The 52,959-nt window shown below is 62.2% G+C and carries 58 protein-coding genes and 2 tRNA genes (2 of these 60 running past the window's edge); 40 read left to right on the plus strand and 20 right to left on the minus strand.

The window, feature by feature from the left end; genetic code table 11:
- Positions 1-1,087, minus strand: partial view of a thiolase family protein gene (locus ACIPZB_RS21480; protein ID WP_400642542.1) — the 5' portion only. It extends 158 nt beyond the left edge of the window; only the first 1,087 of its 1,245 coding nucleotides appear in the window; it begins with the start codon at positions 1,085-1,087; the stop codon falls past the left edge of the window.
- Positions 1,088-1,131: 44 nt separating this feature from the next.
- On the minus strand, positions 1,132-1,905 hold the full coding sequence (locus ACIPZB_RS21485) for an enoyl-CoA hydratase/isomerase family protein (protein WP_400642543.1): 774 nt from the start codon (positions 1,903-1,905) through the stop codon (positions 1,132-1,134).
- A 164-nt stretch (positions 1,906-2,069) separates the two neighbouring features.
- Here ACIPZB_RS21485 and ACIPZB_RS21490 point away from each other — a divergent pair, with 164 nt between their 5' ends.
- From ACIPZB_RS21490 to ACIPZB_RS21540, 11 genes are all read left to right on the plus strand, one after another.
- Positions 2,070-4,781 carry a LuxR C-terminal-related transcriptional regulator gene (locus ACIPZB_RS21490; protein ID WP_400642544.1) on the plus strand — a complete coding sequence of 904 codons (2,712 nt, stop codon included), beginning with the start codon at positions 2,070-2,072 and terminating at the stop codon, positions 4,779-4,781.
- 150 nt (positions 4,782-4,931) lie between these two features.
- Entirely contained in the window at positions 4,932-6,059 is a 1,128-nt protein-coding gene (locus ACIPZB_RS21495; protein ID WP_400642635.1) for an acyl-CoA dehydrogenase family protein, read from the plus strand.
- Between the two features lie 16 nt (positions 6,060-6,075).
- On the plus strand, positions 6,076-6,876 hold the full coding sequence (locus tag ACIPZB_RS21500) for an enoyl-CoA hydratase/isomerase family protein (RefSeq protein WP_400642545.1): 801 nt from the start codon (positions 6,076-6,078) through the stop codon (positions 6,874-6,876).
- Between the two features lie 341 nt (positions 6,877-7,217).
- Entirely contained in the window at positions 7,218-8,405 is a 1,188-nt protein-coding gene (locus ACIPZB_RS21505; RefSeq protein WP_400642546.1) for a lipid-transfer protein, read from the plus strand.
- Positions 8,406-8,414: 9 nt separating this feature from the next.
- A complete protein-coding gene (locus ACIPZB_RS21510; protein ID WP_400642547.1) occupies positions 8,415-9,611 on the plus strand; it encodes an acyl-CoA dehydrogenase family protein in 1,197 nt (398 codons plus the stop codon).
- A 15-nt stretch (positions 9,612-9,626) separates the two neighbouring features.
- Positions 9,627-10,766, plus strand: a complete 1,140-nt coding sequence (locus tag ACIPZB_RS21515; RefSeq protein WP_400642548.1) for an acyl-CoA dehydrogenase family protein — start codon at positions 9,627-9,629, stop codon at positions 10,764-10,766.
- A 31-nt stretch (positions 10,767-10,797) separates the two neighbouring features.
- Positions 10,798-11,253, plus strand: coding sequence for a MaoC family dehydratase (locus tag ACIPZB_RS21520; RefSeq protein ID WP_400642549.1), 456 nt, complete (start codon positions 10,798-10,800; stop codon positions 11,251-11,253).
- Positions 11,254-11,304: 51 nt separating this feature from the next.
- Entirely contained in the window at positions 11,305-12,417 is a 1,113-nt protein-coding gene (locus ACIPZB_RS21525; protein WP_400642550.1) for a CaiB/BaiF CoA transferase family protein, read from the plus strand.
- Between the two features lie 119 nt (positions 12,418-12,536).
- Positions 12,537-14,204 (plus strand): AMP-binding protein, encoded by a 1,668-nt coding sequence (locus ACIPZB_RS21530; protein WP_400642551.1) that lies wholly within the window; start codon positions 12,537-12,539, stop codon positions 14,202-14,204.
- Positions 14,205-14,460: 256 nt separating this feature from the next.
- Positions 14,461-15,615 (plus strand): acyl-CoA dehydrogenase family protein, encoded by a 1,155-nt coding sequence (locus ACIPZB_RS21535; RefSeq protein ID WP_400642552.1) that lies wholly within the window; start codon positions 14,461-14,463, stop codon positions 15,613-15,615.
- 165 nt (positions 15,616-15,780) lie between these two features.
- On the plus strand, positions 15,781-17,133 hold the full coding sequence (locus tag ACIPZB_RS21540) for a DUF1329 domain-containing protein (protein WP_400642553.1): 1,353 nt from the start codon (positions 15,781-15,783) through the stop codon (positions 17,131-17,133).
- Positions 17,134-17,230: 97 nt separating this feature from the next.
- Here ACIPZB_RS21540 and ACIPZB_RS21545 read toward each other — a convergent pair whose 3' ends face one another.
- Positions 17,231-19,342, minus strand: coding sequence for a 3-hydroxyacyl-CoA dehydrogenase NAD-binding domain-containing protein (locus ACIPZB_RS21545; protein ID WP_400642554.1), 2,112 nt, complete (start codon positions 19,340-19,342; stop codon positions 17,231-17,233).
- Positions 19,343-19,690: 348 nt separating this feature from the next.
- On the opposite strand from ACIPZB_RS21545, the gene ACIPZB_RS21550 reads away from it, so the two are divergent.
- Positions 19,691-19,767 (plus strand) — tRNA-Val (locus ACIPZB_RS21550).
- A gap of 291 nt (positions 19,768-20,058) precedes the next feature.
- Here the strand turns inward: ACIPZB_RS21550 and ACIPZB_RS21555 are convergent.
- Genes ACIPZB_RS21555 through ACIPZB_RS21565 form a run of 3 tightly spaced genes read right to left on the minus strand, consistent with a single transcriptional unit; the run spans position 20,059 to position 23,302 of the window.
- Complete coding sequence (locus ACIPZB_RS21555; protein WP_400642636.1) at positions 20,059-21,567, minus strand: DHA2 family efflux MFS transporter permease subunit; 1,509 nt, start codon at positions 21,565-21,567, stop codon at positions 20,059-20,061.
- 53 nt (positions 21,568-21,620) lie between these two features.
- Entirely contained in the window at positions 21,621-22,739 is a 1,119-nt protein-coding gene (locus ACIPZB_RS21560; RefSeq protein WP_400642637.1) for an HlyD family secretion protein, read from the minus strand.
- A 23-nt stretch (positions 22,740-22,762) separates the two neighbouring features.
- Positions 22,763-23,302: a winged helix-turn-helix transcriptional regulator gene (locus ACIPZB_RS21565; RefSeq protein ID WP_400642555.1), complete on the minus strand. Its 540-nt coding sequence runs from the start codon at positions 23,300-23,302 to the stop codon at positions 22,763-22,765.
- Positions 23,303-23,716: 414 nt separating this feature from the next.
- Between ACIPZB_RS21565 and ACIPZB_RS21570 the strand changes: the two genes are divergently transcribed.
- Together ACIPZB_RS21570 and ACIPZB_RS21575 are read left to right on the plus strand one after the other, a co-directional pair.
- Positions 23,717-24,289 (plus strand): SPOR domain-containing protein, encoded by a 573-nt coding sequence (locus tag ACIPZB_RS21570; RefSeq protein WP_400642556.1) that lies wholly within the window; start codon positions 23,717-23,719, stop codon positions 24,287-24,289.
- A gap of 87 nt (positions 24,290-24,376) precedes the next feature.
- A complete protein-coding gene (locus tag ACIPZB_RS21575; protein WP_400642557.1) occupies positions 24,377-24,802 on the plus strand; it encodes a GTP pyrophosphokinase in 426 nt (141 codons plus the stop codon).
- Positions 24,803-24,821: 19 nt separating this feature from the next.
- Here ACIPZB_RS21575 and ACIPZB_RS21580 read toward each other — a convergent pair whose 3' ends face one another.
- Both ACIPZB_RS21580 and ACIPZB_RS21585 read right to left on the minus strand, forming a co-directional pair.
- Positions 24,822-25,064, minus strand: a complete 243-nt coding sequence (locus ACIPZB_RS21580; protein ID WP_400642558.1) for a DUF1654 domain-containing protein — start codon at positions 25,062-25,064, stop codon at positions 24,822-24,824.
- Between the two features lie 156 nt (positions 25,065-25,220).
- On the minus strand, positions 25,221-26,309 hold the full coding sequence (locus tag ACIPZB_RS21585; protein ID WP_400642559.1) for an asparaginase: 1,089 nt from the start codon (positions 26,307-26,309) through the stop codon (positions 25,221-25,223).
- A 322-nt stretch (positions 26,310-26,631) separates the two neighbouring features.
- On the opposite strand from ACIPZB_RS21585, the gene ACIPZB_RS21590 reads away from it, so the two are divergent.
- From ACIPZB_RS21590 to ACIPZB_RS21620, 7 genes are all read left to right on the plus strand, one after another.
- Positions 26,632-27,588, plus strand: a complete 957-nt coding sequence (locus tag ACIPZB_RS21590) for a sugar ABC transporter substrate-binding protein (protein ID WP_008091270.1) — start codon at positions 26,632-26,634, stop codon at positions 27,586-27,588.
- 18 nt (positions 27,589-27,606) lie between these two features.
- Positions 27,607-29,157 carry a sugar ABC transporter ATP-binding protein gene (locus ACIPZB_RS21595; RefSeq protein ID WP_400642560.1) on the plus strand — a complete coding sequence of 517 codons (1,551 nt, stop codon included), beginning with the start codon at positions 27,607-27,609 and terminating at the stop codon, positions 29,155-29,157.
- Entirely contained in the window at positions 29,154-30,149 is a 996-nt protein-coding gene (locus ACIPZB_RS21600) for an ABC transporter permease (protein WP_400642561.1), read from the plus strand. The genes ACIPZB_RS21595 and ACIPZB_RS21600 overlap by 4 nt, the downstream gene beginning before the upstream one ends.
- Positions 30,150-30,153: 4 nt before the next feature.
- Complete coding sequence (locus ACIPZB_RS21605; RefSeq protein ID WP_400642562.1) at positions 30,154-31,176, plus strand: LacI family DNA-binding transcriptional regulator; 1,023 nt, start codon at positions 30,154-30,156, stop codon at positions 31,174-31,176.
- Positions 31,177-31,185: 9 nt separating this feature from the next.
- Entirely contained in the window at positions 31,186-32,094 is a 909-nt protein-coding gene (rbsK, locus tag ACIPZB_RS21610; protein WP_400642563.1) for a ribokinase, read from the plus strand.
- Positions 32,091-32,489 carry a D-ribose pyranase gene (gene rbsD, locus ACIPZB_RS21615; protein WP_008098632.1) on the plus strand — a complete coding sequence of 133 codons (399 nt, stop codon included), beginning with the start codon at positions 32,091-32,093 and terminating at the stop codon, positions 32,487-32,489. The genes rbsK and rbsD overlap by 4 nt, the downstream gene beginning before the upstream one ends.
- A 146-nt stretch (positions 32,490-32,635) precedes the next feature.
- Positions 32,636-33,643, plus strand: a complete 1,008-nt coding sequence (locus tag ACIPZB_RS21620; RefSeq protein ID WP_400642564.1) for a nucleoside hydrolase — start codon at positions 32,636-32,638, stop codon at positions 33,641-33,643.
- Here the strand turns inward: ACIPZB_RS21620 and ACIPZB_RS21625 are convergent.
- Entirely contained in the window at positions 33,615-33,827 is a 213-nt protein-coding gene (locus ACIPZB_RS21625; RefSeq protein ID WP_008100418.1) for a hypothetical protein, read from the minus strand. The two genes, ACIPZB_RS21620 and ACIPZB_RS21625, sit on opposite strands and share 29 nt — an antisense overlap.
- Before the next feature lie 297 nt (positions 33,828-34,124).
- Here ACIPZB_RS21625 and ACIPZB_RS21630 point away from each other — a divergent pair, with 297 nt between their 5' ends.
- Positions 34,125-34,442 (plus strand): I78 family peptidase inhibitor, encoded by a 318-nt coding sequence (locus ACIPZB_RS21630; RefSeq protein ID WP_400642565.1) that lies wholly within the window; start codon positions 34,125-34,127, stop codon positions 34,440-34,442.
- A 156-nt stretch (positions 34,443-34,598) separates the two neighbouring features.
- Here ACIPZB_RS21630 and ACIPZB_RS21635 read toward each other — a convergent pair whose 3' ends face one another.
- Both ACIPZB_RS21635 and ACIPZB_RS21640 read right to left on the minus strand, forming a co-directional pair.
- The gene (locus ACIPZB_RS21635) at positions 34,599-34,811 is read right to left on the minus strand and encodes a cold-shock protein (RefSeq protein ID WP_003250656.1); all 213 of its coding nucleotides are present in this window, start codon (positions 34,809-34,811) and stop codon (positions 34,599-34,601) included.
- 162 nt (positions 34,812-34,973) lie between these two features.
- Positions 34,974-35,276 carry a hypothetical protein gene (locus ACIPZB_RS21640; RefSeq protein WP_400642566.1) on the minus strand — a complete coding sequence of 101 codons (303 nt, stop codon included), beginning with the start codon at positions 35,274-35,276 and terminating at the stop codon, positions 34,974-34,976.
- 335 nt (positions 35,277-35,611) lie between these two features.
- Here ACIPZB_RS21640 and thrS point away from each other — a divergent pair, with 335 nt between their 5' ends.
- From thrS to ACIPZB_RS21685, 9 genes are all read left to right on the plus strand, one after another.
- Positions 35,612-37,534 carry a threonine--tRNA ligase gene (gene thrS / locus ACIPZB_RS21645; RefSeq protein WP_008100410.1) on the plus strand — a complete coding sequence of 641 codons (1,923 nt, stop codon included), beginning with the start codon at positions 35,612-35,614 and terminating at the stop codon, positions 37,532-37,534.
- The gene (infC, locus tag ACIPZB_RS21650) at positions 37,534-38,085 is read left to right on the plus strand and encodes a translation initiation factor IF-3 (RefSeq protein ID WP_012052879.1); all 552 of its coding nucleotides are present in this window, start codon (positions 37,534-37,536) and stop codon (positions 38,083-38,085) included. The genes thrS and infC overlap by 1 nt, the downstream gene beginning before the upstream one ends.
- A gap of 60 nt (positions 38,086-38,145) precedes the next feature.
- Complete coding sequence (gene rpmI, locus ACIPZB_RS21655) at positions 38,146-38,340, plus strand: 50S ribosomal protein L35 (protein WP_008100408.1); 195 nt, start codon at positions 38,146-38,148, stop codon at positions 38,338-38,340.
- A gap of 28 nt (positions 38,341-38,368) precedes the next feature.
- Complete coding sequence (gene rplT, locus ACIPZB_RS21660) at positions 38,369-38,725, plus strand: 50S ribosomal protein L20 (RefSeq protein WP_003250671.1); 357 nt, start codon at positions 38,369-38,371, stop codon at positions 38,723-38,725.
- A 110-nt stretch (positions 38,726-38,835) separates the two neighbouring features.
- Positions 38,836-39,852 carry a phenylalanine--tRNA ligase subunit alpha gene (pheS, locus tag ACIPZB_RS21665; RefSeq protein ID WP_008100402.1) on the plus strand — a complete coding sequence of 339 codons (1,017 nt, stop codon included), beginning with the start codon at positions 38,836-38,838 and terminating at the stop codon, positions 39,850-39,852.
- Positions 39,853-39,883: 31 nt separating this feature from the next.
- Positions 39,884-42,265 (plus strand): phenylalanine--tRNA ligase subunit beta, encoded by a 2,382-nt coding sequence (gene pheT / locus ACIPZB_RS21670; protein ID WP_400642567.1) that lies wholly within the window; start codon positions 39,884-39,886, stop codon positions 42,263-42,265.
- A gap of 4 nt (positions 42,266-42,269) precedes the next feature.
- Positions 42,270-42,572, plus strand: coding sequence for an integration host factor subunit alpha (gene ihfA, locus ACIPZB_RS21675; RefSeq protein ID WP_003250679.1), 303 nt, complete (start codon positions 42,270-42,272; stop codon positions 42,570-42,572).
- The gene (locus ACIPZB_RS21680; protein WP_008100384.1) at positions 42,553-42,909 is read left to right on the plus strand and encodes a MerR family transcriptional regulator; all 357 of its coding nucleotides are present in this window, start codon (positions 42,553-42,555) and stop codon (positions 42,907-42,909) included. Before ihfA ends, ACIPZB_RS21680 begins: the two co-directional genes overlap by 20 nt.
- Positions 42,910-43,009: 100 nt before the next feature.
- A tRNA-Pro gene (locus ACIPZB_RS21685) sits at positions 43,010-43,086 on the plus strand.
- A 70-nt stretch (positions 43,087-43,156) separates the two neighbouring features.
- Here ACIPZB_RS21685 and ACIPZB_RS21690 read toward each other — a convergent pair.
- The 3 genes from ACIPZB_RS21690 to ACIPZB_RS21700 are packed head-to-tail and all read right to left on the minus strand — an operon-like array spanning position 43,157 to position 44,801.
- Complete coding sequence (locus ACIPZB_RS21690; protein ID WP_400642638.1) at positions 43,157-44,320, minus strand: tyrosine-type recombinase/integrase; 1,164 nt, start codon at positions 44,318-44,320, stop codon at positions 43,157-43,159.
- Entirely contained in the window at positions 44,206-44,607 is a 402-nt protein-coding gene (locus ACIPZB_RS21695) for a hypothetical protein (RefSeq protein WP_238540219.1), read from the minus strand. Before ACIPZB_RS21695 ends, ACIPZB_RS21690 begins: the two co-directional genes overlap by 115 nt.
- Positions 44,608-44,624: 17 nt before the next feature.
- Positions 44,625-44,801: a hypothetical protein gene (locus tag ACIPZB_RS21700; protein ID WP_400642568.1), complete on the minus strand. Its 177-nt coding sequence runs from the start codon at positions 44,799-44,801 to the stop codon at positions 44,625-44,627.
- Between the two features lie 118 nt (positions 44,802-44,919).
- On the opposite strand from ACIPZB_RS21700, the gene ACIPZB_RS21705 reads away from it, so the two are divergent.
- Positions 44,920-45,192: a hypothetical protein gene (locus ACIPZB_RS21705; RefSeq protein WP_400642569.1), complete on the plus strand. Its 273-nt coding sequence runs from the start codon at positions 44,920-44,922 to the stop codon at positions 45,190-45,192.
- 51 nt (positions 45,193-45,243) lie between these two features.
- Here the strand turns inward: ACIPZB_RS21705 and ACIPZB_RS21710 are convergent, their stop codons facing one another.
- Both ACIPZB_RS21710 and ACIPZB_RS21715 read right to left on the minus strand, forming a co-directional pair.
- Positions 45,244-46,017, minus strand: a complete 774-nt coding sequence (locus ACIPZB_RS21710) for a DNA-methyltransferase (protein WP_400642570.1) — start codon at positions 46,015-46,017, stop codon at positions 45,244-45,246.
- Between the two features lie 46 nt (positions 46,018-46,063).
- The gene (locus ACIPZB_RS21715; protein WP_400642571.1) at positions 46,064-46,540 is read right to left on the minus strand and encodes a phage protein NinX family protein; all 477 of its coding nucleotides are present in this window, start codon (positions 46,538-46,540) and stop codon (positions 46,064-46,066) included.
- Between the two features lie 132 nt (positions 46,541-46,672).
- Here ACIPZB_RS21715 and ACIPZB_RS21720 point away from each other — a divergent pair, with 132 nt between their 5' ends.
- The 4 genes from ACIPZB_RS21720 to ACIPZB_RS21735 all read left to right on the plus strand — a co-directional run bounded on the left by ACIPZB_RS21720 (position 46,673) and on the right by ACIPZB_RS21735 (position 49,735).
- Positions 46,673-47,932 (plus strand): HNH endonuclease, encoded by a 1,260-nt coding sequence (locus ACIPZB_RS21720; RefSeq protein ID WP_400642572.1) that lies wholly within the window; start codon positions 46,673-46,675, stop codon positions 47,930-47,932.
- 202 nt (positions 47,933-48,134) lie between these two features.
- Entirely contained in the window at positions 48,135-48,350 is a 216-nt protein-coding gene (locus ACIPZB_RS21725; protein WP_400642573.1) for a hypothetical protein, read from the plus strand.
- A 135-nt stretch (positions 48,351-48,485) separates the two neighbouring features.
- Positions 48,486-48,758 carry a hypothetical protein gene (locus ACIPZB_RS21730; protein WP_400642574.1) on the plus strand — a complete coding sequence of 91 codons (273 nt, stop codon included), beginning with the start codon at positions 48,486-48,488 and terminating at the stop codon, positions 48,756-48,758.
- Positions 48,759-49,141: 383 nt separating this feature from the next.
- Positions 49,142-49,735, plus strand: coding sequence for a hypothetical protein (locus tag ACIPZB_RS21735; RefSeq protein WP_400642575.1), 594 nt, complete (start codon positions 49,142-49,144; stop codon positions 49,733-49,735).
- A 27-nt stretch (positions 49,736-49,762) separates the two neighbouring features.
- On the opposite strand, the gene ACIPZB_RS21740 is transcribed toward ACIPZB_RS21735, so the two are convergent.
- The gene (locus ACIPZB_RS21740) at positions 49,763-50,632 is read right to left on the minus strand and encodes a hypothetical protein (protein ID WP_400642576.1); all 870 of its coding nucleotides are present in this window, start codon (positions 50,630-50,632) and stop codon (positions 49,763-49,765) included.
- Positions 50,633-50,752: 120 nt separating this feature from the next.
- Here ACIPZB_RS21740 and ACIPZB_RS21745 point away from each other — a divergent pair, with 120 nt between their 5' ends.
- The 3 genes from ACIPZB_RS21745 to ACIPZB_RS21755 all read left to right on the plus strand — a co-directional run bounded on the left by ACIPZB_RS21745 (position 50,753) and on the right by ACIPZB_RS21755 (position 51,617).
- The gene (locus tag ACIPZB_RS21745) at positions 50,753-50,992 is read left to right on the plus strand and encodes a hypothetical protein (protein ID WP_400642577.1); all 240 of its coding nucleotides are present in this window, start codon (positions 50,753-50,755) and stop codon (positions 50,990-50,992) included.
- 102 nt (positions 50,993-51,094) lie between these two features.
- On the plus strand, positions 51,095-51,274 hold the full coding sequence (locus ACIPZB_RS21750) for a hypothetical protein (RefSeq protein WP_400642578.1): 180 nt from the start codon (positions 51,095-51,097) through the stop codon (positions 51,272-51,274).
- 82 nt (positions 51,275-51,356) lie between these two features.
- Positions 51,357-51,617 (plus strand): hypothetical protein, encoded by a 261-nt coding sequence (locus ACIPZB_RS21755; RefSeq protein WP_400642579.1) that lies wholly within the window; start codon positions 51,357-51,359, stop codon positions 51,615-51,617.
- Between the two features lie 30 nt (positions 51,618-51,647).
- Here the strand turns inward: ACIPZB_RS21755 and ACIPZB_RS21760 are convergent, their stop codons facing one another.
- Positions 51,648-52,265: a hypothetical protein gene (locus ACIPZB_RS21760; RefSeq protein WP_400642580.1), complete on the minus strand. Its 618-nt coding sequence runs from the start codon at positions 52,263-52,265 to the stop codon at positions 51,648-51,650.
- Between the two features lie 102 nt (positions 52,266-52,367).
- Between ACIPZB_RS21760 and ACIPZB_RS21765 the strand changes: the two genes are divergently transcribed.
- On the plus strand, positions 52,368-52,559 hold the full coding sequence (locus tag ACIPZB_RS21765) for a hypothetical protein (RefSeq protein WP_400642581.1): 192 nt from the start codon (positions 52,368-52,370) through the stop codon (positions 52,557-52,559).
- A gap of 1 nt (position 52,560) precedes the next feature.
- Here the strand turns inward: ACIPZB_RS21765 and ACIPZB_RS21770 are convergent, their stop codons facing one another.
- Positions 52,561-52,875 (minus strand): hypothetical protein, encoded by a 315-nt coding sequence (locus ACIPZB_RS21770; RefSeq protein WP_400642582.1) that lies wholly within the window; start codon positions 52,873-52,875, stop codon positions 52,561-52,563.
- Positions 52,850-52,959, minus strand: partial view of a hypothetical protein gene (locus ACIPZB_RS21775; RefSeq protein WP_400642583.1) — the end only. It continues 256 nt past the right edge of the window; 110 of the gene's 366 nt are visible here — the last part of the coding sequence; the start codon falls outside the window, past its right edge — the gene reads right to left on this strand; its stop codon occupies positions 52,850-52,852. Before ACIPZB_RS21775 ends, ACIPZB_RS21770 begins: the two co-directional genes overlap by 26 nt.

The raw sequence follows: 52,959 nt of genomic DNA on the forward strand, positions 1-52,959 counted from the left end.
TGGCGCCAATCGGATGGCCCTTGGACTCCAGACCGCCCGACGGGTTGACCGGCAAGCGGCCGCCCAGAGCGCTGTCGCCACGTTCGGCCATGACCCCGCTCATGCCGGGTTCGCACAGGCCCAGCGACTCGATGGAAAGCAGCTCGCCGATGGCGGTGGCGTCATGCACTTCGGCGACGTCGACCTCCTGCGCGCTGATGCCAGCCTGTTCGAACGCCGCCTTGCCGGCCTGGTAGGTGCAACCTTTGTCGAAGTCATCGGCGGCACGTGCCGAGGCCGAGCGCACCACGCTGGCCAGCACCTTCACCGCACGTCGCTTGTCGAAGCCGTACTTCGCCAGTGCCGATTCGGTGCAGAGGATGGCCGCCGCGGCGCCATCGGAAATCGGTGAGCACATCGGCAGAGTGATGGGGTAGGTGATCGGTGGCGCGGCGAGGATTTCCTCGATGCTCATGGCATTGCGGTACTGGGAGCGTTCGTTGTGCACGGAGTGGCCATGGTTCTTCGAGGACACGGCCGCCAGTTGCCGCTGGGTGATGCCGAAGCGCTCCATCAGGCCGCCACGGCCGAGTGCGGCGTAGACGTCCATGAAGGGGCTGTAGGGCTTGGGCGACTGCGAGCCTGGCGGCGGCACGATGCCCTTGCCCATGGCGGCCAGGTACTGCTGGTTTTCCTCGAACGTCTCGATATCCCAAGCCGATTCGAAGGCCGAGAACATCTTCGACTTGTCGCTGTAGAACATCTTTTCCGCACCCACCGCCAGTGCGATGTCGGCGGCACCGGCACGCAGCTGGGTGACCGCCAGGTTGAACGCATGGCTGGAGGAGGCGCAGGCGCCTTCGATGTTGAACAGCGGGATGCCTTCCAGTCCCAGCGGCAGCAGTGCCACCTGGCCGCGGATCATGTGCTGGCCATCGAAATGGCCCTGGGTGCAGTTGCCGAAGAACCCGACCTGGATCCACTTGCGGTCGCAGCTGGCATCCTTGAGGGCATCTTCCACGGCCCAGGCGGTGAGCTGCTTGATGGTCTTGTCCGCGTGGCGACCGAACGGGGTCATGCCGACACCGACTATGTATACGTTTTCCATCGTTGCCTCGAATCGTTCTGGTAAGGGGAGGGCAGGCGCCCGGCTCAATAGCCCTTGAAGTTCGGCTTGCGCTTTTCGGCGAAGGCGCGGATGCCCTCGGCAATGTCATGGGAGCGCTGGTGGTCGCGCAGCTCCAGCAGTTCGTGGCGCAGGGCATCGGCACGGGATTTGTCGCCGGCGGCGTCTGCCACGCGCTTCATCTTGCGCAGCACCAGCGGGCTCTTTTCGGCCAGTTTGTCGCCGATGGCCTGGACCCGTGCCACCAGCTCGGCATCGGCCACCACTTCGCTGACCAGCCCGTACTGCTTCATGTCCCGAGCGGGCAGGGAATCGCCGGTGAACAGCAGGTACTTGGCGATGTTCTCGGGGATCTTGCGTGGCAGCACCGCGGCACCGCCGCCGCCGGGGAATACACCGAAGTTGGAGTGGGCATCGCCGAAGCGGGCACTTTCTGCGGCGATGACGAAATCGCAGCACAGGACGGTTTCCAGGCCACCGGCCAGGGCCAGCCCGTTGACGGCGGCGATCACAGGCTTGGGATAGGCACGCAGGGCATCGAAGAACACCACGATGTTATCCAGCAGGTCCTTTTCCCCGGGTTGCGGCGTGCCACCGACCTTGAGGTCGGCGCCGGCGCAGAAGGCCGGCCCGGTGCCGGTGACGGCAATCACCCGCACGCCATCGTCGTGCTCCCAGGCATCCAGGTGCGCCGTCATGGCCTGCAGCATTTCCGGGTTCAAGGCGTTCATGGCCTTGGGGCGGGTCAAGGTGATCCAGCCCACCTGACCCTTCACTTCAAACGATACGGACTCGCTCATCTCATCACCTCGCTCGCAATTCACAGGGCTTTTCTGCCTGGATTCGAACTTACGCGAGGCCCTTGCGGACACACCCCCCCCCTTGCGGACGGGGTCCACTTCCCTGCGGTTGTAGCAGGATGCAGGGGACGTCACGAACACTTACGAAGGTGGAGAAAATGAGCATGTCCACATCTGTCATCGACGCCGACGACCTGTTGGTCGCGACCAAGTTTTCACCGCCGCGCCTCAATGCCCGGCATATCGCCCGGGAGCCGCTGCTGGCCCGGCTGCATGAGGCGCAGTACGGCAGTGCGACGCTGATCACCGGCCCCGCCGGTTTCGGCAAGACCATCCTGCTGGCGCAGTGGCGACTGGAGTTGATGCGTGCCGGGCTGGATGTAGCCTGGATCTCGTTCAGCCTCGACGACCGGCAGTTCGCCAGCTTCCTCGCCTACCTGCTGCACGCCCTGCAGCGCCTGGGCATCGCCATCGAGCCTGAGTGGCTGCAGTGCGACGGCAGCGAGCCGTCGATCAACGCCCTGATCGCCATCGTCACCCGCGAGGCAGAGGCGGTGGGCAAGGAGTTGCACCTGCTGATGGATGACTTCCATCACGTGGAATCCAGCGCCGCTCACCGCTTGATGCAAAAGCTGCTGGATCATTGCCCGGTCAACCTGCACTTCACCCTCGCTTCGAGGGCCGCTCCGTCGCTGAGCCTGGGCCGCTTGCGCATGCAAGGGCAGGTGGCCGAGATCGATGCTGCCGAACTGCCGTTCGGCCTTGAGCAGACGCGGGATTTTTTCCAGCACAACCTCACTACCCTGACACTCAGTGCCGATGAGGAGCGCCTGATCCACGACGTGACCCGTGGCTGGCCCGCCAGCCTGCAACCGATCGCCACCATGCTGAGGGTCCGCCCGGGCAAACGCTCGCAATTGCGCTCGATCCTGTGGAAGTCCAGCGACCTGCAGGCGTACCTGGCCGAGGATGTGGTCGCGTGCCTGGCGCCCGAGATGATCGAGTTGATGGAGAAGGTGTCGTTGTTTCGGCGCTTCAATGCCGAGCTGGCCCAGTTCGTCACCGGCAACGCGCAAGCGCATGCCTTGATGAAGCGGGCCGAGGAGGAGAACCTGCTGGTGTACCGCATCGAGTCCGATGACAACCTGCCCTGGTATCGCTTCCATCCGCTGTTCGGCGAGTTTCTTGTGCAGCGCCTGTCGGCACGCGGCGAGTCGCGGGTGGAAGAGCTGCATCGGCGGGCCAGTCAGTGGTTTGCTGAGCACGACTACTTGGTAGAGGCAGTGCGTCACGCCAATCTGGGCGGCGATGTGGATTATGCGGTCAAGGCCATGGAGGAGGCGGCCTCCAGTGCCTGGAGCATGGCCTACATCAGCCCCATGCTGCATTTGCTGGAGCGCCTGCCGCAAGAGACGCTGTTTGCCCATCCGCGGCTGTTCATCCTGGGTTGCCTGACGTATGCCTTCACCGCCCGCCCGGAGCAGGCACGGCGTTGGCTGGAACAGATCCGTCGCGCCGAGGCGGCGCGCAACCCGGCGATCTCGTCCAAATTTGCCCTCGCCGATGCCGCCATTGCCTTGCAGCTGGACCAGCCGCGCCGGGTGGTCGGCCTGTTGGAGCCGGCCTCTCGGGCGCCACTGGAGAATCGCTCGTTGCGCTACATCGGCCTGTCGGCCCTGGCCTGCGCCTACCTGGCCGTAGGGCGTCTGGACGCCGCCAGCGCGTTGCATGCACAGCACCCGATCCATGCCGAGGACTGTGACAACGACATGGCCATGGTGTTCGAGAACACCCGCGCCATGGCCAGCCTGGCCCATGGCGACGCCCGGGAGGCCGCGCGCCTGGGGGCCAGCATCCTGTCCCGAGCCCAGACAGCCTACGGGCGTGGCTCGGTCTGCGCCAACCTGTGCGCCGCCACGCTCTGCGATGCCTACTACGAGTTGGACCGGATCGACGATGCCCTGAGTGTGCTGGCCAATCGCAGCGGCATCCTGCGTTCCTCCATGCCTGATGTGATGGCCCGCGCCTCCCTTAACCGCGCCCGCATCTGCGCGCAGCGCGAGTCGCCTCAGGCAGCGTTGGATTTGCTCGAATCCCAGGCAGCGCACTTTCATGTCCTGGGCCTTGAGCGCCCGCGGGCGTTGGTCCTGGCCGAGCAGGTCAGGTTGCTGGTGGCACAGGGTGAGATGCGCCGCGCGGCAGAGCTGGTGGCGCGGCTGGCCGCGCTGGAGGCGGCTGAACTGAACAGCGCCGAGACACGTGACGAAATTGCCGCAGTGGCCGCCATGTCTCGCGCTCGGTTGGCGTTGGCTGCGCAGGATCCGGCGCGCGCCTTGGAAGACCTGGACGCCGTGGGCGCGTTCGCGGCCGCGGTCGGTTGTGTGCGCACGCAGGTCAAGGTGAGCTTGCTCGGTGCGCTGGCGCAACATGACCTGGGCCAGGAAGACGCCGCCAGGGAGCAATTGCAACATGCGATCGGCACCGCTGCGCGGCTGGGACTGGTGCGCACCGTGCTCGATCAGGGCGCCGCGGTCGTCGAGCTGCTCGAAGGCTGGCGCCGGGACGTAGCACTGGAGCCGCTGCTGGCCGATTACCTGGAGCACCTGCTGGCCGCCCGGGAGACGCAGGTGGAAGCCGCCGTGAAGCGGGTCCCGACACGCAACGCCAGTAATGGACCTCGCCCCAGCTTGACCCCTCGGGAGCTGGAGATTCTCGGCCTGGTGGCCCAGGCGATGTCGAACAAGCGTATCGCGCTGACGCTCAACATCACCTTTGGCACGGTGAAGTGGAACGTGAAGAACATCCTCGCCAAGCTGGACGTGTCGAGCCGCTATGCGGCGATTTCCCTGGCACGCCAGCAGGGGCTGCTGAGGTAGGCGGACGCTCTGCCAATTCGGTCCCCCTACCCAGAAGGGAGGCGCACGCACGCGGGGCGAGCGCCATGCTCCGGTCAGTGCGCTGCGTGCCCCTGGCTGCAGCATGGCCTCTCTCTAGGGTGTGAGGAAAATATGAGCGATACATCCGCAGTGTTCCTGAGCGAACAGGAAGTCATGATCCGTGATGCCGCCCGCAAGGTGGCCCAGGAAGTGGTGGCGGCCACGGCCGCCGAGCGCGACCGCACCGGGGCCTGGCCCCATGCCGAACTCAAGGCGGTGGCCGACCTGGGCTTTCTGGGCATGCACATCCCCGAGGCGTTTGGTGGCGCGGGCATGTCGTTTGCCGAGTACTGCCTGGCCATCACCGAATTCGCCGCGGCCGATGCGGGCTTTGCCACCATCCTGCATGTGCACAATGGGATGGCCGACATGCTCCATCGCTACGGCACGCAGGCGCAGAAAGACCAGTACCTGGCCGCCATGGTCTCCGGCGAACTGATCGCCGCCGGTTTGCTCACCGAGCCCCAGGCAGGTTCGGATACCGCAGCGTTTCGCACCACGGCGCGTCGCGAAGGTGACAGCTACGTGCTCAATGGCAGCAAGCAGTTCATTTCCAACGGCAACGAGGCGGGCATCGCCTTTGCCATTGCCGCGGTCACCGATACGCCGGAGGGTCGCAAAGGCCCGAGCATGTTCATCATCGACCCGCGCCAGCCCGGCTACACCGTAACCCGCGTGGAGAGCAAGATGGGCCAGCGTTCGGCCCAGGTCGCTGCTATCCAGCTGGACAACTGCCGGGTGCCGGCCGCGCACCTGCTGGCCGAGGAGGGCAGTGCCTACAAACGCCTGATGGGCACCCTGTCCGAAGGTCGCATCGGCATCGCTGCCGTGGCGGTGGGCGCGGCGCGGGCCGCGCTGGAAGCGGCAGTGAAGTATGCCAAGGAGCGAGAGGCCTACGGTGCGCCGATCATCCACTTGCAGGGCGTGGCCTTCGACCTGGCCGACATGGCGACCCGATTCGAAGTGGCCCACACCTACATGCTGCATGCGGCGCGCCTGAACCAGGCCGGCGTGGCCTGTGCCAAGGAAGCCTCCATCGCCAAGCTGTTCGCCAGCGAGATCGCCGAGAAAGTCTGCTCCGATGCGCTGCAGATCCATGGCGGCTACGGCTACCTGAGCGACTTCCCGGTGGAGCGTTATTGCCGCGATGTGCGGGTGACCAAGATCTACGAAGGCACCAGCCATATCCAGAAGGTGATCATCGCTCGCAACCTGTAATCAGGGAGGAATGGCCATGACAGACGAAGCAGTGCGCTACGAAAAGCTCGGCAACACGGCGGTGATCACGCTCAACCGTCCGCACAGGCGCAATGCGCTGGATGCGGCCGTTGCCGAGGGCATGCAGGGGGCGATCAGCAGCGCCCGCCAGGACCCGGCCGTGCGGACGGTGGTGCTCACCGGCACGGGCGGAGCCTTTTGCGCAGGTGCCGACCTTGCGGGCGACGCGGCGAGCGACGACCCGGTATTCTTTGGCCGTGACCTGGTACTTGGCCACCAGCGTTGGCTCGGCGAGCTGGCGGCCCTGGAAAAACCGGTGATCGCCGCCGTGGACGGCCCGGCGGCGGGCGCCGGGTTTTCCCTGGCCCTGGCGGCGGATTTCATGTTCGTGACCCCGCGTACTCGGCTCATGGCATCGTTCGTCAGTATTGGCCTGGTGCCGGACCTTTCGATGTTCCATGTACTGCCGCGACTGGTGGGCCTGGCACGGGCCAAGGAAATCATCTTCAGCGCGCGCGCCATTGGCGCCGAGGAAGCCTTGGCCTTGGGCCTGGCCCAGGCCCTGGTGCCGGCGGACCAGCTGTTGTCGCGGGCACTGGACTACGCGCGGCAATTCGATGACGCGCCGCCGCGTGCCCTGGCCCTGGCCAAGACCCTGCTGAACCGCTCGTTCGAGACCGATCGGGCGACCATGAACCAGCTGGAAGCGGCGGCCCAGTCGCTGTGCGGGGCCAGCCAGTACCATGCCGAGGCGGTGCGCCGGTTCCTCGCCAAGGAAGCGCCGGCCTACGTCGGTGCTGAACTGCCGGCGTCCTGAATCCGCCGCGCCGCGCAGTCTGCGGTTGCGTTTTTGACATCACCACCCGGAGCGAAGGCTCGCGGGTGGTGTTCGTGCTGGTTTCAGCCACTCACAGGTGGGTCGAGCAGGTCGTTCATGCCATACCCGATGGCCACTTCGTCGGTCTCTGTTCAATGCCACTGGCAGGGTGCCAGACTGGCGAAAACAACGGCAGACCGGGCGTCCGCAGCCCCTCCCCTAATGGAGAGGGGCGACCCAGGAAGGGGCATGCTTACTCTTGAAGCTCAAGAGCCTGCCAGCCAGTACCGCAGGGCACGAGCCCAACGGTAGGCGGGATACCCAAAGCTGAGGAGAAAGACATGAGGCAGAAAGTCGTCGTCGCGGGCGTTGGCATGATTCCCTTCGTTAAGCCTGGCCAGAGCGACACCTATGTGGCAATGGGTGAACAGGCCGTTCGTCTGGCCCTGGCCGATGCCGGCGTTGGCTACGAGTCCATCCAGCAGGCCTACGCCGCCTACATCTACGGCGATTCCACCTGTGGCCAGCGCGTGCTCTACAACGTCGGCATGACCGGCATCCCGGTGATCAACGTCAACAACAACTGCTCCAGCGGCTCCACCGCCCTGTTCCTGGCCAACCAGGCCATCACCAGCGGCATGGTGGATATCGTCCTGGCCGTCGGCTTCGAGCAGATGGTCCCGGGTGCCTTGGGCAACACCTTCAGCGACCGGCCAGCGCCGCTGGACCTGTTCATGCAGCAGTGCGATGCGGCCTTGCCAGAGGCAGCGGGCATCCCAAACGCCTTGCGCCTGTTCGGTAGCGCCGGCCGGGAGCACATGAAGCGCTTTGGCACGCCGATGGAGTCCTTCGCCAAGATCCGCGCCAAGGCCAGCCGGCATGCCGCGAACAACCCCAAAGCGGTGTTCCGCAAGGTTGTGACCACCGAAGAGGTGATGGCCGATCAAGTGATGTGGCCGGAAGTCATGACCCGGTTGATGGCCTGCCCTCCGACCTGTGGCGCTGCGGCGGTGGTGTTGTGCAGCGAAGCCTATGCCCGCAAGCATGGCCTGGACAGCACCGTGGTGATTGCCGGCCAGGCGCTGACCACCGATGGCGCGGAAACCTTCCAGTCCGGCGACCTGCGCGACCTGGCCGGTTTCTCCATGTCCCGTGCGGCGGCCCGGCAGACCTATGAAATCGCCGGAATCGGCGCCGACGAGGTGGATGTGGTGGAGCTGCACGACTGCTTCGCCCATAACGAGCTGTTGACCTATGAGGCCCTGGGGCTGTGCCCGGAGGGCGGTGCGCAGAAGTTCATCGATGATGGCGACAACACCTACGGTGGCCGCTATGTGGTCAACCCCTCCGGTGGTCTGCTGTCCAAGGGGCACCCCATCGGCGCCACCGGCCTTGCCCAATGCACCGAACTGGTCCAGCAACTGCGTGGCCAGGCCGAGCAGCGGCAAGTCGAGGGTGCGCGCGTCGCGCTGCAGCACAACGTCGGTATCGGTGGGGCCTGCGTGGTCACGCTTTACCGCAAGAACTGAGGAAGGATCATGGATTTCACTCCCGATTCGAGCCTGGTCGCATTCCGCCAGGCAGTCAGGCGCTTTCTCGACGAGGACGTCCCGGCGGACCTCAAAGGGCTTCGCCGCGCTACCCGGTCACCGCGTGAACAGGTGATGCGCTGGCAGAAGATCCTCAACCAGCGCGGCTGGGGCGCGCCCTACTGGGCGAAGGAACATGGCGGCACCGGCTGGACCGTGCCGCAGATCCTGGCCTTCGACGATGAATGCAGTGCCGCAGGCACCCCGACCCAGGACGGCTTCGTGCACAAGTTGCTGGGGCCGGTGCTCAATGCCTTCGCCACGCCCGAGCAGAAGGCGCAGCACATGCCCGCCATCTTCGAGGGCGAGCGCCTCTGGTGCCAGGGCTTCTCGGAGCCTGGGTCCGGCTCCGACCTGGCCTCGCTGCGTACCCGTGCGGTGCGCGAGGGTGACCACTATGTGGTCAATGGCCAGAAAACCTGGACCAGCTACGCCCACCATGCCGATTGGATCTTCCTGCTGGTGCGCACCGACACGCAAGTGAAGAAGCAGGCCGGTATCAGCTTCCTGCTGGTGGACATGAACACCCCGGGTATCACCGTGCGGCCGATCCGCAGCATCGACGATGCGCACCACCTCAACGAAACCTTCTTCGACAACGTCCGCGTGCCGGTGGAGAACCTGATCGGCGTGGAAGGGCAGGGCTGGAGCATCACCAAGTTCCTGCTCAACAACGAGCATGCCACGACCGCCGACCTGCCCGAGCTCAAGCGCTACATGCGCGAGCTGAAACTGTTTGCCTCGACGTTGCAGGCTGACGGCCAGCGTCTGTGCGAGCGCCCGGTCTTCGCGCTGAAGCTGGCGCGCCTGGAGGCTGAGCTGCAGGCCCTGGAGATGCTGGTACAGCGCGTGGCCCGCCTGGAGCAGGCGCACCGGCCAGAGTCCCACACCCTGGGCTCGATGTTGAAGATCCGCGCGACCGAGTTCCAGCAGCGCATCACCGAAGCCCAGGTGGAAGCCCTGGGCGACTATGGCGCGATCGCCTACCCGCATCCCCACGAACCGAACCTGCAACAGGGTTACCCCTTGCAGGCCCTGGCGACCGGTATCGCCAACGAAATGTTCTTCCGCCGAGCTTCCACCATCTATGGCGGCACCAGCGAAGTACAGCGCGGCATCATCGCCAAGCTGCTGTTCCAACTCTAAGGGCAGGAAACGGGTATGGATTTCGAGCTGACTTCGGAACAACAACTGCTGCAGGACAGCGTGCGACGCTATGTCGACAAGGCCTACAGCTTCGAATCGCGCATGGCCCTGCTGGGGGCCGGGAAGAACGGCAGTGCCGACAACTGGGGCATCTTCGCCAGCCAGGGCTGGTTGATGGCTGCCTTGCCCGAGGAATACGCAGGGCTCGGTGGCTCATTGCTGGAGACGGCCATCATCGCCCAGCAATTGGGGCGCGCTCTGGTGCTCGAGCCGTATGTGGGATGCGCGGTACTCGCCGCTCAGACTCTGGCCGCGTGTGACAACACCGCGCACAAGGCCCGGTGGCTACCGCAACTGGCCGAAGGCGCATGCCGTATCGCCCTGGCCTATAGCGAGCCGGGCTCACGGGGCATGCCCGAGACCGTGACCGTGCGTGCCGAGCGCAACGGCGAGGGCTTCACCCTCAATGGCACCAAGACCCTGGTCATGGGCGCCGACGGGGTCCAGGCCTTCATCGTGTCGGCGCGTATCACCGGAACCGAAGGCATCAGTTTGCTGTGGGTGGACGCGGGCAGCGCCGGGCTTGAGCGCCAGTCGCTGCCTCTGCACGACGGCACCTGGGTGCAGGAACTGCGCCTGGAGAACGTCAAGGTGGGGGCTGACGCCCTGCTGACCGCTGAAGGTCAGGGCCTTGCTGCCCTGCGCCAAGGGCTTGCCCATGGCATCGTGGCACTGTGTGCCGGGCTGGTCGGTGGCATGGAGAAGACCCTCGAAGTGACCGCCGAGTACCTCAAGGTTCGCCAGCAGTTCGGCGTGCCCATCGGGTCGTTCCAGGCGCTCCAGCACCGCATCGCCGACATGGCGGCGGAAACGGAGCTTGCCCGCTCGATGCTGCATGCTGCTCTGGCATCGGTGGCCAACGATAGCCCGTCGAACCGCGACAAGACCCTCTCCAGCGCCAAGATGCTGATCGGTCGCGCCGCGAAGATTGTCTGTGCCCATGGCATCCAGCTGCACGGCGGCATCGGCATGACCGAGGAGTACCTGGTGGGCCACTACTACAAGCACGCCGTGGTCGCCGACCTGCTGCTGGGCAGCAGCGACAGCCACGAGGCCGCCTGTGCGGCCGCCCTGCAGGCCGAGCTGCTCGACTGAACGACAACAACAATTCCAGGGGGAGAGCAACATGAACAGCTTTGAGAACGTGGACGCGCTGCGGGGCTTGGTTGGCGAGGTGGTCGGCACCAGCGACTGGGTAGCCATCGATCAGCAGCGTATCGATACCTTCGCCGAGGCCACCGGCGATCAGCAGTGGATTCACGTCGACCCCGCGCGCGCCGCCAAAGGCCCGTTCGGCAAGACCATCGCCCATGGCTTCCTGACCCTCAGCTTGCTGCCGACGTTCATGACCGATGCGTTCGAAGTGCGCAACGTGAAGATGGGCGTGAACTACGGCCTGAACAAGGTGCGTTTCGTCCAGCCGGTGCCGGTGGACAGCCGTCTGCGCGCGCACTTCAAGGTGCAGTCCTGGGAGCCGCTGGAGGGCAATGGTGCCCAGGTCACCTACGAGATGACCGTGGAAATCGAACACGTCGCCAAACCTGCCTGCGTGGCGGAATGCATCCTGCGTGTGTTCGGTTGAACGGCAGCGTGACAGGAGGCTGGCGCTGCCAGCCCATGGAGAAATGACCTGATGGCACAAGATCGCACTGGCCCTCTGAAGGGGCTGAGAATTCTGGAAATCGCTGGGCTCGGGCCGGCACCGTTCTGCGGCATGCTGCTCGCCGACCTGGGCGCGGATGTGGTGGTGGTGGATCGCCTGGCCGCGGGCGATGAGGACTTGGACCTTGGCAAGCACGCCGTGTGCAACCGTGGCAAACGCTCCATCGCCGTCGACCTGAAGAGCCAGGCAGGCATCGATACCGTGCTGGGCCTGGTGGAAAACTGCGATGCGCTGATCGAGGGCATGCGGCCCGGTGTGATGGAGCGCCTGGGCCTGGGCCCCAGCGTATGCCTGGCACGCAACCCGAAGCTGATCTACGGCCGCATGACCGGTTGGGGCCAGGCCGGCCCAATGGCTCAGGCTGCCGGTCATGACCTCAACTACATCGCGCTGTCTGGCGCGTTGTGGTGGTCAGGTCAGCCGGGGCAGGCGCCGATGGCCCCGCCGAGCCTGGTGGGCGACATCGGTGGCGGTTCGATGTACCTGGCGGTGGGCCTGCTGGCCGGCATCATGAACGCCCGGGCCACCGGCCAGGGCCAGGTGGTGGACGCCGCGATCGTCGATGGCAGCGCCCATATGCTGAACCTGATGCTGGGGCTCAAATCGGCAGGGCAGATGCACAACGAGCGTGGCACCAGCCTGCTGGACGGGCCGCATTGGTACCGCACCTATCGCTGTGCCGACGGCAAGTTCATTTCGGTGGGCTCGGTGGAGCCGCGCTTCTACAAACTGTTGCTGGGCAAGCTCGGCCTGGCTGGTGACCCGGCCTATGCCAAGGGGCATGATCCACAGCTGTGGCCGAACCTGCACGAAGGCTTCGCCGAGCTGTTCGCCACCCGCACCCGCGAGCAATGGTGCGCGCTGCTCGAAGGCACCGATGCCTGCTTCGCGCCGGTGCTCGATCTCGACGAGGCGGCGCAGCATCCGCATATGGCGGCGCGGGGCGTGTACAGCCGGATCGATGGCGTGCTGCAGGCCAACCCGGCACCACGCTTTTCGGTGACCCAACCGGCAGCGCCAGGCGCCATACCGGCCCGCGGCCAGGATTCGGAGGCGGTGTTGCGCGATTGGTGCGCAAGGTGAGCGGTACGGGGCGTGTCAGCCGATTCGGCACCTTGAGCCGCCCCCTGATTCGGCCGTTCAACAGCGTCCGCGCCCGTGAGGACGGGCCGCGACCGGTCATGACCTGGAAGGAACGTTGCATGAACAATAATAACTCGACGACCTTGCTCCATCGCTTCCTGCATTGGGAAGCCACCCGACCCGATGCGATCTACCTGACCCAGCCTGTGGCGGGCCAGGTCCATGAGTACAGCTGGCGCCAGGTGGGTGACCAGGCGCGACGGATGGCCACCTACCTGGCCGCGTTGCAACTGCCCGCCGGGAGCAGTATCGCCATCCTGGGCAAGAACAGCGCTCACTGGATCATGGCCGACCTGGCGATCTGGATGGCCGGTCATGTCTCCGTGCCGCTGTACCCGACGATGAATGCCGATACCCTGCGCTACATCGTCGATCATGCCGACATCCGCCTGCTGTTCCTCGGGCGGATGGAGCCCGGCAGCAGTATCCAGCAGATGTTGCCAGCCGACGTGCAGGTCTTCGCGTTGCCGTTGGCACCTGAGGGCGACTATCGGCAATGGGACGAAGTGTCTGCCGCCAATGACCCGCTGCAGGACATCCTTCTGCCCGACCCCGATCAGTTGGCGACCATCATCTACACCTCGGGTACCACGGGTACGCCCAAAGGGGTGATGCACAGCTTCGGCAGCATGCATGCCTATGCTTCGCTGGCGGGCGGTGACTTCATCCAGCTGGGGCCGGATGATCGCTTGCTGTCCTACCTGCCGCTGGCCCATGCCGCCGAGCGATCCTCGGTAGAGTCCAATTCGCTCTGCCATGGCGTACAGGTCTTCTTCAACGACACCCTGGAAACCTTCACCCAGGACCTGTGCCGGGCGCGGCCATCGATGTTCATCTCGATGCCCAGGCTCTGGACCAAGTTCTACCAGGCGATCTGCACACGCCTTCCGGCCGAGCAGCAGGCCTTGTTGTCCAGCCCGTGCGAAGCGGGCGCGGCACTGAGGAAACAGGTGCTGGTCATGCTGGGCCTGGACTGCACCCGCATTGCCTTTACCGGCTCGGCACCGCTGCCGCTGGAGATCGTCAACTGGTACCGCAACCTTGGCCTGGAGCTGTTGGAGGTCTACGGCATGTCCGAGAACTTCTGCTATTCCCACTACAGCCGGCCGGGCCAGGTGCGCGTGGGCTATGTCGGGCAGGCGTTGCCCGGCGTGCGCTGTCGCCTGTCGGAGGACGGCGAAGTGCTCGTCGATTGTGCCACGCGGATGCTGGGCTACTACCGGCAACCGGCACTGACGGCCGAAAGCATGACCGCCGATGGCTACTTCAGGACCGGTGACCGTGGCGTGCTGGACGAGGAGGGGCGTCTGAAGATCACGGGGCGGGTGAAGGAGCTGTTCAAGACCGACAAGGGCAAGTACGTGGCGCCGGTGCCCATCGAGAACCGTATCGCACACCGCTGGGTCGAGGCGGCGTGCATCACCGGGCCCGGGCAACCTGCACCCTTCGCGTTGCTCATGCTGTCGCCCGAGGGGCGCGACAGCCTGGCCGATTCGCACGCGCGCCACGCGTTGCAGCGTGAGCTGGACACGTTGCGCGAGCGTCTCAACCTCGACCTCGAACCCCATGAGCGGCTCGGCTACGTGGTCGTCGTGAACGACCTCTGGAGCATCGAGAACGGCTTCCTTACCCCAACCCTCAAGATCAAGCGTGACGTCATCGAAAGCCGCTACCTGGAACAGGCTGGGCAATGGCTGGCATCAGGTCGCACCGTTATCTTCGAGTGAGTGCTCTCCTCCCGCGTCAAGACCGGGCTCGCCTGCGATTGCAGTGACGGGCCCGGTGTCGCTCCTTTTCCCAGGCCTGGCAACGGCACCCCACCCGACCCCCTCTGGCCCCTCTAACGTGGGGGGGAATCGCCCACAGGGCTCACGTAACGTCGGTAGCCACTGGTGATCCATCGCACCAGCGACAACCCACGTATCACCTGAGCCAGGGCGACTGTGTTCGCACCGGCACTGCGACCCGAAGGAGCGACACACAATGAAAGTTTGCATGCCCAGTGAAGAGCAACGCCTTGCCGTCGAGAGTTTTCGCAAGTTCCTCGATGCCGAAATCCGTCCCGTTGCACGCCGGTATGGCGACCAGCACATTCCCAAGGAGCGGATGCGTGAAATCACCCAGGGGATCGCCGAGTTCGGCCTGCCCGGGGTGAGCGTCGCCGAGGAGCACGGCGGCCTTGGCCTTGACCTGGTCACCGAGGCCATGCTGTTCGAAGAGCTGTGCGCCGTGTCCGTCGACATTGGCCTGTGCGTGATGATCAACAAGGGGATGGCGGTCACGCTGGCGGAATTGCCGGCATCGCAGGCCCACCTGCGCGAGCGTTACCTGCCGGACATCATGGCCGGGCGTACCTTCGGTGGTTTTTGCATCAGCGAGCCGGACGTGGGCTCCAACGTGGCCGATATCAAGGCTACCGGCAAGCGCGATGGCGAGCATTTCATCATCAAGGGCGAGAAGACCTGGATTTCCAACGGGCACTACTCCGACTTCTTGATCACCACCGTGCGCACGGGTGAAAAGGCACTGTCGCACATCCTCGTCGACCGCGAGGAGCACGGCTACGAGACGCGCAATATCGACAAGATCGCGCTCAATGGCCAGTCCACAGCCCAGGTGTTCTTCGACGATGCACGGGTGCCCGCCAGCAACATGGTCTGGGAGGAAGGGTCGGGCCTGAAGAACACCATGAAGCTGTTCGAGAAGGCACGCGCCAACGTGGGCATGCTGTCCGTAGGTTTGATGCGTGCGTCGCTCGAGGCGTCGATCAGCTATGCCAAGGAGCGTCAGCAGTTCGGCAAGCCCATTGCTGCCCATCAACTGGTCGCTGCCAAGATCGCCGAAATGGCCACCCTGACCGACGCCGCGCGGCTGATGTGCTTCCGGGCCTTCTCGATGATGGACGCTGGCATTCGCTGTGACGTGCAGTCGTCGATGGCCAAGTGGTTCGCCACCGAAATGGCTGTGAAAGTCTGCCGTGACGCGGTGCAGCTGCATGGCGGCAATGGCCTGACCAAGGAGTTCGATGTCGAGCGCCTGGCCCGGGAGGCCATCGTCATCCCGATTCCCGACGGTACCACCGAGATCCAGAAACTGATGATCTCCCGCGCGCTTACCGGCATCGGCGCATTCGTCTAAGCCCTCCAGGACGCCCCCTCCCCACTGGCCATTTAGGGAGGGGCAATGCGGCGGCTGCTTGGATACAACAACCAGGCAAGTCCGCGTTCACGCAAGCCGCAGGGCCTGTGCCCGGACCGGCGTGATGCGCTGACTTCGAACATCACAACCTTAGAAGGTGGAGACATGACCACACTGACAAAAATCCTGCTCGCGGCCAGCTTGATGGCGGCGCACACAGGCGTGCTCCATGCTGCGGTGTCTGATCAAGAGGCCAAGCAGTTGGGCGTCACCCTGACGCCGATCGGCGCCGAGATGGCAGGCAACAAGGATGGCAGCATTCCCGCGTACACCGGCGGATTGACCACGCCACCCGCCGGATTCGACAAGGGCAAAGGGGTACGTCCAGATCCCTTCGCCAACGAGAAACCGCTGTTCTCCATCGATGCGAAAAACGCCGACGCGTACGCAGACAAGCTCAGCGATGGGCAAAAGGCGATGTTCAAGAAGCTCTCCGGTTTTCGCATGGACATCTATCCGACCCACCGGACGGTCGTCTATCCCCAGGCCGTGCGTGAAAAAACCATGAAGAATGCCACGCAGGCCAAGCTCTCCGACACGGGCGATACCGCGGTAGGTGCCAGCGGCGGGATTCCCTTCCCGATCCCCAAGCAGGGCATCGAGGTCATGATCAATCACATCGCCCGCTACCAGGGGCCGTCCTATGTGATTCCCAGGTACTCCGCCTTCAACGTCGATGCGGCGGGCAAGCGCGTGCTCTCGACCCAAGGGGCCTGGACCCTGGAAAGCCCGTTCTATAGCCAGAAAGAAGGCGAGCCAACCCTCTACAACCGCGCTCGGACCAACTACAGCGGCCCGGCCCGTCGGGCGGGCGAGGCGGTGATGACCTTCGAGAGCGTCGATGGCGAAAAACCCCGTCGCGCCTATCAGTACCTGCCAGGTCAACGCCGCGTCCGCCTGGCGCCAGACCTGGCCTACGACACGCCAAACCCCAGTACTTCCGGCATGTCCACCATGGACGACGTCAACCTGTTCAACGGCCGCATGGACCGCTACGACTGGAAGCTGGTCGGCAAGAAAGAAATGTACGTGCCGTACAACACCTATCGCTTTACCTATGCCGCGGATGCTGACCAGGTGTTCGGCAACGCATTCATCAACCCGGACTTCGTGCGTTGGGAGCTCCATCGTGTCTGGGTGGTGGAAGCGACCTTGAAGCCCGGTGCTCGTCACATCTACTCCAAGCGGACCTTCTACGTTGACGAGGACAGCTGGGCGGTGCTCTCCAACGACCAGTACGACGGCCGTGGCCAGCTTTGGCGCCCAGGCTTCGCCTACCTGACAGCCCTCTACGATGCCGATGCGATCAATACCACGACCTCCGGGCATTACGATCTCATCGCGGGCACTTACTACATCAACATCTGGCCCAGCACCGGTGGCGTGGTGGTGTCCGACAACATGACCTCTGATTCGCGCTGGACACCGGACAGCCTTGCCGGGTCGGGCGTGCGCTAACGCAGGTCGGCTTGACCTGGGCGGAGCCGAAGGATTCGGCTCCGCTTTTTTTTTACTTGCTTGTGTCAGGGGAGGGGCCGGCCTGAGCCGGCGGTGCTCAGAAACGTTCGATATGGGACTTGCCGGCGGCCACCAGGCGCTCAAGCAGCGGGGCCGGCTGGAACCACATTTCACCGTAGCCGCCAAGGGTCTGGCGGTAGTGCTCGATGCCGCGCAGTACCCTGTCCAGGCCGAGCTGTTCGGCGTAGTGCATTGGCCCGCCCAGGTGGGCGGGGAAGCCGTAGCCATTGATCCACACCAGGTCGATATCGCTGGCGCGCAAGGCGATGCCTTCGTCCAGTAGCTGGATGCCCTCGTTGATCAGCATGAACAGGCAGCGGTCGTGGATTTCCTGCGTATCGATCGGCCGTCGTGGAATGTGCAGCTCTCCCGCCAGGCGCTCGGCCAGGGCGATCACCTCGTAGTCTTCCTGCCGCTCGCGGCCGTCGTAGAGGTAGAAACCCCGGCCGGTCTTCTGGCCATACCGGCCCAGGGCGTAAAGTTCGTCGCCCAGGCGGCAATAGCTGTCGTCGTGGTTGATCGCCGTGCGGTTGGCGTCGCGTACCAGGAAGTTCACGTCGATGCCGGCCAGGTCAAGCATGCTCAGCACCCCCATGTTCAGGTCCAGGCCCGTCAGCACGTTGTCTACCTGGGCGGGGCTGGCGCCTTCGAGTACCAGGCGGTGGGCTTCGCGCGCATAGGGCTCGAGCATGCGGTTGCCGATGAAGCCGAAGCACACCCCCGACACGACCGGGAGCTTGCCGATGGTGCGGCCCAGCTTCAGGGTGGTGGCCAGCACGTGCGCTGCGGTTTGCCGCCCGTTCACCACTTCCAGCAGGCGCATGACGTTGGCCGGGCTGAAGAAGTGCAGACCGATGACGTCGTGCGGCCGTGAAGTCACGGCCGCGATCCGGTCGACGTCCAGGGATGAGGTGTTGGTGGCGAGGATGGCGCCTGGTTTGCACACTTCATCCAGGGTGCGGAACACCTCCTGCTTGATTTCCAGCTTTTCGAAGACGGCCTCGATCACCAGGTCGACGTCTCGCAGGTCGGCGTAGTCCAAGGTGCCGGTGATCAGCGTCGTGCGCTGTTCGAGTTGCTCGGGAGCGAGTTTTCCGCGCTTTACGCTGTTGGCGTAGTTGCGGTTGATCTGCGCGATCCCCCGGTCGAGCGCATCTTGTTGACGCTCCAGGAGGATGACCGGGATACCGGCATTGGCGAAGTTCATGGCGATACCGCCGCCCATGGTGCCTGCGCCGATCACGGCCACCTTGCGGATGGGGCGCAGCGGCAGGTCGGCTTCGATCCAAGGCACCTTGGCTGCCTCGCGTTCGGCGAAGAAGACATGGCGCAGGGCAGCCGACTGGCGGGAATCCTCGGCTTGCTTGAACAGCCTCTGTTCGTGGGCCAGGCCTTCGGCCAACGGCAATCGACAGGCGGCGTGAAGCGCGTCGACCACTAGCCTGGGGGCAAGGCGGCTTTTCCAGCGCGGGGCATTGGCTTCGAGAAAATGGTCGAAGAAGTCATCGGGCAAGCCGCCTGCCGGGTTGGGGTAAGGCACATCCGGCCGCGCGCTTGCGCGGTCGCCAAGCAGCTCCCGGGCAAAGGCGCAGGCTTCGTCGAGCAGCGCGTCAGCATGCTTTGCGACGCGGTCAAGGATGCCCAGGCGCAGCGCGGTTTCACTGTTCACTGGCGTGCCCGCAAGGATGAGATCCAAGGCCTGCCTAGCGCCAATCAGGCGAGGTAGACGCTGGGTGCCGCCGGCACCGGGAAGCAGGCCGAGGTTGATTTCCGGCAGGCCGACACGTGTGCCTGGCTCGCCGATGCGGTAGCCGCAGGCCAGTGCCAGCTCCAGCCCGCCACCCAGCGCGAGTTTACCGAGGGCCGCCACCAGGGGCTTGTCCATGCTGGTCAGGCGCTGCAGCAGGCCAGGCAGGTCGGGTGCCGCGCAGGAGGCCTGGGTGCCGAATTCGCTGATGTCCGCACCGGCACTGAACAGGCCGTTGGCGCCGTACAGCACGATGGCGCGAACCGCCGGATCGGCCTGCGCCTGCTCGCAGGCTTCCAGGAGGGCGGCCCGCAATGGCTGTCCCAGGGCGTTGACCGGCGGGCGGGCAAGGCCGATCAGGGCTAGCTCGGCGTCGACGTGGTAATGGATCAATGGGTTCATGGTGGCTCCTGTGACTGGAACGATGGTTTACAAGGGCGCGGAGACTTCCGGAGCGTCCAGTAGACCTAATCTGGTTCGTACAGGCGTCCTCCCTTAAGGGAGGGGGAGGGGGCATTTTTCGGGGGTTTGAGCTGCAAGATCTGCTTGTGAATCCACTGGCTCATCGCCGGCAAGCCGGCTCCCACAGGTAGAGCACCGCGTTCAAGGCCTGTGGTGTACCTGTGGGAGCCGGCTTGCCGGCGATGGGCACCTGAGACAAGCGCTGCCCGGGATCTGAAAGTTTTTGATTTTTTTGAAAAAAACGCTTTACAGGTGTGTGTTCGATCTCTAATATGCGCCCCACACGACAGGCACATAGCTCAGTTGGTTAGAGCACCACCTTGACATGGTGGGGGTCGTTGGTTCGAGTCCAATTGTGCCTACCAAATCTCAGAAAGGGCGATCCGAAAGGATCGCCCTTTTTGTTTCTGCACTATCTCCCCGTACTACCCCTTGGTCACCTCCGGCGACGCACGTCCTGCTGCATCGATCTGTATCTCAGTGTGTTCGGGCCCTGATGTTCGGGGTTTGCACAAATGGGGCCGCCGACGGATACATCGTCGACACAGCGTTGCTCTGATAGCACCCAGTGACACCGAGCCCGCGCGACCGATCAGGTGCGCGGGCTTCTTGTTGTCTTGAAGATGCCCTGAAAGAACAGAGCGGTTGGCGAAGGGTCAATGGGCGTCGGCGGAAGGCTGCGTTGGGGGCTGAACTTTACGCATCAATGGCACCAGCAGGGTGGCGACCGCAAAGCACTCCATGATCACCAGGAAGGCGTCGGCGTAGGTCATGGTCTGCGCTTCGCGCCAGGTCAATGCCCAGAGTTGGTGCAGCGCGGTGTGGCTGGCGTCCAGGCTGTTCTGGCCCAGCGCCTGGGCGTTGCTGCTCCATTGATCGAGCCAGGTGTTCATTGTCTCGTTTCGGCTGTTCAGGTGCTCGGCCAGGCGCTGGAAGTGCAGGTTGGTACGATCGTTGAGTATCGTGGCGCACGCGGCAATCCCCAACGCACCGCCCAGATTGCGCATCAGATTGAACAAGCCCGAGGCGAGCTTCAGGCGTGCCGGCGAGAGTGCGCCCAGGGTCAAGGTGACGGTCGGCGGCACCGCCATCTGCTGGGCGAAGCCGCGAATGGCCTGGGGCAACAGCAGCTCTTTGGCGCCCCAGTCGTGGGTAATGGGCGAGAAGTCCCACATCGACAGGCCGAACAGCGCCAACCCCAGCATCAGGATCCAGCGCAGGTCCACACGGTTGGCGAGAAAGGCGTACACCGGAATGGCCAGCAACTGGAACACTCCGGTGGAAAACACCGCCAGGCCGATGTCCAGTGCGCCATAACCGCGTACCCGACCGAGGAACAGTGGCGTGAGGTAGATGGTGGCGAAAATGCCGATGCCGGTGATGAAGGAGAACAGGCAGCCCAGGGCGAAATTGCGGTCGCGCAGGGCCCGCAGGTCAACGACAGGTTCGGCGATCGTCAAACTGCGCCAGATGAACAGGATGCCACTGACACCCGCCACCCAAGCGGTCACAGAGATCGTGGCATCGCTGAACCAGTTCCAGCGCGGACCCTCTTCCAGGGTGTACTCCAGGCAGCCCAGGAACAGCGCCATCAGCCCCATGCCCAGGTAGTCGGCCCCTTTGAGCAAATCCAGGTTGGGTCGGTCGACCTTGACCAGCAGCGGCACGGCGACGGTGACGAAAATGCCGGGCACCAGGTTGATGTAGAACAGCCAGTGCCAGGAGGCAATGTCGGTGATCCAGCCGCCCACCGCAGGGCCCAGTGTCGGCGCAAGCGAAGCGATGGCCCCGATCACCGAGGCGGCGATCACCCGCTGCTTGCCGGTGAAGTAGATGAACGCCGTGGTGAACACCAGTGGGATCATCGAGCCGCCGAGAAAACCCTGCAGGGCGCGAAAGGCAATCATGCTCTGGATGTTCCAGGCCAGCGCGCAGAGCAGACTGGTCAAGGTGAACCCGGCCGCGGACGCTGCGAACAGCCAGCGGGTGCTCATTACCCGCGATAGCCAACCCGAGAGGGGGATCACGATGATCTCCGCGATCAAGTAGGCCGTCTGCACCCAGGCTGTGTCGTCCGCGCCAGCGCAGAGCCCGCCACCAATGTCCTTGAGCGACGCCGAGACGATCTGGATATCGATCAGGGCAATGGACATCCCCACACACATGCAGGCAAAGGCCGCCACCTTTTGTGTGGGGGTGAGGACCGGCAGCTCGCTGCTCACAGCCGCTCTGCCGATGCAACCTTGGGTTGCGCCTGGGTTTGCGCCTTGGTGTCGATTTCGGCGATCACCGACAGGCCAGGGCGCAGGGCGCCGAAGTCGGCGTCGCTGCCTTCCAGACGGACCCGCACCGGCACGCGCTGGACGATCTTGGTGAAGTTGCCCGTGGCGTTCTCGGGCGGTAACACGCTGAACTGTGCGCCGGTGGCCGGCGCGATGCTCTCGACGCGCCCGTGGAAGGTACGCCCTGGCAGGATGTCGGCAGAGACGTTGACTGCCTGACCCACTTGCATGCGCGCCAGCTGGTCTTCCTTGAAGTTGGCGTCGACCCACAGGCCATGGGCGGGCACCACCGAGATCAACTGGCTGCCGGCCGCTGCAAAGGCGCCGACTTTCGCCCTGCGGTTGCCCACGTAGCCGTCCACCGGTGCGCGCAGTTCGGTGTAACCGATGTTGAGCCGCGCCTGTTCCCTGTCCGCTTCGGCCTGGGCCAGCGCCGCGCGGGTTTGTTCACGCTGCGTGTCGATGACCACCAGCTGTTGGCGCGCCGCCAGCAAGCCTGCTTCGGCGTGGACGCGATCGGCCTGCGCCGTTTTCCACGTGGCATCGACGCGTTGGGCGCTTTGCACCGAAACCGCCTGACTGCTGACCAGGCTCTGGTAGCGGACCTTGTCGTTCAGTGCGCGCTGAGCCTCGGCGCTGCGCCCGTCGATTTGCGCTTTTGCCTGGCTGATGACCGCATGCTGCAGCTGCTCGACAGCATCCAGGTTGGCAAGGCGTGCGCGCTGCGCGGCCACGGCCCCCTCCGCTTTGGCCAGTGCGGCCTTGTAGTCGCGCACATCGATCCGGGCCAGGAGGTCGCCGGCCTTGACGAACTGGTTGTCCAGCACCGCGACGTCGGTGATGTAGCCCGGTACCTTGGCGCTGATCACGGTAACGTCCGCGCCCACGTAGGCATCGTCGGTGTCTTCGATGAAGCGACCGCTCGCCCACCAATGGCTGGCATAACTCACGCCGCCTACTACCGCGAGCGCCAATGCCGCCATGCGCAAGGCTGCTTTTCGGCTGACGGGTTTTCTTGCAACGGTGTCGGTGCTTTCGACCGGCGCGGGTGTCATGCCAACGTGAGCGTTCATGGTGGTCAGCCCTCTGAAGCGGCTTGGGTGGGGAAGGGGCTTACCCAGGTGTTGCCTTGGCGGTACGCCTGTCCGGTTTCGGCGCGCCAGTGGGTCAATGGGTCGGCGTCGGGCGAGATACGCACTCTGTGGTCATCAACGGTAATGCGCTTGCCGGTGTTGGTGTCCATGAGCGCCAGTGCAACGGGTTCGCCAGTGTGTTCATCGGCGAGATAGACCTTTTTCGAACCGGCGGCATGCTTTGCCCCCCAAGCCATCAAGGTCAGGATTACCGGGCGCAGGTCGCGCCCGGCCTCGGTGAGGTGGTACTCGAAGCGCGGCGGGTTGTTCTGGTAGGGGCGGCGCTCGAGCAGGCCTGTGGTGATCAGGTCGTTGAGCCGGCGAGTGAGGGTGTTGGTGGCAATGCCCAGGCTGTGCTGAAACTCATCGAACCGGCGCAAGCCATAGAACGCATCACGCAGGATCAAGAGGCTCCAGCCATCGCCGATATGCTCGAGCGCACGCGCGACGGGGCAGGGCATGGGTTGGAAGCTGGCTTTTTTCATGGCGTTGACCTTGGGCGTCATCCTGGGATGAAGTCACTATCCGCCTGTAACTTTCATTATGCAAGTTACTAGGATCGCAGGTTCTGCACCGCCCGTCGGTTGCCCGACTTCAGCGCTTTATGGCCATAGGCTGTCATTAAAGGTTCAGCCCCGTGGGTGGGAAAAGAACTGGGTCAGCCGCGCCTCATGATTTCCGCGCGGGTGGCCGGTCGGGTTTGAAGTTCGCTGTTGCAGACCGGGCAGCGGAAGGTTGCACTTTCCCTGTGGGAGCCGGCTTGCCGGCGATGGGCCGCAGAGCGGCCCCGGTACAGCGTTAGACCGGGACAGGGCTGTTGCACGGTGTAACGTATGGTCGCGGTCCTGGCCATGGGCCGTCATGCTAGAATCCGCCCCTTCGAATCTGGAGGTACACGCGTGCGCAAACTGGCAGTGGTAATGGCAGTGCTGGCCCTGGTTGGCTGTGAGAACGAGGTCGAAGGTGTGCACAAGCAGGTCGCCGAGCACTTGCACAACCCCAAGACCGCCAAGTTCGGCAACGTGCGAATCGACACCAAAGGCACCATCTGCGGTCAAGTACGGGGCAAGGACGATGCCGGGCAGTACGAAGCCTATCGCAGCTACGTGGCCATCAAGGGTGACGATGGCCAGTACCAGATCATCGTTGACGACAACGGCGATAACCTGCGCATCCGTGAACTGTGCGGCGGTGCCGAGCTGCAGCGCCGTGCCGAGGCACTGGCCGACCAGCCGGCGCCGGAAGGTTGGGATGTGGAGGTGGTCCAGGGCGCGAACATGGGCGCATTGAGCGACATGACTGCGCGACTGATCGAGAAGGGCATCCCGTCCTCGGTCGAATACCGCGATGGCAAGCCGGTGGTGCTCATGGGGCCGTTCCCGACCCGGGAAGAGGCGCAGGCGCGCAAGGCCGAAGTCATGGCCAAGCTGGGTACTGATTCGGTCGTCATCCAGCATGGTGCCCAACGCTGACCCCGAGGCTCTGGGAAAGGCACCCTGTCATCTACCTGCCGAGCCGGCTATGCTTGCGTTGGGAGATGGCCGAACGGGGAGAGCCTCATGTCTACACTGGAGCGGGCCATCGTTGTGGCCGCCAGAGCGCATGAAGGGCAATACGACGAGGGTGGCGCAGCGTATATCCTTCACCCGTTGCGGGTGATGATGCGGGTGTCCACGCCTGAGCAGCGGATCGTCGCTGTGCTGCACGATGTCATTGAAGATACGCCGCTTACACTGTCCGATCTTGCGCGCGAAGGCTTCGCGCTCAAGATTCTCGCCGCCTTGCTGGCTTTGAGCCGGCGACAGGGCGAAAGCTACGAGGATTTCGTGGTGCGCCTGGGCGTCGACCCGTTGGCCCGCACCGTGAAGCTGGCGGACCTGGCGGACAACAGCGACCTCTCACGTATCCCGTGTCCCGGCCCCGCCGACCTGGCGCGGCTGGCCCGCTACCGGGAAGCCAGCGCCTACCTGCAGACGCTGGCCTGAACCTCAAGCCCATGGGCGCTCAGTCTTCCTTGGGCACCGTCCAGAAAATCTGCACGCCGCCATCGTCGCGGTGGGCGAGGGTGACGTTGTCGTTTTCGGCGATTTCTTCAAGCAGGGTTTCCCAGTCGTCCGGCGACTCGTGCGTCAGGCGGAAAATCAGCGCGGCGCGGCTGCGTTGGGCGGTGGGGCTATTGATGATCTTCTGGATACGCACACCCAGTTGTTCATAGCTGCTCGGTGTTGCGGAAGCGGTAGTGGCCACGGGGATTTTCCTTGTTTTGCTGTATGCGCATACAGTATTTCACTGCCATTATTTTCGCAACAGCCTGTCAGGCAAAAAGCCACCGTAGGTAGCGACATCCACCAGCGACCCAGCAGGGCCGGCGCGCTTGGCACACCGGCCTTGGGCCTGCTGCGATCAGTATTCCCAGAAGATACGCTGCAGCTCCTTGCTGTCCTGGGTCTTGGTCATCGCGACCATCGCCAGGATGCGCGCCTTCTGTGGGTTCAGGTCATGGGCCACGACCCAATCGTTCTTGTCATCCGGTTGCTCGGCGTTGCGCAGCACGAAACCGCCCTGGTTGACGTGGGATGAACGAATGATCTGCACGCCGTTCTTGCGCAGTTCCTGCAGTGCCGGCACCACCCGCGACGACACCGAGCCATTGCCGGTACCGGCATGGATCAGCGCCTTGGCGCCGTTCTGCGCCAGCGCCTTGTAGGCCGTGTCGGTCACGTTGCCGTAGCCATAGGCGATGTCCACCTGCGGCAGGCTGCTGATCTGCTTGATGTCGAACTCGGAGTTGACCGTGTGACGCTTGGCGGGCAGGCGGAAGTAGTAGGACTTGCCTTCCACCACCATGCCCAGCGGCCCCCAGGCGCTCTTGAAGGCTTCGGTCTTGATGTTGATGGACTTGCTCACATCACGCCCGGACTGGATCTCGTCGTTCATGGTCACCAGCACACCCTTGCCGCGCGAGTCCTTGTCGCTGGCCACGGCCACGGCGTTGTACAGGTTGAGCATGCCGTCGGCGGACATGGCGGTGCCGGGGCGCATGGAGCCGACCACGACGATCGGCTTGTCGGTCTTTTCCACCAGGTTGAGGAAGTAGGCGGTCTCTTCCAGGGTGTCGGTGCCGTGGGTGATGACGATGCCATCGACGTCGTTGCTGTCGGCCAGCTCGGCCACGCGCTTGCCCAGCTTGAGCAGGTCGTCGTTGGTGATGCTCTCGGAGGCGATCTGCATCACCTGCTCGCCACGGACATTGGCCAGGTCGGCCAGCTCCGGTACGCCGGCGATCAGCTTGTCTACGCCAAGCTTGGCGGCCTGGTAGGTGGCGCTGTTGGCAGCGCTGGCGCCAGCGCCGGCAATGGTGCCGCCAGTGGCAAGGATCACGACGTTGGCCAGCTTCTGCTGGTTTTCGACTTCCTTGGCCGACGCTGTGGTTGGCAGGATCAGCAACAGGGCGAGGGCGCTGGGGGCGAAGGTCTTGAGTGCAACATTCATGGTTATTGTTCTCTTCCTAATGAGCTTGTTTGCTGTGTCGCAAAGCATGCAAGGCAGTTTTCGTACCAGCAGGGTGTAATCTGCACTTATTACCGGCCCCACAAGGCTTTAGTGCGGCGGCTAATTGCCCTCGCGTTCGGGGCTCCGAACAAGCATAGGAAAAGCTGTTCGGTTTTTCGGAGAAATCCCCGATAATCTGCGCAACGAGCAGCTTGGCTTCGAAAAGCGAAACGGATTTGACAAAAGCGGATCCTGTTTCCATAGTTACTCAACGCAAACGTTTGCGATCCGATAAAAATCACAAGATTCGGAGTTACCTGACATGAAGCTGCCGTTCCCCGGTCGCCTGCTGGCGCTCGCCGTCATTTCGTCGCTGTCCCTCGCCCTGCCTTTTTCTGCAGCCCACGCAGAAGACAAGCCCAAGGTTGCCCTGGTGATGAAGTCCCTGGCCAATGAGTTCTTCCGCACCATGGAAGACGGCGCCAAGGCCTACCAGAAAGAGCACGCCGACGACTTCGAACTGGTGGCCAACGGCATCAAGGACGAGACCGACACCGGTAACCAGATCCGCATCGTCGAGCAGATGATCGCCACCGGCGCCAAGGCGCTGATCATCGCCCCGGCCGACTCCAAGGCCCTGGTGCCCGTGGTCAAGAAAGCCATGGACGCCGGCATCACGGTGGTCAACATCGACAACCGCCTCGACCCCGACGTGCTCAAGAGCAAAGGCATCAGCGTGCCCTTCGTCGGCCCCGACAACCGCAAGGGCGCGCGCCTGGTGGGCGATTACCTGGTCAAGGAAAAACTCAAGGCCGGGGACCAGGTCGGCATCATCGAAGGCGTGCCGACCACCACCAACGCCCAGCAACGCACCGCAGGTTTCAAGGACGCCATGGAAGCTGCGCAGATCAAGATCGTCTCGGTACAGTCCGGCAACTGGGAGATCGACAAGGGTAATGCCGTCGCGGCGTCGATGCTCAATGAATACCCTGACCTCAAGGCCCTGCTGGCCGGCAACGACAGCATGGCCCTGGGCGCTGTCTCGGCAGTGCGCGCCGCCGGCAAGACCGGCCAGGTGCAAGTGGTCGGCTACGACAACATCAACGCCATCAAACCGATGCTCAAGGACGGCCGCGTACTCGCCACCCTCGACCAGGCTGCCAGCGAGCAAGCCGTCTTCGGGATCCAGGCGGCGCTGAAGATGCTCAAGGGAGAAAAACCGGATGTGGATGCCGACAATGTCATCCAGACTCCGGTCACGCTGATCACTCAGCCTTGACGCCCAGGAGAAACGGCCATGTCGACGGCCAATGAAGGGGTGCTGACCGCCACCAGCCTGGGCAAGAGCTATGCCCAGCCGGTACTCGGCGACGTCAGCCTGACCCTGCGCGCTGGCGAGGTGCTGGCACTGACCGGTGAAAACGGCGCGGGCAAGAGCACCCTGTCCAAGCTCTTCAGCGGCCTGGAGACGCCCACTACCGGGCACATGACCTATCGCGGCCAGGCCTATGCCCCCACCAGCCGCAGCGATGCCGAGCGTCTGGGGGTGCGGATGGTGATGCAGGAGCTCAACCTGCTGCCGACCCTGACCGTGGCCGAGAATCTGTTCCTCGACAACCTGCCCAGCCGTTTCGGCTGGATCAGCCGCAAGCGCTTGCGCCAACTGGCCACGGACGCCATGGCCCAGGTCGGCCTCGATGCCATCGACCCGGATACCCCGGTCGGCGAACTGGGCATCGGCCATCAGCAGATGGTCGAGATCGCGCGCAACCTGATCGGCGACTGCCATGTGCTGATCTTCGACGAACCGACGGCCATGCTCACCGCGCGCGAGGTGGCGTTGCTGTTCGTGCAGATCGAACGCTTGCGCCAGCGCGGCGTTGCCATCGTCTACATCTCCCATCGGCTCGAAGAGTTGCAGCGTGTTGCCCAGCGCATCGTCGTGCTGCGCGACGGCAAGCTGGTATGCGACGAGCCGATCCAGCGTTACAACAGCACCGAGCTGGTCAACCTGATGGTGGGCCGCGAGCTGGGCGAGCACATCGACTTGGGCCGCCGCACGATCGGTGCGCCATTGCTCAAGGTCGAGCAGCTGTGCCGCGGCGACAAGGTGCGTGACGTATCGCTGGAGGTCAGGGCAGGGGAGATCTTTGGCATCTCGGGCCTGATCGGCGCCGGGCGCACCGAGCTGCTGCGGCTGATCTTCGGTGCCGACCGCGCCGACAGTGGCAGCATCGCCCTGGGTCAGCCGCCGAGGCCCGTGACCATCGATTCGCCCAAGGCGGCGGTCAAGGCCGGCATCGCCCTGATCACCGAGGACCGCAAAGGCGAAGGCTTGCTGTTGTCGCAGTCGATCAGCGCCAACATCGCCTTGGGCAACCTGGGCGCCGTGTCCCGTGCGGGCGTGCTCGATGGCGACGCCGAGCGGGCCCTTGCCGAACGGCAGATCGCCGCCATGCGCATCCGCAGTGCCGGTGCTGCCCAGGCGGTTGGCGAACTGTCGGGCGGTAACCAGCAGAAAGTGGTGATCGGCCGCTGGCTGGAGCGCGACTGCCAGGTGCTGCTGTTCGACGAGCCGACCCGCGGCATCGACGTGGGCGCCAAGTTCGACATCTACGGCCTGCTGGCCGAACTGGCACGCCAAGGCAAAGCGCTGGTGGTGGTGTCCAGCGACCTGCGCGAGCTGATGCTGATCTGTGACCGCATCGCCGTGCTCAGCGCCGGTCGTCTGATCGACACCTTCGACCGCGACCATTGGAGCCAGGACCAGCTACTCGCTGCCGCCTTCGCCGGCTATCAGAAACGTGACGCCCTGCTGCATGACGCAGCGCCCAGGATGGATGCATGAAGACCCCACCTCTCGAAACGACAGACAGCACGGCCGCGTGCCGTAGCGGCACCTACTTCGGCCTGGGTACCTATCTGGGCCTGGCCGGCGCCTTGTTGGCGATGATCGTGCTGTTCTCGCTGCTCAGTAGCCACTTCTGGTCCTACGCCACCTTCAGCACCCTGGCCAATCAGATACCCGACCTGATGGTGCTGGCCGTGGGCATGACCTTCGTGCTGATCATCGGCGGCATCGACCTGTCGGTCGGCTCGGTGCTCGCGCTGGCGGCGTCCACGGTCAGTGTGGCGATCCTCGGCTGGGGCTGGGGCGTGCTGCCGGCCGCCGTGCTCGGCATGGCCGTGGCAGCCCTGGCAGGCAGCGTCACGGGCGCGGTCACCGTGGCCTGGCGCATCCCATCGTTCATCGTCTCGCTCGGGGTGCTGGAGATGGCCCGGGGCCTGGCCTACCAGTTCACCGACTCGCGCACCGCCTACATCGGCGATGCCTATGCCTGGTTCTCCAACCCGATCGCCTTTGGCATCTCGCCGGCCTTCATCATCGCCCTGCTGGTGATCATCCTCGCCCAGTTGGTGCTGACCCGCACGGTGTTCGGCCGCTACCTGATCGGCATCGGCACCAATGAAGAGGCCGTGCGCCTGACCGGCATCGACCCGCGCCCCTACAAGGTGCTGGTGTTCGCCCTGATGGGGCTGCTGGCGGGCCTGGCCGCACTGTTCCAGATTTCCCGGCTGGAGGCCGCTGACCCTAATGCCGGTGCCGGGCTCGAACTGCAGGTAATCGCCGCCGTGGTCATCGGTGGCACCAGCCTGATGGGCGGGCGAGGCTCGGTCATCAGTACCTTCTTCGGTGTGCTGATCATCTCGGTATTGGCCGCAGGCCTTGCCCAGATCGGCGCATCGGAACCCACTAAACGCATCATCACCGGGGCGGTCATCGTCATCGCCGTGGTGCTCGACACTTATCGCAGCCGGCGTGCGAGCCGGCGGAACTGAAAACATGGCAACCATCAAAGACGTCGCCGCACTCGCGGGTATTTCCTACACCACCGTGTCCCATGTACTGAACAAGACGCGCCCGGTCAGCGAACAGGTGAGGCTCAAGGTCGAGGCGGCCATCGTCGAACTCGACTACGTGCCCAGCGCCGTGGCGCGGTCGCTCAAGGCGCGCAGCACGGCCACCATCGGTTTGCTCGTGCCCAATAGCGTCAACCCCTATTTCGCCGAGCTGGCGCGGGGTATCGAGGATGCCTGTGAGCGCAATGGCTACTGTGTGATCCTGTGCAACTCCGACGACAACCCGCAAAAACAACGCAGCTATCTGCGCGTGCTGTTGGAAAAACGCATCGATGGCCTGGTGGTGGCGTCGGTGGGGGAAGACAGCGACTTGCTGCAGAGCCTGGCCAGCGTGCGCACGCCCATGGTCATCGTCGACCGCGAACTGGAAGGCGTGGATGCCGACCTGGTGCGTATCGATCATGAACACGGCGCTTACCTGGCCACCTGCCACTTGCTGGAGCTGGGCCACCGCGATATCGCCTATATCGGCGGTCCTGCCGAGACCGGTGTCAGCCAGTTGCGCCTGGCCGGTTTCCAGCGTGCGATGGCCGAGGCACGGGTCGCCGTGAACAGCGATCATGTGCTGCATTGCGACTTCACCAGCCCAGGTGGCCATGCGGCGGCTGCACAGCTGCTCGACGGCAAGCGGCCCACGGCGATCTTCGCCGGCAACGACATGATTGGCTTTGGTGTGCTGCGTGCGGCGGCCGAGCGCAATATCAGTGTGCCGGGCGAGCTGTCGGTGATCGGCTTCGACGACATCGAGCTGAGCCGTTATGTGTACCCGCCGCTGACCACGGTGGGCCAGTCGATCCGCGAGCTGGGCGAGAACGCCGCGGCGCTGCTGCTGTCGCGCATCGCCACGCCGCGCCGGGAGGCAGCCGAGCAACGCATCGTCGCCCCGCGCATCGTACTGCGCGAATCCACCGGGCCGCGCCCGGACTTGTTCAATGATTACCGTTAAGGAATCGTCATGAGTGCCAAAGTGCTGGTGGTCGGTAGCCTCAACATGGACCTGGTGGCACGCGCCGAGCGCTTGCCACGCGCAGGTGAAACATTGGCGGGCGAAAGCTTCTCCACCGTGCCGGGCGGCAAGGGGGCCAACCAGGCAGTGGCGGTGGCGCGCCTCGGCGGCAGTGTGGCGATGGTCGGCAACGTCGGCGATGACGCCTATGGCCAGCAGCTACGCAAGGCTCTGGAAGTGGAGGGCATCGATTGCCAGGCTGTCGGCGTGTGCCAGGGGGTGTCCAGTGGTATGGCGCTGATTACGGTGGATGCCAGCAGTCAGAACTGCATCGTCATCATTGCCGGTGGCAATGGCCTGCTGACACCTGAGACCGTGCAGCGCTTCGATGGCTTGCTGCAGGCTGCCGAGGTGATCGTCTGCCAGCTCGAAGTGCCTGCCGCCACGGTAGGCTGGACCCTGGCCAGGGCACGCGCGCTGGGCAAGCGAGTGATCCTCAATCCGGCGCCGGCCACCGGCCCGCTGCCGGCCGAGTGGTTCGCCAACATCGATTACCTGATCCCCAATGAGCACGAGGCCGAGGCGTTGACCGGCCAGCCGGTCGACGACCTGGACAGCGCGCGTCGCGCTGCTGAGCGCCTGCTGCAATTGGGCGCTGGCAAGGTCATCGTCACCTTGGGCGCGCAGGGGGCACTGTTTGTCAGTCAAGATGGCAGCCGGCATTTCCCGGCGCCGCAGGTCAAACCGCTGGATACCACGGCAGCGGGCGATACGTTCGTCGGTGGCTTCGCTGCGGCGCTGGTGCAGGGCAAGGAGGAGGGCGAGGCAATCGCGTTCGGCCAGCGCGCCGCTGCATTGTCCGTCACCCGCGCCGGGGCGCAGCCCTCGATTCCTTACCTAGCGGAGCTGACACCATGAAAAAGACCGCGCTGCTCAATGTGGCCTTGTCGCGCACCATTGCCGGCATGGGCCACGGCGACATCCTGGTGATCGGTGATGCCGGGCTGCCGGTGCCGCCGGGCGTCGAGTTGATCGACCTGGCGTTGACGCCGGGGGTTCCGGATTTTGCCAGTGTGTTGCGGGCAGTGCTCAGCGAGCTGCAGGTGGAGCGGCATGTACTGGCCGAGGAGATGCAGAAGGTGGTGCCGCCGGCGTTGGTCGAGATCGAGCGCTTGAAAGGCAAGCTGGGCAAGCGCGAGTGGCTGAGCCATGACGATTTCAAGGTGCTGTCGCGCAGTGCCCGTGCCGTAGTGCGTACCGGGGAGTGCCAGCCCTACAGCAATATTGCCCTGATTTCCGGCGTCACCTTCTAGAGGCGAGGGCTGTGCCCTCGTTCGCCGGCACCCACAGGTGTTGCACTCCCCCTGATGAGGGCGAAGATCCTGTGGGAGCCGGCTTGCCGGCGATGGGCCGCAAAGCGGCCCCAACCCATCCACCACCCAGGCAACAGGAGTGCCTCATGCTCAAACCCTTGCTACAAGGACTCACCCTCATGGCTGCAGCCGCCACCACCACCCTCCAGGCCGCCCCGCGCGAGCTGATCATCGACACCGACCCCGGCGCCGACGATGTGGTCGCGCTGTTCCTCGCCATGGCGTCGCCGGAGGAACTGAACATCCGCGCCATCACCACCGTGGCGGGCAACGTGCGCCTGGACAAGACCTCGCGCAACGCCCGCCTGGCCCGGGAGTGGGCAGGGCGCGAAGACATCCCGGTTTACGCCGGGGCAGGGCAGCCACTGGTACGCACCCCCATCTATGCCGCCGAGGTGCACGGTGAAGAAGGCCTGACCGGTGTTCAGGTGCATGAGCCGAAGCAGCCACTGGCCCAGGGCAGTGCCGTGCAATACCTGGTCGATACGCTGGCGGCCGCCAAGCCGCAGAGCATCACCCTCGCCATGCTCGGCCCGCAAACCAATCTGGCCCTGGCGCTCACCCAGCGTCCGGAAATTGCCAAGGGCATCAAGGAAGTCGTGGTAATGGGGGGGGCTCACTTCAACGGCGGCAACATTACTCCTGTAGCGGAATTCAACCTGTTCGCCGACCCGCATGCTGCGCAGGTAGTACTGGCCAGTGGCGTGCCAATGACCTACCTGCCCCTGGACGTGACCCACAAGCTGCTTACCAGCGATGCACGTCTCAAGCAGCTGGCGGCAGTGAACAACCACGCCAGCCAGTTAGTGGTGGATATCCTCAACGCCTACATCAAGCACGACATGGACCAGTACAGCCTGCCCGGTGGCCCCGTGCATGATGCAAGTGTCATCGCCTACCTGCTCAAGCCCGAGCTGTTCAGCGGCCGGCGCATCCACGTGAGCATCGACAGTCGCGAAGGCCCGACCTTCGGTCAGACCGTCGCCGACTGGTACGGCGTACTCAAGCAGCCGGCCAATGTGATGTGGGTGGCAGAGGGTGACGCGCAGGGCTTCTTCGACCTGCTCAGCGCGCGCCTGGCTCGATTGCAATAGCCGTGTGCGGTGCGTAGCGCTCGAACACCTGCTCGATGAAGCTGCGCGCCGCCTCGCCGCCGCGATCACGCACCAGCAGGTCGATGGCGATCAACAGCAACTCTTCGGGCGTGCTGGGGCTGTAGGCGCTCTGACCTTCGGCCCATTTGACCTTGATATCGGCGTCGATGCTATGGCTGCTCATGAAAGGCTCTCACTGGGGGCCCAGGGCGGAGGGGCGAACACCTGACCCTGGTGTTCGAAGAAGGCATTGTGCCTTCACTTCTTAAAGTAAATCATGACATTGCGTCAATAGCCTTGCGCCTCTCAGCATAAAAAGCTTCGCCGCGTAAACCAAGCGGCTTGCGATGAACGCTGCAAAATCCAGTCACGATTGCCTTTCGCCTGCAGTGTCGAGTTCAGGCAAACTTTTCCGTTTTGCAACAAATGACTGGTGGAGCTGTCCGAACAGGCAGTTCCCGGATCGATTTTAGGAGGATTCATGTTCCGAACCCGTGCTTCCCTGGCAACCTTGCTGATCACTGCCTTGCTGGCTGGTTGCAGCACTGGTGGCAACACTGGCGGAGGCGACGCACCCGCCGCCGGGGGCAACGACGGCCGTTGCGAGGCCAGCGGCGCCGACTTCGCCATCGGCAAGCAGGGCAGCGCTGACCTGCTCGAGCAGGCGCGCAAGGCCAGCGGCTCGCAGATGGCGCGTATCCTCAAGCCGCATGATGTGGTGACCCTGGAGTACCGTTCCGAGCGTTTGAATCTGAACGTGGACGAGCGGGGTGTGGTAACCCGCGTCAACTGCGGTTGATCTTTCCGGCCCTATCGCCGGCAAGCCGGCTCCCACAGAATTTGCAGCGCTGCGATCATTGTGGGAGCCGGCTTGCCGGCGATAGGGCCTGTACTGACAAACCCCAGGCCATAAAAAAACCCGCCACAAGGGCGGGTTTTTTTTACAGCTTCCGAATTACTCCGGACGAACCTGTGCAGCCTGCATGCCCTTCTGGCCGCGCTCGGCGACGAAGGAAACAGTTTGGCCTTCTTTCAGGCTCTTGAAGCCGTCGGATTCGATGGCTTTGAAGTGAACGAACAGGTCGTCGCCGCCGCCTGCTGGGGTGATGAAGCCGTAGCCTTTCTCATCATTGAACCATTTGACGGTGCCTTGTTGGCGATTGGACATGGGTGAATCTCCAGAACATTTTGATTTTTTCGGTGGTGCAATGTGGCCGAGGCTACGGAGCACGGACAACATCATAGTCTAATTCTGCGGATGTAGCGCCTTTTACCTTCGCAGGATGTTGATCCAGGCCAAATGATGCGTGCCTGACACCCCGCGAGCCGTCTATTTCGGCTTGCAGCTGGCTTGCACGACAGTCTGTGCCTTCTGCATCAGCTTGGCGTCAACGCCGTCCTTGCTGTCCAGGTCTTCGATCTCCTTGTCGGTGAAATTCTTTTTGATGGCTTGTGCACCGCAGTCGCAGTGTTTTTTCGCGGCCGCAGCGTCGACGCCTTGGGCTCCGGCTACCTGCTGGCACTGAGCCATGTAGGCACCCTCCTTGCCGGCAGGGAAGTTGCCAGCAGTAGCAGCCAGAGGCAGCAGCAGGGCGCCAGCGGCCGCCAGGGCCAGAAGAGACTGTACTCGCATAACCAGACACTCCTTGGGTTAAGGTCTCATCAAGAGTAGGTTGCTTCCCAAGGTCTGATAGGAAATTTTCCGCGTTAGTTCACCGTGGCGGCGCAATATCCAAATAATTTCTGCCTGCCGTGCAACCCGCGTGCTAGCATGCGCGGCTTGCAGCTGCAGACTTGCAGCGTGCAGCTATCTTTTTACTTTCCAGTCACTCAGGTCCCCCTGGCAAGCCGAAAGGCTTCTGCCACTGTGAGGCAGGCTTCCCCAGCGGAAGGCAGGTCGGATCTTGTACTGGCTCATCCCAACCCACGTGACCTTTGGTAGGGGTCACCACTAGGAGAGGAGGCGCCATGCCCGTTATTACTCTTCCCGATGGCAGTCAACGCGCGTTCGATCACGCCGTATCCGTAGCCGACGTTGCCGCGTCGATCGGCGCCGGCCTGGCCAAGGCCACGCTGGCCGGCAAGGTCGATGGCAAGCTGGTCGATGCCTGCGACCTGATCACCCATGACGCCAAGCTGCAGATCATCACCCCTAAAGATGAAGAGGGACTGGAGATCATCCGTCACTCGTGCGCCCACCTGATCGGCCACGCGGTGAAGCAGCTGTACCCGACCGCCAAGATGGTCATCGGCCCGGTCATCGACGAAGGCTTCTACTACGACATCGCCTACGAGCGTCCTTTCACGCCTGACGACCTGGCGGCCATCGAAAAGCGCATGCAGCAGCTGATCGAGAAGGACTACGACGTCGTCAAGAAGATGACCCCGCGCGCCGAAGTCATCGACGTGTTCAAGACCCGAGGCGAAGACTACAAGCTGCGCCTGGTCGAGGACATGCCCGACGAGCAGGCCATGGGCCTGTACTATCACGAAGAATACGTCGACATGTGCCGTGGCCCGCACGTGCCGAACACTCGCTTCCTCAAGGCATTCAAGCTGACCAAGCTGTCCGGCGCCTACTGGCGCGGCGATGCCAAGAACGAGCAGCTGCAACGCGTGTACGGCACCGCCTGGGCTGACAAGAAGCAGCTGGCCGCCTACATCCAGCGCATCGAAGAAGCCGAGAAACGCGACCACCGCAAGATCGGCAAGCAGCTCGACCTGTTCCACCTGCAGGAAGAAGCGCCGGGCATGGTGTTCTGGCACGCCAACGGCTGGACCGTTTACCAGGTACTCGAGCAGTACATGCGTAAAATCCAGCGCGAAAACGGCTACCAGGAAATCAAGACCCCGCAGGTTGTCGACCGTATCCTCTGGGAGCGCTCCGGCCACTGGTCCAACTACGCCGAGAACATGTTCACCACTTCGTCGGAAAGCCGCGACTTCGCGGTAAAACCGATGAACTGCCCGTGCCACGTGCAGGTGTTCAACCAGGGCCTGAAGTCTTACCGCGATCTGCCGCTGCGTCTGGCCGAGTTCGGTGCTTGCCACCGTAACGAGCCGTCCGGCGCCCTGCACGGCATCATGCGCGTGCGTGGCTTCGTGCAGGACGACGCGCACATCTTCTGCACCGAAGATCAGGTGAAGAAAGAAGCCGCCGACTTCATCAAGCTGACCCTGGACGTGTACAACGACTTCGGTTTCACCGATGTCGCCATGAAGCTGTCGACCCGTCCGGCCAAGCGTGTGGGTTCCGAAGAGCTGTGGGACCGTGCCGAAGGCGCACTGGCCGACGCCCTGAACGAATCGGGCCTGGAGTGGGAATACCAGCCGGGCGAGGGTGCGTTCTACGGCCCGAAGATCGAGTTCACCCTGCGCGACTGCCTCGGCCGTAACTGGCAGTGCGGCACCCTGCAGTACGACCCGAACCTGCCGGAGCGCCTGGACGCCAGCTACATCGCCGAAGACAACGCGCGCAAGCGTCCGGTGATGCTGCACCGCGCCATCCTCGGCTCGTTCGAACGCTTCATCGGTATGCTCATCGAGCACTATGCCGGCGTGTTCCCGGCGTGGCTGGCACCGACCCAGGCCGTGATCATGAACATCACCGACAAACAGGCCGATTTCGCCCTTGAGGTTGAGAAATCTCTGAACGGTAGCGGTTTCCGTGCCAAGTCGGACTTGAGAAATGAGAAGATCGGCTTTAAAATCCGCGAGCATACTTTGCTCAAGGTCCCGTACCTTTTGGTTATAGGGGACCGCGAAGTCGAAACGCAAACCGTCGCTGTGCGTACTCGCGAAGGCGCAGACCTGGGCTCCATGCCCGTCGCCCAATTCGCTGAGCTGCTGACACAAGCGGTTTCCCGGCGTGGTCGCCAAGAATCGGAGTAATGACTATTAAGCGTGAAATGAGAAACGATAAGCGTGCTGTACCGAAGGCCCCGATCAACGAGAATATCTCGGCCCGCGAGGTTCGGTTAATTGGCGCAGACGGCGAGCAGGTTGGCATCGTCTCGATTGATGAAGCGCTGCGTATCGCTGATGAAGCGAAGCTGGATCTGGTAGAAATCTCTGCAGACGCGGTACCGCCCGTCTGCAAGGTCATGGACTACGGCAAGCACCTCTTCGAAAAGAAGAAGCAGGCTAACGAAGCCAAGAAAAACCAGAAGCAGATCCAGATCAAAGAAATCAAGTTTCGTCCAGGGACGGAGGATGGGGATTACCAGGTAAAACTACGCAACCTGGTACGTTTCCTTACCGATGGGGACAAGGCCAAGATCTCTCTGAGATTCCGTGGTCGTGAGATGGCCCACCAGGAGCTGGGCATGGAGCTGTTGAAGCGGGTCGAAGCCGACCTCGCCGAATACGGCACCGTTGAGCAGCATCCTAAGATGGAAGGACGCCAGCTTATGATGGTCATCGCCCCCAAGAAAAAGAAGTAATCTCCCGGGCACGGCAGGCCTGATGATTATGTGTAATTTTATCGAATGCGGAGTTCCAACATGCCAAAAATGAAAACCAAGAGCGGTGCTGCGAAGCGCTTCCTGAAGACAGCTTCGGGCTTCAAGCACAAGCACGCTTTCAAGAGCCACATCCTGACCAAAATGTCGACCAAGCGTAAGCGTCAACTGCGTGGTAGCAGCCTGCTGCACCCGTCCGACGTCGCGAAAGTCGCGCGCATGCTGCGCGTTCGTTAATTCTGGTCAAAGATAGAGGAAGTTACTCATGGCTCGTGTAAAGCGCGGCGTTATCGCTCGTAAGCGTCACAAAAAAATTCTGAAACTGGCTAAAGGTTACTACGGTGCACGCTCGCGCGTATTCCGCGTAGCCAAGCAGGCAGTCATCAAGGCAGGCCAATACGCCTACCGCGACCGTCGCCAGAAGAAGCGTCAGTTCCGCGCACTGTGGATCGCTCGTATCAACGCCGGTGCCCGCACCAACGGTCTGTCTTACAGCCGTCTGATTGCTGGCCTGAAAAAGGCGTCGATCGAGATCGACCGTAAGGTTCTGGCTGACCTGGCAGTGAACGAAAAAGCGGCGTTTGCTGCAATTGTCGAGAAAGCTAAAGCCGTTCTGGCTTAAGTACCCACGACAATCATCCGGCAGCGCGCTGCGCTGTCGGGTGTAAAACGTCATCGATAGGGGAAGAGCCTTCAAAGCTCTTCCCCTATTTTCGTATCTGGAGTCTGTACATGGAAAACCTGGATGCGCTGGTCTCCCAAGCCCTTGAGGCTGTGGAGCGCGCTGAAGACATCAATGCCCTGGAACAGATCCGGGTTCAGTATCTCGGCAAGAAGGGCGAACTGACCCAGGTGATGAAGACCCTGGGCAACCTGCCAGCCGAAGAGCGGCCGAAAGTCGGCGCGCTGATCAACGACGCCAAAGAGCGCGTCACCGAAGTGCTCAACGCACGCAAGGCAGCCTTCGAAGAGGCCGAGCTCAGCGCTCGCCTGGCCGCCGAATGCATTGATGTGACTTTGCCAGGCCGTGGCCAGACCACCGGTGGCCTGCACCCGATTACCCGTACACTCGAGCGCATCGAGCAGTTCTTCACCCATATCGGCTACGGCATCGCCGAAGGCCCTGAGGTGGAAGACGACTACCACAACTTCGAAGCGCTCAATATCCCTGGCCACCACCCGGCCCGGGCGATGCACGACACCTTCTATTTCAATGCCAACATGCTGCTGCGCACCCACACCTCGCCGGTGCAAGTGCGGACCATGGAGTCCACCCAGCCGCCGATCCGCATTGTTTGCCCAGGTCGTGTATACCGCTGCGACTCGGATATCACCCACTCGCCGATGTTCCACCAGGTCGAAGGCCTGCTGATCGATCGCGACATCAACTTCGCCGACCTCAAGGGCACCATCGAAGAATTCCTGCGGGTGTTCTTCGAGAAAGAACTGGCTGTGCGCTTCCGCCCGTCGTTCTTCCCGTTCACCGAGCCGTCCGCCGAAGTCGACATCCAGTGCGTGATGTGTTCCGGCAAAGGCTGCCGCGTGTGCAAGCAGACTGGCTGGTTGGAAGTGATGGGTTGCGGCATGGTGCACCCGAACGTGCTGCGCATGTCCGGCATCGACCCAGAAGAGTTCCAGGGCTTCGCCTTCGGCATGGGTGCCGAGCGCCTGGCCATGCTGCGTTATGGCGTCAACGATTTGCGTCTGTTCTTCGACAACGACCTGCGGTTCCTGGCCCAATTCCGCTAGGCCCAATCGACGCAATTTCTAGGAGAACAGCATGAAATTCAGTGAACAGTGGCTGCGCGGTTGGGTAAACCCGCAAGTCTCCCGTGATGAACTGGTCGCCCGCCTGTCCATGGCCGGCCTCGAAGTCGACAGCGTGACCCCCGCTGCCGGCCAGTTCAGCGGTATCGTCGTGGGCGAAATCCTCGCCACCGAACAACACCCGGATGCCGACAAACTGCGCGTGTGCCAGGTCAGCAACGGCCAGGAAACCTTCCAGGTCGTCTGCGGCGCGCCGAACGCACGCCCCGGTATCAAGATCCCGTTCGCCATGATTGGCGCCGAATTGTCCGGCGACTTCAAGATCAAGAAGGCCAAGCTGCGCGGCGTCGAGTCGTTCGGCATGCTGTGCTCGGCCGCCGAGCTGCAGATCAGCGAAGAGAACGACGGCCTGCTGGAACTGGCGACCGATGCCCCGGTTGGCGAAGACATTCGCCAGTACCTGAACCTGGACGACGCCAGCATCGAGATCGGCCTCACCCCGAACCGCGGTGACTGCCTGTCGCTGGCCGGCCTGGCCCGCGATGTCAGCGCCCTGTACAACGTCCCGGTCACCCGCCCGGTAGTACCGGCCGTAGCGGCGGCCCACGACGAAGTGCGCCCGGTCGAAGTCTCTGCGCCGGCCGCTTGCCCGCGCTACCTGGGCCGCGTGATCCGTAACGTCGACCTGTCCAAGCCGACTCCGCTGTGGATGGTCGAGCGCCTGCGCCGCAGCGACGTACGCAGCATCGACGCCGCCGTCGACATCACCAACTACGTGATGCTCGAACTCGGCCAGCCGATGCACGCCTTCGACCTCGCCGAAATCAACGGCGGCATCCGCGTGCGCATGGCCGAAGAGGGCGAGAAGCTGGTGCTGCTCGACGGCCAGGAAGTTGCCCTGCGCGCTGACACCCTGGTCATCGCCGACCACACCCGCGCCCTGGCCATTGCCGGCGTGATGGGTGGCGAGCACAGCGGCGTCAACACCGAGAAGACCCGCGACCTGTTCCTGGAAAGCGCTTTCTTCGAGCCGATTTCCGTCGCCGGCAAGGCCCGTTCTTACGGCCTGCACACCGATGCCTCGCACCGTTACGAGCGTGGCGTCGATTCGCAGCTGGCCCGCGAAGCCATGGAGCGCGCTACCGCCCTGGTACTGGAAATCGTCGGCGGTGAGGCCGGGCCGATCGTCGAAGCGGTCAGCGAGCAGCACCTGCCACAAGTCGCTCCGGTGACCCTGCGTGCCGAACGCATCACCCAGATGCTCGGCATGGAGCTGGATGCTGCCCAGGTTGAGCAGATGCTCAACGCCCTGGAGCTGACCACCACGGCGAACGGGGCAGGGCAGTGGACTGTCAACGTCCCGAGCCATCGCTTCGACATCAGCCTGGAAGTCGACCTGATCGAAGAGCTGGCCCGCCTGTACGGTTACAACAACCTGCCGGTCCGCTACCCGCAAGCCCGCCTGGCGCCGCAAGCCCGCCCGGAAACCCGCGGCGAGCTGCCGAACCTGCGTCGCCTGCTGGTCGCCCGCGGTTATCAGGAAGCCATCACCTACAGCTTCATCGATCCGAAGCTCTTCGAACTGTTCACCCCAGGCGTAGAGCCGCTGCTGCTGGCCAACCCGATCTCCAGCGACATGGCCGCCATGCGTGCGTCCCTGTGGCCGGGCCTGGTCAAGGCGCTGCAGCACAACCTCAACCGCCAGCAAGACCGCGTGCGCCTGTTCGAAAGCGGCCTGCGCTTTGTCGGCCAGCTCGGTGACCTCAAGCAGCAACCGATGATCGCCGGCGTCATCACCGGCAGCCGTCTGCCGGAAGGCTGGGCCAACGGTCGCGACAGCATCGACTTCTTCGACGTCAAGGCTGACGTGGAAGCCCTGCTGGGTTACTCCGGTGCCCTGAGCGACTTTACCTTCGTCGCCGGCAAGCACCACGCCCTGCACCCAGGCCAGACCGCCCGCATCGAGCGCGACGGCAAGGAAGTCGGCTACCTCGGCGCCCTGCACCCAGAGCTCGCCAAGGCCCTGGACCTGGATCGTCCAGTGTTCGTCTTCGAGCTGGTATTGGGTGAGGTGGTCGAAGGCCGCCTGCCGAAGTTCAGCGAGCTCTCCAAGTTCCCGGAAACCCGTCGTGACCTGGCGTTGATCGCAGGACGTGATGTAGCTTCTAATTCGGTCCTTGAAGTAATTCGTGACAATGCAGGCGAATGGCTGACAGACCTCAGGCTGTTTGACGTCTACCAGGGTAAAGGCATTGATCCTGATAGAAAAAGCCTGGCCGTCGGCTTGACCTGGCAGCATCCATCGCGCACTCTTAACGACGATGAGGTGAACACTACCCTGCAAAATATCCTCACCTCGCTCGAACAAAGGTTGAACACCACGTTAAGGAAATAACGGCATGGGTGCTCTGACGAAAGCTGAGATGGCCGAAAGGCTGTACGAGGAGCTGGGGCTTAACAAGCGTGAGGCCAAGGAGTTGGTCGAGCTGTTTTTTGAAGAAATTCGGCACGCACTTGAAGAGAACGAGCAGGTCAAGTTGTCCGGTTTCGGCAACTTCGACCTTCGCGACAAACGCCAGCGGCCGGGCCGCAACCCTAAGACAGGGGAAGAGATCCCGATCACTGCACGGCGCGTCGTCACCTTTCGTCCAGGGCAGAAGTTGAAGGCCCGGGTTGAGGCCTATGCTGGAACCAAGCCATAACGACGAACTGCCCCCCATACCGGGCAAACGCTACTTCACCATTGGTGAAGTGAGCGAGCTTTGTGCGGTGAAGCCGCATGTGCTGCGGTACTGGGAGCAGGAGTTTCCTCAGCTCAACCCTGTGAAGCGGCGGGGGAATCGGCGGTATTACCAGCGGCAAGATGTGCTGATGATCCGACAGATTCGAGCGCTGCTCTACGATCAGGGGTTCACCATTGGAGGGGCGCGGTTGCGGCTCTCCAGTGATGAGGTGAAGGATGAGTCTAGCCAGTACAAGCAGCTGATTCGGCAAATGATTGTCGAGTTGGAAGATGTACTGGTGGTGTTGAAGAAGTGATCTGTCTTCGGTGAGTAGAAAGTTTTTTGAAAAAAAGCTTCCACTTATCATGTAGTTAAGGTAGATTCTTCATCGTTCTCAGCAACATCGAGAATGAGTTCGGGGCGTAGCGCAGCCCGGTAGCGCACTTGCATGGGGTGCAAGGGGTCGAGTGTTCGAATCACTCCGTCCCGACCAAATAATCCCAATGACTTAGCCACCCACGGGTGGCTTTTTCATTTCTGCGTGTGGGGACTTTTTCGGGACATCATCCGATTTTCCTCTTCAATATCGTCAGCACCGGCCCACGCGAGTCCGTTGTTGATACCCTGTTCGCAGCCTCAATCAGCTTGCCTAGCTCAGCGCCGGAGTAATGACTGGTGATGCTGCCGTTCTTGTGCCCGAGCAGTGACTTCCGATCCTCTTCAGTAACACCCGCAGCCCGCAGTCGGCGGCCGAAGGTGTGCTTCAAGTCGTGAATCCTGATCGAGGCATACCCAGGGTGAGCGGGGCGAAGGTTTTCCTCCTGCCAGAGTTTCGCCGCTCTCACCCTTGCCTTCTTCCAGGCCGAGTCGTTCATCCGGTGCATTGCGGTACCGTTGTAAGGAAACACCCACTCCTTACTGACACCGCGTTGCCGCTCGATGATCGACTTGGCCACGCTGTTCAACACCACCAGGCGCTCGTCGCCATTCTTCACGCCGGATCGGGCGTGCCTCCCGCCGAAGTCAGCGGGGATCAGGAAAACACTGGTCCCAAGTTCCGGCACCGAAATCTCCCAATCCCATCTCAGCTTACACACCTCCTGCTCGCGGCAACCCGTGTTCACCTTGAACAAGGCCATTGTCTGCAGGTGCCCGGGCAGCTCGTTGAAGAGAATCGACTGCTCTTCCCACGACATCGGGTAGGGCTTGCGGCTCGACTTCTTCTCTTCGAGCTTTTTCAGCATCGGCACGCTGTCCAACCAGGGCCGGCGATCTTCATCCCGCCACTTCCTCGCGCAGAGGGTCAGAACCCGAACCGCGCGCTCGATCGCGATGTTGATCGTCCTGTTGCTTACCGCCTTCTCGACGGTGCCGTCGGGCAACACCTTTTCCGTCTGTCGGTCTCGAATGAAAGGCTCAAATGCCTGGTCGTCGATGTGCGTCAGCGGCAGGTGGCCCAAGTAGGGGTGCAACTGCTTCATGCACAGGGCGGTTAGGTGAATCGAGGGTTGATCCTTGGACTCCAAGAGGTACCGCGTCGCGGCTTCCTCCCAGGTCCTGACCTGCCGCACGCCGTATACCTTCTGCTGGCGAAGTTTCTCCAGCTTGTGGATCAGGTACTGCTCGGCCTCCTCGCGGTCACCAGTGCCAGTGCTCTCTCGAATTCGCTCCCCTTTGTAGACTTTGTCGATTTGCCAGACACCGCCTTTCTCGTAGAGGCCGGTGATCGTTTTTCGCGCCATGTATCATCTCCTCGGCGCTCGCTGCGGGGCCGATTGTTGTCCTGTCCTGTGGCTTTTTCAATCGACTTTGCCTCGATGTAGGCGTCGGCCCACTCGTCTAGCTCCTGGCGGTCGAAGGCAACGCCCTGTTTTCCGATCGGGAATTCCCGTACGTTCGGCCTGACCGTCTTGTTGAATTCATCCCGGCACATACCGAGATACCCCGGGGCATCGCCGAATCGGATGAACCGGGGCTGAATACTGGAAGGCTTTGCTGCTGTGGCGTTCGCCATGTGTCTCTCCGTGCCAGTCAGGCCAAGAAGTGGTACCCGACCTTCACCGCTTTGGCGGCTTCCTCGGTGCGGAACATGAGCTTGGTTTTGCTGGTCCGGCCATAGGCCTCGTACTCAGCATCGACCCACCAGGCGCCGAACTTGCGGTACGGCTCGCCGAGGATCTTCGTGACGTAGTAGTCGATCAGGTTCATGGATGGTCTCCACGCCGCCGGTGGCGGCAGAGATGGGATTAGTAAGGGTGAATAGCTTCAGGAATAGGCTGCTAAAGTTCTGAAACTATTAAATTCGTCTGGACGTGAGGCTCGACCTATGAAGCCCTTTGATCGATTTGCTCACAATGGCGTCAAAAACGATCTCGAAAGGATAAAAAGTCACTTCCAATCGCAACGCGGTATTCAATTTGGGAGCAGCGGTGATGGAGAGCTCACACTGCGCACCGAAACTGTCACGGCCTACGTCAGGAAGTACCGAGTAAAAGAGGGATGGAGGGTGGTTTTCTGGCGCAGTGGCAGGGCTGAAGGAGAACGTTTACTGATGTCAGAGCAAGAGGTTATCCATCTGCTTGCGGAGCAATTTTCCTGATCGGCATCCTCGCCCGGGCATGTCGGCGGGCTTGATTTGTAGGGGGAGGGGTTAGGCTCGCGCTTCGAAAAGATCGAACTGCGGCGCCGGGGTGTCGCGAAGGGTGATGGCTTCCGTTATGCGCTGCTGCGCAGTAATGAAATGCTCTTCGTCCTGCTCGATACCGATGAAGTGACGGCCTAACTGGATGCAGGCAACGCCGGTCGTGCCGCTGCCCATGGTGTTGTCGAGCACCACCTGGTCGGGATTGGTGTAGGTGGCAATCAGAAATCTCATCCAGCTGACCGGCTTCTGCGTTGGGTGGAAGTTGGCCGTCTGCTTGTCGCTCGAGAAAAATTGCACTGATCGCGGGTACCGGTCCGTCGAATCGTATTCGGTGAGCAACAGGGCCTTGCCGTAGCACTCCGAGTTGACCGTCTTGCGCTTTGCTGTGCGCCGCTCGTGGCCGGTGGTCATCTGTGGGTTGTACACGGGCTGGCGCCGGTAGAAGACCTGGGCGCTCTCGTGCGCCCGAAGCGGCTGCTTCTTGGCGTTGAGGAAGCCGGTCGCGTTGCCTTTCTCCCAGATCCATTCGTAGCGGTAGTCGCGCGGATTGCTGGCGACCACCAGGGAGCTGAAAGGCTGGGCCGCGCAGAGGACGATGGCCGCCTCGGGCTTGGCGATTCTCAAGTACTGCTCCCACAGCGGGGCGAAGGGGATCACCACATCCCAGGCGCACTGGGTTGTACCGTAGGGCAGGTCAGCCAGCACCAGGTCGACGCTGGTGTCTGGGATCGACCTCATCACCTTCAGGCACTCGCCTTGATACAGACTGACTTCGCTCATCGAGGCCCCCTGTAGATCAGGTAGGCCATGTACATCAGGGGCAGGATCATTGGCATAGCTCCTTCGGCACCTGGACGGTATCGCCGAGCTTTGTGAGAACGAGGGTGCGGCAGAAGGCAACCAGCGCGTTTGGCCCGTAGAGCCAGATACCAGCGCCTGCCGGGCCGGCGCTGTACCGGCAGCTGCTGTCCTCCAGGTGCGGGTTGTGATGGGCGCTGCCGAGGTGCTTGTCGATCAGCGGCCCGCCAAGCGTCCAGTCTTCCCACGGGTTGTACCGCTTGGTGTGGGCGGTGGCATGACCTTGGTACCGGGCAAATACCCGCCAAGGTACGGCGTTGTAGCCAGGCTCCGCCAACTGCAGGCTCAGTCCCTCGACCCTTCCGACCGCCCAGCCAAGAGCCTCGCCGACCAGGTTGGCCGTCTTCACTTCGATCAGGTCGGGCGCCAGAGCGGCTGTAGGTTCGGGCTGGGCTTCGTGCGGGGAGAGATGGCGCTCGTTGCCGTAGGTATTTTTTTCAGGCATGACTTCGTCCTTGGCCGCTTTAGCGGCTGACTTTTAAGGTGGAGAGATGGTGTTTTGATGTCAGGAAGGATTTCATTTTGAGATCGCGTGGCTCATGATTTGGCCAACTACGGATCCATAAGGGCGCACTGAATGAGTAACTTTGAGTTTTTAGAGGACGTAGTAGGGATTAATGACGAAGGCGCTTACTGCCACCCCTACAAGCACACCGTTCGAGGTCAGAAAGGAAAATTCAGCTACAGCTTCGAAGCCCACAACCGAGATTTCATACCTGCGTCCGCTGAAGAGTTGATTGCACTGATAGAAAACGGCCGGTTTGATCTGCAAGGCAAAATTAGAATGGTGCCGGCAGACAGCACGGACACCAAAAAAAATGGAGCAATGCGTGTTGCATTTTATAAGGGTCATAAACCGCCCTTTGCTTCTATGAAACCGGTGAGCACTATCCGAGGCTCGACAGACTCTACCGAGCAATATTGGTGGGTTAACCATAAACAAACCCACCTGGATGAATATGCCGGTGGCTACATTTGGTCCCCCAAAGCAAAGCGCAATGGTGGTGTCAACGAGACCTATCAAAACCTTACAAAGGCCCGCGTTGGGGACAAAATCATCTCGTATGCTGAAGGCGTGGTTAAAGCCATTGGGGTGGTGACGAAAGGCTTTGCTGAAGCTCCTATTCCTAAGACTCACTGGGATGCTGCCGATTACTGGTCGCAATCGGGCTGGGAGGTCTTAGTTGAGTGGTTGCCGCTCCCGACTTGGGTGAGGCCGAAAAATTTTATTGATCGAATCGCACCTATGTTGCCAGGTAAGTACTCACCTCTTCAGCAGAATGGCGATGGAAACCAAGGGTGCTATTTGGCTGCGATTTCGCCGGAGCTAGGAAGACTGATCCTTGAGTTGGCTGTGGAGGTTGATTCATCAGCTAGTCAGTTAGCGCATGAGCTGGAGGTCGAGGGGAAAGAAGCTATCGAAACCGATAGCCTTGCTGCAGCAGACCTCACTGAAACAGAGAAGGAACAACTGACGCGCGCCCGAGTTGGTCAGGGCATCTTTCGGCAGCGAGTGGTCCAGGTCGAAAAACGGTGTCGATTGACTGGAGTGGACAATCTTGCATTCCTGGTTGCCAGTCATATTAAACCTTGGCGTGACTGCACAAACGAGGAGAGGTTGAGCGGCGATAATGGACTGCTGCTGTCTCCGCACGTGGATAGGCTGTTCGACCGTGGTTGGATTTCGTTTACGAACGAAGGTACGTTGCTCGTTGCGTCTGGAGCTGTTGCCGTTGTGGCTGCATGGCGACTTCCTCAGGAAGCCTTAGGTGGAAAATTCAACTCCGTGCAACGTAAATTCCTAGAGCATCATCGCAAGCATATTTTCCAGTCCTAGAAGGATCAAAGAATACCGGCTGACTGCGAATCTCAAGGCTGTACTCGATCATCGCCGTCGCTAGGGAAGATCGCCATGAGGGTATGGCGGTATGTGTTGCTGGATCGGTTTTCTGTGGGCCTGGAGATACCTCACCGGGGCTGGCGTGATTCTGTGGCGCTGGAGTTGGCTACGCTTAACGTATCGCAGAGAGGTGCGCGTTATGAGCGAGCGTGACAGTAAAGAGACGCTAATGTCGGGCTGTGCGGGCTGTGGGGAGGCAATGGACTTCGATCCCGATGACCCAAGGCCCGAGTTTGAGTTCCAGTGTGAGCACTGCCAAAAGGTCAATATCGTGATCTGGGGGGTAGGTGAGCCGCCCCATTGGTATACGGAAATCAAACCAAATTCACACGATGCCGATGCTTCGGCGCAATAGATGTGAGTGGTTAAGCCGCCTTCAGCAGCGCTTCACCCTCTGGCCGGCCAGCGGCGGTCATGCCGAACACTGCGAATGTGCTCATGAGGATATCCGATAAGTTTTCGTCTGCTATGACTGGCTAGGCTTAACGAGATGGAGCAAGATCGCTCGCTGGATTCGATCAAGGAGATGGTGATGAGAAAGATCACGTTGAAGGGCTTGCTGAATATTCCTGAGAAGGATCATTTAGCTGAGTCGGACATCACGGTTCATTGCTGGGCAGAGGGAACCAAGACCAAGCAAGTGGCCCACCGGAACGAGCAAGGTGAGGTAGTCGCGAGATACGAGGTTACCTATCGACAGGATCGTGAGTCTGGTTCCGGTACTCTTACTTGGCGAAAATCTGATTGGGAGCCCATCGTTTAGACGGGCTGCAACAGAGCGACTCCCAGAAGCGCGTCGGCGCTGAATGCTCGCACTAAGGCTCTGTAGTCGGTTATAAACCAGAGCTGGCGGGCAGCACCGGAGGAACAGGCGGCTTCAGCCTTTTCTTTGATAGCCATGATCGCGTTGGCTCCGTGTCACTTCACGACCTCTGGCCAAGAGCAAGAGTATGCCGCCCAAAGAACTTGGACGCCTGCGACGCGCACGCCGGTGCTCCATCCGCCGAGCCCGGCGAACATATTGATTGCTGTGGGCATAGGGATACCTCGCGGCTATAGTGCTCCCAATTTCTGAGGGGGACGATGATGTCGATTTGCTTTGCGATCACGGACGGGGACTGGGCGCTCACGAAGGACGTGTTCAGCGTGATTGGAACGATCGTTAGCGCAATTGGTGTAGGGTTGGCCGCCTGGATTGGATTTGCCGGCCTGGCAACATGGCGCCGCCAGCTGAAGGGCACGTCTGATCACGAGCTTTCGCGCAGAGCATTAATTGAGCTTTATCGATATCGGGATGCAATGGAGCAGGCCCGCCTATCTGGAATGCTTGGGTGGGAATTCCAGCTTTCAGCGGATGAAGCTGCGGGGCTATCCTTTACCGAGAAAAACCACCTTGAAATGCGAAAGGGCTACCAACGTAGACTCGAAGCACTTCGCGCCGCTCGTGAGCCGATCCATATCACTTTGTTAGATAGTGAGGCGGTATGGGATAAGACGCTCACTGAGTTATATATGCCGTTATTCAAGCTACATCATGAGTTTGCGCGATACGTGGAACTCTCCTTAATCACGTCCGACCCAAGAGAAGATGAAGACGACCGGAGTCAGTACCGTGAAATCCTAAGCGCTCGGAGGAAAATAATGTACGCTTCGCCTGATGAAAAGGGTGATGACTTCAGGCAGGAGTTCGAAAGAGCTTGTGCGGCCGTAGAGGCATATTTGAAAGATAAGCGCTTGTAGAAGCTTCGGTTTTGGATGGTTTGTTCATTAGTCCCCGCAAAAGCAATCGATATCTTCAGACAAGTAATCGAAGTCGAAGTCCGTTTGTCTTGCGCGCTGGTCCGCTGACCAGGCCAGCGACCTGTAATTGGGCCGGTCCTGCCGGAATACCTGGCAGAACCGCTCTTCGGTACCAGACCACCAGATCACCCTGGATGGGTCTTCCTGGATGGTCCTGATCAGCTTGGCCTCGTTCTTCTTCCAGCAAAGGTCGCAATTGCCGTAGTCCGAATCCATGCCCAGGTCGAAAGGCTGGTCGCGCCAGAATGCGGCCACGTCTTCCTTGATGATGCCGGCAACGTAGGAAGGGCAGACGCTGTCCCATCGGGCATTGCCGCGTTCGTTGGCGGTCATCATCCGGCTGTAGCGGCGTGGCTCGTCGTAGCGGATGCCGACAATGCAATCCCACTCTTCGTAGCCCAGGGCGCGCATGTGCTTCTCGCCGATCTTCACTTTGAGGTAGGCGGTGCACATGTTGTTGCTGAAGTTCGGCAGCACCGCCGGCAGGTTCTTCTCCACCTTCCGGTAGGCCTCGTAGTACTCGAGCATCATGGTGAAGGGCTCGCCGTTGCGGCTGGCCGTCTCGAAGTCGACGATCTTGTACCAGGGCGCGTCGTCCGGCTGCCCGTACACCCGGCACCACTCCATCCAGACGATTTTGACCCCCCAGTGCTTGGCCATGGCGTCGATGAAGACCAACGTCTCCTCGCGCTCCTTGCCGGTGTTCTGGAAGAAGGCGTGCACTTCTGCCGGTAGCTTGCCGCCGTGGGCTTCGAGGATTTTCCAGAGCATGTGCCCGCTGGTGCGACCACCACTGACGCCGATCTGCGCCGGTCCAGTGATCTGATAGGGGTTCATGGCAATCTCCATTGCAGGCGCCGCCCTCGCCGGGGAGGCGTGAAAGTTGGTATTTGTGATGGCTCTGTGCTATCGCTTAGCAATGACATGAGGTCGCTCAGCACCGCACAGGAGATGGCGATGGATATCGAGCCAAGCAATCAGCAAGTAGCAATCGAAGTCGGGATTGAAGAAGAGCAAGTGGAGCGGTATCGACGCGAATCGTTGCTGTTGGGAGATGGATCTTGGCTTGTCCATTTCGCCTATGAGATGCCGAAAGAGCTCCGGCGGCGTTTCACTGGAAGCTTCACTGCGATAGTGAAGGCGGATACGCCTGGCGAGGACGCCCGCGAGTTTGGCGAGCATTTCAGCTTGCCATAGTCGGGGAGGCGTTATCGTTGAAGAGGGGAAGGCGCCGCAGTTGGCGCGCATTGTTCTGCTGGGCTATCAATTCATGTCTGACTCGACCTGGTGGAGGTCGCCATGACACTGAAAAGCGATACCGAAGCTCTTGCCTCGATTGAGGAAGAGGCAAAGGCGATGTTGAAGAAGATCGGGCTGCCGGATGACCAGGTGAAGAAAGAGGTGGTCATCTGCCTGCGCCAGATCATCGCGATTGCCCGCTACCGGAAAGGCCTGCGCGCCGACCCTGTCGTTGAGTAGGGGAAGGCGCTGGCGGGCAGCGCCGTGGTGGCGTGATTTGTGGAAGTGGGGTATTGCTGGCGCTTCAGAGAAGGAGCGTTCTATGAACTTGGCCGCAATCGTGGAATGTGGGTCCATCGCCGCTGGAATTTTATCTGCGGGTTGCTGGATTAGGGCTGCCGTTGTGAGGACAGACCCGCCTGAGGAACTGAAGGGCATGCCGGATGGTGAGTACATGGGCGGCACCGTATTCAACGGTGGCGACTTGATTCCTACCTTACGCAAACAGGCTTGGTGGAATAGCATCGCTGCCTTCGCGGCTGCTGCCTCAGTTTCTCTACAGGTCCTTACAAAGCTGCTGTGACCAAGGTGGCATGCGTGCCACGGCGGAGGGTCAGGCGGAGTAGAGACGCTCGAAGTCGTTTGCCGGAAACTTGGTTCGGGCGCGGAACTGCTTGAGTGCGGCCTTGTAGCTTGCCTTGGCTTCCTTCAGGGTCGGAGCCCACTCGCCGACGACTTCGAGCGTCTCGTATGGCGACCAGCTCGCGGAGTTGTAGTGACGTCGATATTGGCGATACACGCTACCACGGGGGTAGCGCACCATCCGGTACTCTCGTGCACCCCACTCGCCGCGCTGCTGGTACTGCGGCATGTTGATTCCGAGGAAGTGAGCGAAGCCGTCGTAGCACTCGCACTCTTCTAGGTAGGCATCGAACTTGGTGCGCTTGGCCGGCGGAGGGGGCGGCGGCAGCCTGTCCAAAGCGAACTGCTTGCCCTCGTCCGTGGCGCGGTACACCACCTCGTCCTCGGAGCAGAAGGCCGGGGCCTTCCCGCGGGTCATCAGGCCGGCGGCTACCAGAACGTCCAGGTTGTTGGAGTCGTCGTAGCCTGGGCTGGTGAGGAAGTAGTTGCGGCTGATGCTGCGGCGGTCTGATCGCTCGGCGCTCAGGCCCAGGGTGTGCCAGAGCAGGCCGAGCTGCTTTTGAGTCGCTTCGATCATGGCTCTCTCCATGCATGCGCCGCCCTCCGTGGCCGGATGCGGCATGGTGGCAATTTGGTTTGGGATGGGGTATTAAGCTCAACCCGCAGCTTTGCGGGTGATGAGGAGTTTTGAATGCGCGGAAATGTCGTGAAGCGGGTTGGAGATTTTCGGATCTTTGAGGAACTGGACGAGAAGGGAGATGTTGTAGGTTTTACCGTGGTCAGTCCGGATGGCACTGTCTCCTCGGTATTCCTAACATTGGATGAAGCAATCGCGCACGCAACCAAATTGCATAAGGTGTATGACGCCGGTCTCACCTTCTAAGCTATGAGTCGTTCTGTGCGGTAGTTAATTCCGCACGGCGGAAAGCAGCTTCAAGCTTCCGCGCCACAGCCGGTGACACCGTGATCTCGTGGCGCGGAGGCTCCAGAAGCGGCAGTGCGCCGCCCGGGCCCAGCCCATGCAGGTGATGAATCATCAGCGTCATCGCCTCACCCTGTTCCTCGATTCCAGCCCATTCCATCAGCTCCAGAAGGGCCTGTTTGGTCCCTGGTCGAACCCTCAAGCGCAGCTCCTCTTCCTGCACCCTCGCGGACTTGGCGCGCCGGCGCTCGTCACGCTGCTGCTGCGTCAGGGCCATCAGCGCCTCCATTTCGCACGAACGCGGTGCCCGGGGCGTACTCCAGCAGGTCGCAGACCCGGTTGATGATCTTGAGCGCCGCGT

Origin of the sequence: Pseudomonas sp. NPDC089396 (assembly GCF_044749545.1) — a bacterium.
Classification (GTDB): domain Bacteria; phylum Pseudomonadota; class Gammaproteobacteria; order Pseudomonadales; family Pseudomonadaceae; genus Aquipseudomonas.

Bases quoted from the DNA above. Each gene is read 5' to 3' on its own strand.
- ACIPZB_RS21590 (WP_008091270.1), top strand. From the start codon at position 26,632: ATGAAGCTGCCGTTCCCCGGTCGCCTGCTGGCGCTCGCCGTCATTTCG.
- ACIPZB_RS21725 (WP_400642573.1), top strand. From the start codon at position 48,135: ATGAGCGAGCGTGACAGTAAAGAGACGCTAATGTCGGGCTGTGCGGGC.
- ACIPZB_RS21760 (WP_400642580.1), bottom strand. From the start codon at position 52,265: ATGGAGAGAGCCATGATCGAAGCGACTCAAAAGCAGCTCGGCCTGCTC.
- ACIPZB_RS21765 (WP_400642581.1), top strand. From the start codon at position 52,368: ATGCGCGGAAATGTCGTGAAGCGGGTTGGAGATTTTCGGATCTTTGAG.
- ACIPZB_RS21625 (WP_008100418.1), bottom strand. From the start codon at position 33,827: ATGAGCAGCCATAGCATCGACGCCGATATCAAGGTCAAATGGGCCGAA.
- ACIPZB_RS21630 (WP_400642565.1), top strand. From the start codon at position 34,125: ATGTTCCGAACCCGTGCTTCCCTGGCAACCTTGCTGATCACTGCCTTG.
- ACIPZB_RS21555 (WP_400642636.1), bottom strand. From the start codon at position 21,567: ATGTGTGTGGGGATGTCCATTGCCCTGATCGATATCCAGATCGTCTCG.
- ACIPZB_RS21500 (WP_400642545.1), top strand. From the start codon at position 6,076: ATGACAGACGAAGCAGTGCGCTACGAAAAGCTCGGCAACACGGCGGTG.
- ACIPZB_RS21545 (WP_400642554.1), bottom strand. From the start codon at position 19,342: ATGAACCCATTGATCCATTACCACGTCGACGCCGAGCTAGCCCTGATC.
- ACIPZB_RS21705 (WP_400642569.1), top strand. From the start codon at position 44,920: ATGAAGCCCTTTGATCGATTTGCTCACAATGGCGTCAAAAACGATCTC.
- ACIPZB_RS21700 (WP_400642568.1), bottom strand. From the start codon at position 44,801: ATGAACCTGATCGACTACTACGTCACGAAGATCCTCGGCGAGCCGTAC.
- ACIPZB_RS21540 (WP_400642553.1), top strand. From the start codon at position 15,781: ATGACCACACTGACAAAAATCCTGCTCGCGGCCAGCTTGATGGCGGCG.
- ACIPZB_RS21485 (WP_400642543.1), bottom strand. From the start codon at position 1,905: ATGAGCGAGTCCGTATCGTTTGAAGTGAAGGGTCAGGTGGGCTGGATC.
- ACIPZB_RS21515 (WP_400642548.1), top strand. From the start codon at position 9,627: ATGGATTTCGAGCTGACTTCGGAACAACAACTGCTGCAGGACAGCGTG.
- ACIPZB_RS21740 (WP_400642576.1), bottom strand. From the start codon at position 50,632: ATGAACCCCTATCAGATCACTGGACCGGCGCAGATCGGCGTCAGTGGT.
- ACIPZB_RS21605 (WP_400642562.1), top strand. From the start codon at position 30,154: ATGGCAACCATCAAAGACGTCGCCGCACTCGCGGGTATTTCCTACACC.
- ACIPZB_RS21770 (WP_400642582.1), bottom strand. From the start codon at position 52,875: ATGGCCCTGACGCAGCAGCAGCGTGACGAGCGCCGGCGCGCCAAGTCC.
- rplT (WP_003250671.1), top strand. From the start codon at position 38,369: ATGGCTCGTGTAAAGCGCGGCGTTATCGCTCGTAAGCGTCACAAAAAA.
- ACIPZB_RS21680 (WP_008100384.1), top strand. From the start codon at position 42,553: ATGCTGGAACCAAGCCATAACGACGAACTGCCCCCCATACCGGGCAAA.
- ACIPZB_RS21535 (WP_400642552.1), top strand. From the start codon at position 14,461: ATGAAAGTTTGCATGCCCAGTGAAGAGCAACGCCTTGCCGTCGAGAGT.
- ACIPZB_RS21635 (WP_003250656.1), bottom strand. From the start codon at position 34,811: ATGTCCAATCGCCAACAAGGCACCGTCAAATGGTTCAATGATGAGAAA.
- rbsK (WP_400642563.1), top strand. From the start codon at position 31,186: ATGAGTGCCAAAGTGCTGGTGGTCGGTAGCCTCAACATGGACCTGGTG.
- rbsD (WP_008098632.1), top strand. From the start codon at position 32,091: ATGAAAAAGACCGCGCTGCTCAATGTGGCCTTGTCGCGCACCATTGCC.
- ACIPZB_RS21520 (WP_400642549.1), top strand. From the start codon at position 10,798: ATGAACAGCTTTGAGAACGTGGACGCGCTGCGGGGCTTGGTTGGCGAG.
- ACIPZB_RS21530 (WP_400642551.1), top strand. From the start codon at position 12,537: ATGAACAATAATAACTCGACGACCTTGCTCCATCGCTTCCTGCATTGG.
- ACIPZB_RS21510 (WP_400642547.1), top strand. From the start codon at position 8,415: ATGGATTTCACTCCCGATTCGAGCCTGGTCGCATTCCGCCAGGCAGTC.
- ACIPZB_RS21505 (WP_400642546.1), top strand. From the start codon at position 7,218: ATGAGGCAGAAAGTCGTCGTCGCGGGCGTTGGCATGATTCCCTTCGTT.
- ACIPZB_RS21755 (WP_400642579.1), top strand. From the start codon at position 51,357: ATGAACTTGGCCGCAATCGTGGAATGTGGGTCCATCGCCGCTGGAATT.
- ACIPZB_RS21490 (WP_400642544.1), top strand. From the start codon at position 2,070: ATGTCCACATCTGTCATCGACGCCGACGACCTGTTGGTCGCGACCAAG.
- pheT (WP_400642567.1), top strand. From the start codon at position 39,884: ATGAAATTCAGTGAACAGTGGCTGCGCGGTTGGGTAAACCCGCAAGTC.
- ACIPZB_RS21575 (WP_400642557.1), top strand. From the start codon at position 24,377: ATGTCTACACTGGAGCGGGCCATCGTTGTGGCCGCCAGAGCGCATGAA.
- ACIPZB_RS21600 (WP_400642561.1), top strand. From the start codon at position 29,154: ATGAAGACCCCACCTCTCGAAACGACAGACAGCACGGCCGCGTGCCGT.
- ACIPZB_RS21750 (WP_400642578.1), top strand. From the start codon at position 51,095: ATGACACTGAAAAGCGATACCGAAGCTCTTGCCTCGATTGAGGAAGAG.
- ACIPZB_RS21745 (WP_400642577.1), top strand. From the start codon at position 50,753: ATGGATATCGAGCCAAGCAATCAGCAAGTAGCAATCGAAGTCGGGATT.
- ACIPZB_RS21585 (WP_400642559.1), bottom strand. From the start codon at position 26,309: ATGAATGTTGCACTCAAGACCTTCGCCCCCAGCGCCCTCGCCCTGTTG.
- ACIPZB_RS21710 (WP_400642570.1), bottom strand. From the start codon at position 46,017: ATGAGCGAAGTCAGTCTGTATCAAGGCGAGTGCCTGAAGGTGATGAGG.
- ACIPZB_RS21695 (WP_238540219.1), bottom strand. From the start codon at position 44,607: ATGGCGAACGCCACAGCAGCAAAGCCTTCCAGTATTCAGCCCCGGTTC.
- ACIPZB_RS21525 (WP_400642550.1), top strand. From the start codon at position 11,305: ATGGCACAAGATCGCACTGGCCCTCTGAAGGGGCTGAGAATTCTGGAA.
- pheS (WP_008100402.1), top strand. From the start codon at position 38,836: ATGGAAAACCTGGATGCGCTGGTCTCCCAAGCCCTTGAGGCTGTGGAG.
- ACIPZB_RS21620 (WP_400642564.1), top strand. From the start codon at position 32,636: ATGCTCAAACCCTTGCTACAAGGACTCACCCTCATGGCTGCAGCCGCC.
- rpmI (WP_008100408.1), top strand. From the start codon at position 38,146: ATGCCAAAAATGAAAACCAAGAGCGGTGCTGCGAAGCGCTTCCTGAAG.
- ACIPZB_RS21565 (WP_400642555.1), bottom strand. From the start codon at position 23,302: ATGAAAAAAGCCAGCTTCCAACCCATGCCCTGCCCCGTCGCGCGTGCG.
- ACIPZB_RS21730 (WP_400642574.1), top strand. From the start codon at position 48,486: ATGGAGCAAGATCGCTCGCTGGATTCGATCAAGGAGATGGTGATGAGA.
- thrS (WP_008100410.1), top strand. From the start codon at position 35,612: ATGCCCGTTATTACTCTTCCCGATGGCAGTCAACGCGCGTTCGATCAC.
- ACIPZB_RS21560 (WP_400642637.1), bottom strand. From the start codon at position 22,739: ATGACACCCGCGCCGGTCGAAAGCACCGACACCGTTGCAAGAAAACCC.
- ACIPZB_RS21595 (WP_400642560.1), top strand. From the start codon at position 27,607: ATGTCGACGGCCAATGAAGGGGTGCTGACCGCCACCAGCCTGGGCAAG.
- ihfA (WP_003250679.1), top strand. From the start codon at position 42,270: ATGGGTGCTCTGACGAAAGCTGAGATGGCCGAAAGGCTGTACGAGGAG.
- infC (WP_012052879.1), top strand. From the start codon at position 37,534: ATGACTATTAAGCGTGAAATGAGAAACGATAAGCGTGCTGTACCGAAG.
- ACIPZB_RS21715 (WP_400642571.1), bottom strand. From the start codon at position 46,540: ATGCCTGAAAAAAATACCTACGGCAACGAGCGCCATCTCTCCCCGCAC.
- ACIPZB_RS21640 (WP_400642566.1), bottom strand. From the start codon at position 35,276: ATGCGAGTACAGTCTCTTCTGGCCCTGGCGGCCGCTGGCGCCCTGCTG.
- ACIPZB_RS21720 (WP_400642572.1), top strand. From the start codon at position 46,673: ATGAGTAACTTTGAGTTTTTAGAGGACGTAGTAGGGATTAATGACGAA.